Origin of the sequence: Limnospira fusiformis SAG 85.79 (genome assembly GCF_012516315.1) — a bacterium.
Lineage (GTDB): Bacteria > Cyanobacteriota > Cyanobacteriia > Cyanobacteriales > Microcoleaceae > Limnospira > Limnospira fusiformis.
In genome coordinates, this window is the sequence record NZ_CP051185.1 from 2303583 (window position 1) to 2361253 (window position 57671).

Here is a 57671-nt window from a genome sequence, read left to right on the forward strand (position 1 = left end):
ATTTAGGTTTTGATCAGGTCGGCTTTACCCCAGCCACATCAACCCCTGAAGAGGTGGAAGGGTTGCGTCTATGGTTAAAGGCAGGATATCAGGCGGATCTGGCTTGGATGGATAATCCTAAACGTCAGGATATTCGCCTAGTTATGCCAGAAGTGCGATCGCTTATTTGTGTTGCCATTAACTATTATACACCACATCAACATAAACATGAGCCACAATATGCCAAAATCTCTCGCTATGGCTGGGGACGAGATTATCACCGCATTTTGCATAAGAAATTAAAGCAGTTTTGTCAGTGGTTAAAACAGCAGGGTGAACATATCGAAGCCCGCTATTATGCTGATACCGGACCGATTCAGGATAAGTTATGGGCGCAACGGGCGGGGTTGGGTTGGATTGCTAAAAATGGGAATCTCATTACTAGAAATTACGGTTCTTGGGTGTTTCTGGGAGAGGTGTTAACTAATTTGGTCTTAGAGTACGATCGCCCCCATACAGAACATTGTGGCACTTGTACTCGCTGTTTGTCAGCCTGCCCGACTAATGCGATCGCTCAACCTTTTGTCGTAGACGCAAACCGCTGTATTGCTTATCATACCATAGAAAACCGAGCCGAAACCTTGCCCCCAGAAATAGCAACCAATCTTCATAATTGGGTGGCAGGTTGTGATATTTGTCAGGATGTTTGTCCGTGGAATCAAAGATTTGCTAAACCCACAAAAGAAGCCGCCTTTAATCCCTATCCGGAAAATCTAGCCCCGACTTTAGAAGAATTAGCCACTATTTCCGATGAGACTTGGAGTGAGAGGTTCACCGCCTCAGCTTTGCGCCGAATTAAGCCCTATATGTGGCGGCGTAATGCTCAGGCTAACATGAAATCATAATTCTGCCAACTCGGAGAAGATTTCAACGCGCGACGGATACGCGGACGGTGATCATCAGACGATCGCACTTCTGGGCTGTTGGGTTTCGGGGGTGCGATCGCCAATCTTTATCTCCCGTTCTCATCCTCTCCCGGCAAAAAATCATCATTTAAAATATCCGCGATCGCGTAGGGACACGCTACCGGCAATACCTCCAACGGCAACCCCGTCTCGTCCTTACCCTGTCGTCGTGTCCGGGGATACGCCCACAAAATCGCCTCCGGTAAGTAATTCTTCAAACTCGGCGAATCTTCCAAAATATCTAAAATTCGCGTGCGATGTTCGGTGATACTTCCCGCCCAACTTCCCGTCCGCAACTCCGGTTGAAATTCCCACTTGAGTAAGTGCAATAGCGCCATCGCCAAATTGCTGCGAAGACTGCTGCGTTCCCGCTTACTCATATCCTCAATTTCTTCGAGCAAGTTTTCCCAGTCCACTTGGTCATAATTGCGATCGCGCAATTGTTCCAATGTCCCCTCAATCCAGAGGACGTAATCTTCGCAGTCAAGTGTTGTCAATTGCTGTTTCGATAACGTCATATCCGATGATCGCCAATACGGGGTTTAAGGTTGATTCTGAGTTTCGGAAGTTCGATCGCCCTTTGTGTAAGTTTTGACTTCAGAATAATTCAATATTTTTTGATCTTGAGTGAGTAAGAATGTGTCATAAACTTTGGCTGTGGCAACGATAATTTGATCGGCAGGATCCGAATGAAATCCAGACAATTGAGTTGATTGAAGTATAATTGGAAGGCTCAGTTCTAAGATTTGAACTCCCGGATAGCTTAAAGCAAGTTCTAGCCATTCATGGACATAACAACTAAAACTCAATCGGTTTTTCTCGACTAATTTAGCAACCTCCCAACAAGAAATGATGCTGATACCCAGACCACTTGTTTGATGGGTTTGAATGATCTCCTGGTTTTGGGGAGATAACTTGGGGTTTTCATCCACCCACCTAATCCAGATATGAGTGTCTAGAACGATCATAGCAATGCTTCCCAGTCATCTGCTGCGACGGGTTCGTAGGGATCGTCATAGTGAATCACCTTCCCATGCAGGGGTTGATCTTGGGAGGAAGGCTGTCGCGATCGCATATCCTTTTTGACCGTTTTCAAAATGGCTTCAATAATCAGGATACGCTCTTCTATCGATGTACCTTGTATTTTTTTCAGAATTTCTGATTCGATCATTTTTTTTGATGATATAATGGTTGTTTTGAGTGCGATCGCCAATCTTTATCTCCCGTTCCCATCCTCTCCCGGCAAAAAATCATCATTTAAAATATCCGCGATCGCGTAGGGACACGCCGCCGGAAACACCTCCAATGGTAACTGAGTTTCCGCCCGCGCTTGTTTTCGCGCACTGGTATAACATTCGTCCACGACACTGGCGAGATAATTCTGCCAACTCGGAGAGGATTTCAACGCCCGACGGATACGCCGACGGTTTTCGATAATACTCCCCTCCCAACTTCCGGTTCGCCATTTCGGTTGAAATTCCCACTTGAGTAAATGCAGCAATACCACCACCAAATTATTCTCAAGGCTGTGGCGTTCCCGCCGTCCCATGTCTTCGATTTCCTCGATTAAATTGTCCCAATCTACGTCATTATAGTGGCGCGATCGCAACTGGGCGATCGTCACTTCCAGCCATTGGAGATAGTCTCGATCGTAAAGCTGTTTGATATGGGATGGCGATGGTATCATAATTCTGGTGACTGAATCAAGTTTATTATAGCCTGAAAGATTGGGCGATCGCACTTCTGGGCTGTTGGTTTCGGGGATGCGATCGCTTTCGGTTGATCTGGGAAAACTGCACTACAATAATTCTATTGATATCAACCCATGTCATGCTCGAAATTGTACTGAACTGGAAGCCCCGACCGGAAACCCTGACGCGACTGATGCAGGTTTCGCTGGAACAGCACAAAACCTTGGAATCGTTACTCGAAGAAGCGATCGACCAATACTTACAAACCCATCGTCCTCCTGTATCGCAGACGGATGCCGATCCGCTGATTGGCTTGTACGAGGGTGCATCGGAAACGAGCGATCGCGCCGAGGAAATTTTGCAAGCGGAAGTGACTGAAAATTCGGGTTTGTCGTGGAAAGATTAGATGCGATATTGTCGTGAACAATACCCAACCCATGAATTGATTGATGGGAGTTGAAGAGTAATTGTTGACAAGATAAAATCAACATAATTCATTGAAATTTGTCTAAAATAAAAAAATTCAGTTTATCTTGATAGTCCACAAATTTTTACAAACATAAGCGATATTACTTGTAAAATATTGGTTGTCTGCAACGCGATAACTTGTAGTTTAGGGAAAAATTCAATAATGCTAAAAAAATCTGAGATTTATCGACTGGTTCATGATTACATTGGAGTTAATCAGGGATACCTTAATGGATTTAGCTACAGTAAACATTACAAATTTTATGAAAACTATTGTGATCTAGACATTAATGTGGAGGATTATGAACCAGGCACTACACGAGAAAAATTTATTCTTATACTTGAAGAAGCCCATCCAATAGAGCAAGCTCAAATTATAAAGGGAGTGTTCAAAAAATTTCCTGTCTCATCTTTTCCAAAATATGAACAGGAGACAAAACAAAAACTTTATGATGAGTATCAAGAGATCCTTCATAGGATCGAGTCATCTGGGTGTTGTATTAGCGGTGAATTTAAAAATATAATTTTTGCAGCCAACGGTCCCAAACCAGAAATAGTTTTATCAGATGCTACAAGAAATAAAATTAAAATTATTAGGAATGAGGAATATTGTCTTGTGTATGATAGACCACTACCTGACAAAGGGTTGTTATGGGACGAATTAGTTGATTGGTGGGTTGACAGAGAACATTTGAGTGATTATAATCGTTCCCAACAATGTCATGAACTTTTTAATAGGTTGCTATTATCGCTCAAAGGAAACAAACCAGAGAAAATTTTATTTGATACATATTATAGATTTTTTATTAAAAAGTTGGAAAACAAGCTGCCAGCATTGATTCCGCAAGTCTATTTACATTACGATCCTTACAGTCTAAGATATCTAAAAATTATCAAACGACTACCTCGACAAAGAATGGATTTTCTATTGTTACTTCCACACAATAAGAGTATTGTTATTGAAATAGATGGCAAGCAACACTATTCTGATAGTAATGGACGAGCCGACCCTCAGCTTTACGCAGAAATGGTTGCAGAAGATAGAAATATAAAGCTTTCAGGTTATGAAATATACAGATTTGGTGGGCATGAATTTTCAAATTTTACACAAGCAAGACAGACAATTATAGATTTTTTCATCAATTTATTTGAAATGTATTCTGTTGGATAAATTATGAATATATCGGCGCATTCTCTCTCAAAAACTCAGTTTCGATTGAATGGCGATCGCATATTGGGAGATGATTATTTCTTATTGATTGAGTTTATACCATCCTCCATTGCTTAAATCTCGAAGTTCTGGTAAATCTAGTTTGGCTTTTTCAAAAATATCTGTTTTTGAAAAAATATCTTCCAGCTTTAGAAGATGGGTAGTTATATTGGGATAATTTCTGTGAAATTCTTGTAAACGGTTTAAGTATCCTGCTGTATAACCAACCCCTGACAACATAATGCCAATATCTGCATTGTTGATCATCAAATTACCGCAAAAATCAGCAGTAAACGAAGCATCTAAAGCAGTACGATAAAGTTTGCACTGAAAATAGATTTGTTTGTTACCAAGTACCCCATAACCATCAATTCCGCCATCTTTTCCGGGTGGCCCTGGATTCAAACCAAGGTGGGCGGCAAAACGCCGCCCTAAATCTTGCTTGACTGCTTGCTCAGATTCAATTATTCCCTGTACTAAAGGATTCATATTGTCTATCAACTCGCTTTTTGAAAAGATTTGAGAGCATTTTCAATAAAGTTTTCATGCATTAATTTGATGCCAAAAAAAATACATTCATTCACTTTTTCAGTCATCTCTAATTCTCGGAGCTTCTGATCTATATCAGGAGTGGGAAGAAAATCCTTATTGTACTTTTCTTGTTTGATTCTTGAATTGCCAATATCGGCTGAAGTTGCTTTTAACTCTTCTTGAAAATTTTGACACTCTTCTGATTTTCTCTTCTTCCATTTATCTATCAAATCCCGATTTTCTTGTTTCTTAATTGTTGTATCCATAAAATGGACGTAACTGATGGCAAAGTTGGGAAAATTTTCAGTCTTACCTCTCACAAACTGACCCAATTCAGTCATTTTCTCTGCCTCTGATTTTGTCAATTTATAGGAAATTTTATCTTGTAGCTTGTTTGGTCCCTCCTTTTCTGACTCTAGAATTCCTTTATTAATTGCACTTTTGATATTTGGAACAGTTTGCTTTTGGTGGTTTTTCGTCATTTTTATACCCTCTCAATTGAGTCAATGTTCAATAAATCGGAAAAATATTCATATAAATTTTCGTGATTTTCGTATTCCCAAATATACTGTCTTTCTTGATAAATAGCCGTTTGCATTTCATCTTGTAGCTCTTCCATCGGAAGAGCTATCTGCCAAAACTGGTTTTTTTTCTCTGCCTTGATTTGAGATAATTCTCTCTCTACTAACTCCCTTGGTATACCCAAAGGTACGATTGATACTTGTGCCATATAACCGGCTGTAGATCTGAGCTGAGATATCAGATCTAGCATATTAGGAAGTTGTTTAATTGCTCTTTCCCTTTGAGATGTGTTGACAGGGATTAAAATTAAATCCGGATCGTTTCCAACAATTGCCCTAACCGTATCGCTTTTAGGGGATTTGATATCTAAAACAATATGACTGTAAGATTGAGCTTGTTTTTTCACTGATTTACGTTCTTCATTATAAATAACCGTACTACTTCCGCTATCAACCAGAGAGTATGAATCATATTGATTTGGCGAACTCTCGTCGCGCGCAAAAAATTGCCAAAGGTCGGCTTGATCGTCACAATCAACTAGAAGTACACTGTCTCCCCGATTGAGCAATACACCTGCTACATGGACGGCTAACGTAGTTTTTCCTACCCCACCTTTATTGTGGGTACACAGAATAATCAATTTTTAGCTTCCCCCATGCTCATTGACTCGCTTAATTATAGCCAAATAAAGTAAACTGAGTCAACTTGCGAGTCTCCGGATCGTGAAATGCAAACACGATATCTTCCGGCGGCACACCTTCCCTCAACAACTTAGTGGCTTCAAAGTCGCCCTAGGTCAAGTGTATTTAGGGCGATAATAGGGAAGGCGCGATCGCCTACTCTACTATTCTACAACATAGTTGCTCAAGACATTCGCAGGAACCGCAAAAATATCCTTTATCCTTTAATTCCTAGCTCCTGGTGCAGGAGCGCCCCGCAGCATCCCTTCTGTACTCAAATCTTCATCAATTTCTTCCCAATGCAAACCATATCCACCGCCGCAAATCTCCCAAGCCTCTCGCTGTTCTGGCGTGGCATGGTATAGCTTAGGATACCAAACTAAAGGGACGGAAATTGCACGGCCATCCATCAAAAAGACTGTTATCGAATCCTCGTCAAACGAGACATCTTTCACTCGCTCGTCAACTTTCACCGCCGAAGTATTCATACCAAGCCTCCAACAAAATCTCCTGGTTATCTTGTACAATTTTCTGTATTTTACGCAACTCCCTCGCACTGAAACCGATATTACGAGCCAGACTGACGGGCGATAACCAAAATTTTACCGAATCCCGATCGCGATCAATATGAACGTGCGGCGACTCGTTCGGTTCGTGACTGTAAAAATACAGGCGATAGGAGCCAATCCGTAAAACCGTAGGCATGGGAAGGAGTATGTAAAGGGTGGGGACAACTGCTCACCTCGCTATTCTACAACCTAGTTGCTCAACACATTTGCGGGAATTCCCAAAATATCCTTTCAAGCTACAGCAAACTCGGTCAACTTGCGAGTATCGGGATCGTGAAACGCCAACACGATATCCTCCTTCGGTACACCCTCCCTCAACAACTCAGTTGCAATTCCCTCCTCCGTCCAATCCTCCTCAATATAAATTTTATCATTTTTGATCCGAACATACACAGAAGCCGCATTCACTCGCCGATTATTTTTCCAACCTACATTAAACCAAAGATATTAACTTCTTTCATCGTCAAATATCAGGATTTCATCGATGTCTGGATCTGGGATTTGGGATGATAGCTTATCATATTGACTCAGAACGTCTTTGATGATATTTTGATAATGGGCTAATTTATCCATTCTACCATCTCCTCATTTTTAATATCGACAACTCACAGGAAAACTTGAAATCTTTGCACAATTAGTTCGATCGCAAGCAACCTGTTTGAAAAATTTTTCATAATGCCTTTCCCAATTCGCGCATCGGAGAACGCCCGATCAAACTTTTCACTTCGATTTTGCCAGCTAAATCTGCCATCAATTTGACTTCTGCATACTTGATGAAATACGGGTCGAAAGTAATCGTCCACCCGTCCTTTATCAGTGCATTTTTGACAGCATCATGGTAAATATCCTTCGCTGGTATCGTCTTTCTTTATCACTGTGCAGGGAAGGCGCGATCGCCTCCCCACAATCCTACACCAAAGAGGGGAAGGCGCGATCGCTTTCCCAGCATTAGATAAGCTAGTTGCTTAACGCACCAGCCGGGATGCCTAAAACATCCTCAATTTTCGGCATTTGCTCAAGAGGAATCACTCGACCCTCATCTTCAAACCCTGCAATTTGATCAAAGTTCAAATAGCGGTAAAGATCCCCCGCAAACGGGTCGATTTTCTGGGTGATAATCGCCATATATTCCTCAACCGTGGGAATGCGACCCAACAGCGCACAAACCGCCGCCAATTCAGCCGAACCCAGATACACCTGAGCCCCCTTACCCATACGGTTATTAAAGTTGCGAGTCGAAGTAGAAAATACCGTTGTATTATCTTCCACCCGTGCTTGATTTCCCATACAAAGAGAACATCCAGGCATTTCCGTCCGCGCCCCAGCAGCCGCAAAAGTACCATAAACCCCCTCTTCCCGAAGTTGTTGTTCATCCATGCGGGTAGGCGGACAAATCCACAGACGCACCTTCACCGGACCTGCCCCTTCTAACACCTTAGCAGCAGCGCGATAATGTCCGATATTAGTCATACAAGAACCGATAAACACCTCATCGATTTTGTCACCCGCACACTCAGACATCAGTTTCACATTATCAGGGTCATTAGGTGCCGCTACAATAGGTTCAACGATCTCATCCAAATTGACCTCAAGAATATCCGCATACTCAGCATCGGCGTCAGCTTCCATCAACTCAGGATTAGCTAACCATTGTTCCATCTTGGCAATGCGACGGGTTAAAGTCCGAGCATCCTGATATCCACGAGCAATCATATTCCGCATTAGGGCTACATTCGATCGCAAATATTCAGAAATCGTCTCAGTCCCCAACTTAATCGTACAGCCAGCACAGGAACGTTCCGCAGTAGCATCAGTCAACTCAAAAGCCTGTTCCACCTTCAAATCAGGTAGACCTTCCATCTCCATAATCCGGCCATTGAAGACATTTTGCTTATTCTCCTTACCAACAGTCAGCTTACCTTGCTGCATCGCCACCCAGGGAATAGCATTAACAATATCGCGCAGCGTCACACCCGGCTGTAATTGCCCCTTAAAGCGCACCAAAACCGATTCTGGCATATCCAAAGGCATCGCCCCCAAAGCGGCTGCAAAAGCCACCAAACCCGAACCAGCGGGGAAAGAAATACCCAAGGGGAAACGGGTATGAGAATCGCCGCCAGTCCCCACCGTATCGGGTAACAGCATCCGGTTTAGCCAGGAGTGGATGATACCATCTCCCGGACGCAAAGCCACACCGCCACGGGTAGCAAAGAAGTCCGGTAGTTGCTTGTGGGTTTTGATATCCACTGGTTTCGGATAGGCTGCGGTGTGACAGAAACTCTGCATGGTCAGGTCAGCGGAAAACCCTAAACAAGCTAATTCCTTCAATTCATCCCGCGTCATGGGTCCGGTAGTGTCTTGGGAACCTACGGTGGTCATTATCGGTTCGCAGGAGGTACCTGGACGGACTCCCGGTAGTCCGCAGGCTTTCCCAACCATTTTTTGGGCTAGGGTAAAGCCCTTTCCGGTATCTTCTGGGATAGCAGGACGGGCGAAAAGTTCGCTGGGGGTTAGTCCCATTGCTTCCCGGGTTTTGTCGGTCAGGCTGCGACCAATTAACAAGGGAATCCGACCCCCGGCGCGTACTTCGTCTAGGATAGTTTCCGGTTTCAGGGTGAAGGTAGAAATCACTTCCCCGGCTTGGTTGGTAATTTCGCCTTTGTAGGGGTGAATGGTGATCACATCCCCGGTTTCCATTTTGCTGACATCACATTCTATGGGGAATGCGCCAGAGTCTTCGGCGGTGTTGAAGAAAATGGGGGCGATTTTTCCACCTAGGATATAGCCTCCCCGCCGTTTGTTGGGTACAAAGGGGATATCTTCGCCAATATGCCACAGGACTGAGTTAATGGCAGATTTGCGGGATGAACCAGTCCCGACTACATCCCCAACATAAGCTACAGGGTAGCCTTTTTGTTTCAGTTGGGCGATGGTTTGTATACCTTCGGGCATCCTTGACTCTAGCATGGCTAGGGCGTGCAGAGGGATGTCTGGTCGGGTGGTGGCGTGGGGGGCGGGAGAAAGATCGTCGGTGTTGGTTTCGCCAGGGACTTTGAAGACGGTGACGGTTATGGCTTTGGGGACTTTCGGGTTGCGAATGAACCAGGCGGCGTTAGCCCAAGCGTCTAGGACTTGTTTGGCGTAAGGGTTGATATCTGACAGCGCTAGAATGTCGTTGAATGCGTCAAATACTAGGGTGATTTTGCTTAGGGCGTTGGCTGCTTCGCTGGCAATATTGGAGTCGGAAGACTTCAGGAAACTTACCAGGGATTGCACGTTATAACCCCCTACCATTGTACCTAGTAGGTCGATCGCTCCTTGGGGACAGATGAGGGGACTGCTGATTTCCCGTTTGGCGATCGCTGTCAGAAATCCGGCTTTTACATAGGCGGCTTCGTCTACTCCGGGGGGAATGCGATCGCGCAATAGTTCCATCAGAAACTCTTTTTCCCCTTCCGGTGGGTTTTTCAGCAGTTCGCACAGTTCCGAGGTTTGCTCCGCAGTTAGGGGCAATGGCGGAATTCCCTGTTGGGCGCGTTCAGCAGCCTGTTGACGATAGGCTTCTATCATTACTTCTGTTCTCCTTTTCGTTTGATTATTTTATGCTACCTAGAATCCATCAAAAATGGCTAGGACGATTTATCCGTTGTCCTTCTGATTCCATCTCATGCTTTCTACTGCTGGGCTTTCAACATCTATCATTTGATTTCCCCCCTTACTCTATCGGAAACTAGATGAGTAGGATAATATCAAGTTACATAAAACTGTATTTTAGACAACATTATTAGTATCTCAGCTAATCATGATATCCTTGGTCTGCTGATTTGACGATGCGGATGCACCCTACAAATGTCATCTATAAAGGTGCTTTAGTCAGCTTCTGATTATCCATGGGTCTGCTTATTTGGGGATGCCGATAGACCCGCCCCATGTCATTTGATGAGTGACGACATTAATATTATACTACAATTTCCGCCCATATAACCTGTATATTAACCTTTATTATATGGATGGGCTGTTGATCCCCAGTCTGTTAAAGTTTTTTAAATTTGTCGGGCTATCTAAGTTGATTTGCCAGAAAAATAGTACAATCGTAATATAGGAAGTATGAGACGACCTGTGCATCTGCTCGGTAATCACAAGCGGCTGCGGTTGTTGATTGAATAATTTTCAGGACTCCCAAAGTGGCTGGCCAACATCAAAAAGCGCGTGAATATCAGTTTACAGACCCCAAGGGACAGAGCGATCGCCATTATAGAGAATTTTCCTCGGAGAGTGAGAAAGTGTCACCAACCCCTCCAGAAATAATGTCAATGTTGGTCCAGTCTCTACCTCAACCAGTGATGGTGAGCGACCATGATGGCACGATTATCCATTGTAACACAGCTTTGCTAGAAATATGGCAGGGGTCAAGGGAAAGTCTAATCGGACATAAAGAATCCTTTATTTATACATCCATTAACCATTATCAGCAAATTCGGGAACAGTTTGACCAAGGGAATGCCATAGACTCGGTGGAAATTCAAATCCGCCTATCAGATAGGCGGACGACTTGGGTATGCCTATCTATGCGATCGCTACCCTTAATCCCTGAACCGGTAGTTCTAACAATTTTCTCAGACACCAACAGCCATATTCGCCGCCCCAACCAAAACCAGCTAGACAATGAAGCTAGTTATCAAGCGGCGGTCGCCAAATTTGGACAAATTGCTCTCACCAGCCCTGACCTTGACTCTCTGATGGGGAAATTGATTACTCAGGTCAAGGAAACCTTAAAAATTAATCGCTGCATGGTTTTGGAACTACTACCCAATCATCAGGCTTTTTTACTACGTTCGGGTATTGGTTGGCGACCAGGGCTAGTGGGGTCGGCTCAAATTACTGCCTCTCCTAATTCCCAGGCAGGTTACACCCTCCAACAGGGTGAAGCAGTAATCGTTGAAGATCTGCGAGTAGAAACTCGTTTCCCAGGAACTCCTCTGCTACACAACCACAAAATTGTCAGCGGTTTAAGTGTGATTATTCCCGGACCAAAAGGGGCTAACTCCAAGCCTTGGGGGGTGTTGAGTGTACATACGCGACGAGTGCATCAATTTACCTTAAATGATGTACATTTTTTGGAGGCGATCGCTCACATTCTCGCTACGGCGATCGAGAGACAGCGGGCTGATGAACGACTCAAGTTGATGGAAAGAGCCATCAATAGCAGTCGCAATGGCATTATTATCACCGACGCTACTGAGTCGGACAACCGGGTGATTTTTGCGAACTCAGGCTTTGAGAAAATTACCGGATATTCTCGCCATCAAGTCATTGGTCGAAATTGTCGATTTCTTCAGGGTCGAGACAGTGACCCCAAAGCCTTGGCGGAGTTACGAAGCGCCATTGAAGAAGGGAGGGAATGTAATATTGAATTAAAAAAATATCGCCCAGACGGTAGCAGTTTTTGGAATGAATTATCAATTTCTCCGGTCTACAATAACCAAGGCTTTCTCACCAATTTTATCGGTATTCAAACCGATATTAGCGATCGCAAACAGGCGGAAGCTAACCTCTTATCCAAATCCGAAGCCCTGGCGCAGTTTAGCAGCAAACTTAAACAACTACATCGCATTACTACCCGTCTTTATCCTAGCCTAGAAGCCAGGTTTGAAGACTATCTACAGACCGGGTGTGAATTGCTGCAAATGTCAACAGGTTTAATTGGTAAAATCTCCGCCGGAGTCTATAGCTTAGAATTTGTTTATCCTCACTCCGACTTATTTACCATCGGTCAAACTGCGAACATCGCCGACACCTTTTGTGCTAAACCATATCACACTCAGGAAACCGTTACCCAAACCCAAGCCGGTCTTGACCCGGAATGGAGTCAAGTCCAAGCCTACCAGACACTTACATTAGAATCTTATATCGGTACTCCCATTTGGGTAGGCGATCGCATTTATGGCGTACTGAGTTTTGTTCACCAACCACAGAGAACCGTACCCTTTAAATCAGAAGATCGCGAAATTATTGAATTGATGGCACAGGGTTTAGGAGACTTCCTCGCCGCCCAAGAAATTGAACAGCGACAACGAGAGGCTGAACAAGCCTTGCGAGAAAGTGAAGAACGTTATCGGATGTTAGTAGAACTTTCCCCCGACACCATTGCTATTTACTGCGATGACCAAATTGTTTATATTAACCGTGCCGGGGTAGAATTGTTGGGGGCTAAACAACCCGAAGATATTATTGGTCGTTCCATTTATGATTTTGTGGATTATGATCAGACCACAGTCATTCTCAACCAAGAATTAACTGGAGAAGCCAAACAGCAATCGGCGACGCTTTTTGAACAACAATTAATCCGCTTAGATGCCGCAATTATTGACGTGGAAATTGCCGGCATTCCCACTAATTATCATGGTCGCGATGCCATTCAAATCATTATCCGCGATATTAGCGATCGCAAACAAGCCCAAGCCCAACTACTCCACGCCGCCTTTTATGACCCTTTAACCGAACTACCTAACCGCAGTTTATTCAACCAAAAACTCTCCGAAGCCTTACGGCGTTCTAAAGAGGACTCGAATTATCAATTTGCGGTTCTCTTTTTAGATCTAGATCGGTTCAAAGTTGTTAACGACAGTTTAGGTCATGTTATCGGTGATTTCTTGCTCATAGAAATTGCTCATCGCTTAGAAATATGTGTTACCAGCCCTGGGGATACCATCGCCAGATTAGGGGGGGATGAGTTTACCATTTTGATGGATCACATTTCCGACCCCAAACAAGCACTAGAATTAGCCGAAAAAATTCATCGGGAACTCAGCCAGCCCTTCTATATCGAAGGTCACGAAATTTTTACCACTGCTAGTATTGGTATTGTACCCAGTCGCGGATGCACCTTTAAAAAAGGAGCAGAGACCGACAACTACCACTGTTTATTATACAACAACCCCGAAGATTTTCTCCGAGATGCAGATATCGCCATGTATCATGCTAAAGAACGAGGAAAGGCGCGATCAGAAGTTTTTGATTTATCAATGCACACCCAAACCCTCGCCCTTCTGCAATTAGAAACTGATTTGCGTAAAGCCATATTTGGATCTGCTCAACTCAATGTTGCACTCAATCACATCTCTAGCTCTGAGTCCAACCCGTTAGCCTCAGCCATCTCTGATGTATCTGTCATACCTAGTCAACTCCCAAGTTTAAATGACTTTATCATTCACTATCAGCCAATTGTCTGTTTAATTACTGGTAGGATAGTCGGTTTTGAAGCCTTGGTGCGATGGAGACATCCCCGCCGAGGATTAGTGTCACCTGCTGAATTTATCCCCGTAGCGGAAGAGACGGGATTAATTGTTCCTTTAGGCGCTTGGGTCCTGGAAGAATCATGCCGTCAGCTTAGTAGTTGGAAACAACAACTTAAAAACTGGGAGAGGTCTCCGCAATCAGTCTCTTCTCACTTAACCATTAGTGTCAATTTGTCTGGGAAACAACTCAATCAGCTTAATTTGATACAACAAATTGATGCTATCTTAGCCAGAACTAATTGCGACCCGAAAAGCCTCAAGCTGGAAATTACCGAAAGTATGTTAGTTGAGAACTTCCAGACCGCTTTGATTGTTTTAGCACAACTAAAAGCACGCAAAATTCACCTAGCCATTGATGATTTTGGGACGGGATACTCCTCTTTGAGTTATCTGCATCAATTACCCCTCAAAAGTTTGAAAATCGACCAATCCTTTGTACAGCGATTGGAGGAAGAACCCAGCAATTATATCGATCAATACAGCCAACCTCAACAAATTATCAAGGCGATTATTTCCCTGGCTCATAACTTGGGGCTGGAAGTTACCGCAGAAGGTATTGAGACTCGACAACAGATGCAGTTTTTGCACAATCTTGGCTGTGATTATGGTCAGGGTTATTTGTTTTCTAAACCTTTACCTGCTGAAGAAGCTACTCAATTAATGCTTAACTCTGCGATCGCATATTCTAGCGAAAAATCGCGCTTCTTTTACGGTTAATTTACACTCCGTTGATGATAGTCTACAACCGTGAAGATACTTATCAAAATCCTGTCCATAGCATAAGTTTTCCTAATTTGTCTGGGAAGATAAATTTGAATCGCAAAATATTGTTAAGAATTGTTACAATTTTGTTGAAAATCCCTCGCAAATAGTTGACGAGATTATAGGGGTTGTGGTATCCTCAAATAAATCGCACCCAAGGGGTTACTATGCCTTGATTCAAAAATAGAGGCTACAACCCGCATTCTATCGCACTTAAACTTATTCTCTGCCGAAAAAATTAAATTTGCGATTCACGAGTTTTTGGGTAAAATCAGGAGGCCATTTTTAGGGGTATTGACAAAAACGACATTTTGTGCATAGACGACATTTTCCGGGTAGTTCAACTTCAGCGTTGACGGTAATAAATAATAATTTGTTTTCTAAGGCTTTACCTGCTGAAGAAGCTACTCAATTAATGCTTAACTCTGCGATCGCATATTCTAGCGAAAAATCGCGCTTCTTTTACGGTTAATTTACACTCCGTTGATGATAGTCTACAACCGTGAAGATACTTATCAAAATCCTGTCCATAGCATAAGTTTTCCTAATTTGTCTGGGAAGATAAATTTGAATCGCAAAATATTGTTAAGAATTGTTACAATTTTGTTGAAAATCCCTCGCAAATAGTTGACGAGATTATAGGGGTTGTGGTATCCTCAAATAAATCGCACCCAAGGGGTTACTATGCCTTGATTCAAAAATAGAGGCTACAACCCCCATTCTATCGCCCTTAAACTTATTCTCTGCCGAAAAAATTAAATTTGCGATTCACGAGTTTTTGGGTAAAATCAGGGGGCCATTTGGGGGGGTATTGACAAAAACGACATTTTGTGCATAGACGACATTTTCCGGGTAGTTCAACTTCAGCGTTGACTGTAATAATAATTAGTTTCCTGACGATCGCCATTAGCAACCATACCCAAAACGGGAACTCCAGCCATTTCCAACTCTCGCAGAGCCAGATTAAAAGCTGATCGGTCAGTTTTTCCCAACCCGACCACCATCATCAACCCATTAGTGTGGGAGGCGAGTAAATTAGCATCAGCCAAACCCAACAGGGGAGCAGTATCATAGACAATTAAATCAAACTGTTGGCGCAGTTGAGCCATAACCTCCTGCATTCGCGCAGAAGCCAGCATTCGAGTCGGGTCAACAGGTAGAGGACCGGAAGTTAAAATAAACAGATTTTCATCCGATGGCGATCGCCTAATCAAAGTCTCGATCTCCAGATTACCAGCGATCGCATCACTGAGACCCTGTAAATTAGACACCCCCAACATCGAATGAATACGGGGGTTACGCAAATCAGCATCTACCAATAACACCCGCTGACCCATCGCCGCCGCCCCAATCGCTAAATTTAGGGCTACAGTAGACTTACCATCTGCAGGTCGTGCGGAACTAATCACACAGGAGTTGATGGGTGATTCCGTAGCCAAGTGGCGTAAATTAGCCGTAAGCGATCGAAAAGCCTCGTGAAATATCCCACAGGGGACCATCGACAAATTTGGTAGAACATCGGTCTCCCCAGTCAACCGAGAATTAGCCGGAAGCATCAAAGCATCATCGCTGGCTGGAATTACCCCTAACAGCGGAATGGGGGTATTCTCCGCTATTTCTTCGCTGTTGTGGAACACATTATTAAGGCGATCGACCAATTGAGCTATAATCATTCCCAAGCCTAAACCCGCCAATCCTCCCAAAGCTAGATTTAGGGGAATATTCGGCGAAACCGTCTCCAGTTGTCCGGATCTTTGGCGAGGAATCATGGGGGGGGCGATTAATTGCCAGGATCTAACAGGCGGTTCTATAGTTAATTCTAAGTCCGCCTGGCGATCCGATAAGTCATTTAGTCGGGTGGTAGCGGTTTCTAACTGCTGATTTAAGTCTCTGTAGCGGCGGATGACTTCCGGTAAACTTTGAGAGTATTCTTGTAAACTGGTCGCTGCTGTTTGTAAAACGCGATCGCGTACCTGTAGCATTTCTATCTGATGTGCTGCTACCATCATCTGCTGAATTAATCCCATTCGCAGGGAGTCTTGGTGACTTAAAATACTGGGGTCTACAGTAGTTAAGTCTTGACCCAAAACCCGCACCGCCTCTTCTTGGAGTAATGGTAATAAATGATTGCGTTGGTCTAATAAAGATTGAATTTGCGGGGATGCTTCCTTAAACCTAGTCGACTCTACAGCTACCTCGGTTTCCACCGCTAAGAGTTTTTGTAGGAGGGTTTGATAGCGAGGAGAATTTGTTAAAGCCGAAGCCATCATCGCCTGTTGGGGGTCGAGTCCTAGTTGTTGTTGTAGAGTTAAATACCGAGACTTTTCCTCTTGGAGTTGGGTTTGGGTTTGTAGTCTTTCGGTTTCTATCATCCCTAAGCGATCGCTTATTTGGCGGCTGGTAACTTCCGGCGTAATCATCAGATGCTCCTGCTGGAGATTCACAATTTCTCGTTTGAGGTTATTCACCTGGGTAACTAGGGGATTAATTTTTTGATTAATCATCTCCAGCTTTTGGCTGGTTTCCGACGGACGTTGTAACCCTTGATGATATTCCAGATATCCCGAAGCGATCGCCTCCAGAATAAACTGGATCTTTTGCGGTTCACTATCTTGATAACTCACCTCCAAAATCTTAGTCCCTTCCAGCATTCGCAATTCCAACCGACCCGGAGATTTATCATTAAACAGAAACCGATAATCAACCTGGGGATAGCGACTTTGAATATTCTCCAAAATATCAGCCATAACCTGGGGACTCTGTAGCATTGTCAACTGAGATGCTTCGTCTAACCCCCCCAGTTCATCTGAGGAACTTATTAACAGTTGAAACGTCCCTCTATACTCAGGTAATTGTTCAACCGTCCACCAATAAACCCCCGTCACTGTTGTCGCAGCCACCCCCACAACCACCAACCAGCGACGACAAAACAGATCCGCAATTTTCGCCAACATTCCCCTCGGTTTAGCCCCAACAATCTCAACATTTCTCGCTTCCAAATCTCCGCGATACCAGGGAGAAAATCCCATACCCTCCGCCGATGAACTCCGGGTATAAATCATCGATAACTGGGAACGTCTAGCCTTTTTCATCTTACCTTACTCCCCGATTTTTGCGTGTGCTAAATAACCAGAAAATGAATTTTGCTTAAAAGATACTTATAAACCTCATCAACCCCAAAACATTACTAATCGGATTTAAGGTATTAAAAACCGTACCCATTCCCTCCCGAAAAGCCGCACCCCCTGAACGGTTCACCATAACTACATCGTTATTTCTCAGGACCGGATTATTAGCCTCATTCACATCATCCGATAGATTAACCGAGATCACCCTTCGGGAAACAGTCCCATCCGGGGATATACGGATGAGTTCTACCCTATTGGAGTCAGCCTGACCCCGTTTCAGACCTCCCGCCGCCAGAATCACCTGGTTTAGGGAACTGTTGGGGGGTAGACTAATCGCCCCAGGTTGTAGAACCTCCCCCACCACACTAACACGCATTATACCCGGAGAAAAACTAGCTGTTGCCACATTACCAGAAACTGTAGCATCTACAGTCCCCCCTTTAGGCACAATAATTGTATCCCCCCCTTGTAAAGCAATATCCTCCTGGAGATCTCCCTCTTGTAGAAGTTTCCATAGGTCAACCATAACAGTTTGTTCCGTCCCTGTACGACTAATGCGCCGCACCTGAATTTCTCGAATATTTGCTTCCGGTGTAATTCCCCCCGCCGCTTTAATAGCCCTGGTGACTGTATACACCCCAACCGGATCAACTCCAACTATACCTCGCCACTCCGATACATTTTCCCCCTCAGTCCCAGCCATGGTGTCAATGCTAAGGATATGGGTTCCTGGTCGGTTCACCTCCCCCACCACCGCCACATTAATCGGTCCGTCAGCATTACTAGCAAAATTAGCACTAGACAACTGACGCGCTTCGTGGCGATTAATATTTGTAACAGTCGGAATATATATCCTATCTCCATCTCTCAGGGCTAGATCTTGACTCAGGTCACCATTTTGGAGAAGTTCCCACAAATCAAGATTAACAATAGTTTCCTCACCTCCCCCCCCAGGACGACGGATTTTTACCTGGCGAATATCGGCGCTAGTAGTTATTCCCCCCGCCATTCGCAAAACACCTGTCACAGTAGCAGCATTAGAAACACCTCCCATATTTTGACTCTGGGAATTACCCGATACCATATAAGAACCGGGTCTCTTAACTTCCCCAGCGATCGCTACTTGAACAGGTCTCCTCTCTAATAATTTTACCGTAATCAGTGGTCGTTGTAAATATTCCCCATATCGTTCTTTCAGCAGTTCCGAAACTTGATCAATTGTCATTCCCTGAACCGTCACTCTCCCAATTAACGGGAGGTTTAAACTTCCATCTACTGACACCTGATGACGACCTCTTTCGCCACTATATTCGGGAACATTGAAAATATCAATTTCTATGGTATCACCCGCCCCTAAAATATATTCCCCCACCACCAGAGGAGACAAATTGTTAGCCCCATTATTACCATGATTAATTGTCGGCATTGGTGGCGGTGGTAAAAACTCCCCCCCAGCCGGGAGAGACATCAACAGCCATGTTAACCCCACACAGTTGACTGTTAATCCGAAAAAACATATTTTTTGGGTTGTATAAATCAGCCCGTTTTTGAGAATTTGATTATGTTTGATGATATTATCCATTTCAATAAAATTATCCGCCTATTTTCAGAATCGCCGAATTGTGTTATAACTATATTCTGTGATTGACAATTGCCGAGATTGATGGAACAATTGCAAACAGATGTTTTAGTGGTTGGTGGAGGTGCTGGGGGAACTGCCGCCGCCCTCCAGAGCGCCCGTGGTGGGGCTAATACTATTTTAGTGAGTGAATTTTCCTGGTTAGGAGGAATGTTAACCTCCGCCGGAGTAGCTGCACCAGACGGGAACGAATTAGTAGCCTTTCAGACGGGTCTATGGGGTGCTTTTTTAAGAGAACTTAGACAAAAACAACCCACGGGTTTAGACTGGGGATGGGTTAGTTTTTTTAATTATGACCCCCGCATAGGCGCGCAAATTTGGTCAGACTGGGTAAAATCTCAAAAAAATCTACATTGGATTTCTGGATATGCACCCCTAGAAGTATTGCGGAAAGGCGATCGCATTACTGGGGTGAGATTCCCAGATTTTACCATTAATGCCCAGGTTACCATTGATGCCACAGAATTAGGAGATATTTTAGCTCAAGGTGAAATTCCCTATCGCTGGGGTTGGGAATGGCAACAGCAATGGCAAGAACCTAGCGCCCCAATTCAATCTAGCCAATTTACCGATAATTGTCCAGTACAAGACCCCACCTGGGTAGTATTATTACAGGATTTTGGCGAAACACAAGCCCCAGCCATTAAACCTACCCCAGAAGCCGATTTTAGCAAATTTCAGGGCGCTTGGGATGGCTACGACCCCCAACAATTCCTCAACTATGGTCGCCTACCTGGGGGGTTAATGATGATAAACTGGCCCCATAAAGGCAATGATTACGGGGTAGGATTGGATCGTTTGATTGCTTCAGCGCCACAAAAACAGGCATTCTGGCGGGAAAGTCTACAGCATAGTCTGAACTTCGCCGCCTTCATTCAACAGCACCTAGGAAGGCGCTACGGCTTGGCTGAGAGCATATTTCCCCATACCATGTCAGCTTGGAAAACTGACCTAGGCTTAACTCCTCAGCAACTTGGCGCTTTTGCTATTCATCCCTACTACCGAGAAAGTCGCCGTCTGTGTGGAGTCCAAACGATTACAGAAAATCATATTTTACCTGTCTCAGGAAGTCGCGTCGCCGCCTTACCTATAGACCACAATGGACAATGTGAGGCGATCGCCATTGGTAACTATCCCAATGATCACCACTACAGCGCCGGGTTACTACCAGTTAAACTTAAACTCTTACGCTGGGGAGGTCGCTGGACGGGAACCCCCTTTACTATCCCCTATCGTACCCTAATTCCAGAAACTACAGAGGGCTTAATTGTGGCTGAGAAAAATATTTCCGTTTCCCATATCGCTAATGGCGCTACCCGTCTACAACCTGTGGTTTTGGGTATCGGACAGGCGGCGGGAATGGCTGCGGCTTTATCTGTCCAACAGCGCATATCTCCCCGAATGCTATCAGTGCGATCGCTTCAACAAGCACTATTAACCGACCCCATAGCCCCCGCCGCCATTATTCCCCTGTTTAACCTTACAGGCGATCGCGCCGATTGGCTAAAATGGCAACAATACTATTTAGACCACCCACAAGCCTATCCCATAACTGGTGAAGTTCCCCCACCCGACCCCCACCCGACACAATTAATATCACCCTCATTATCAGAATTTAGCGGACAATTTCACCGCCACCCAGACCACGAATATTCCCTCACCCTCTCTCAACCTCACTCACTCCTCGGTCAGGTATTGAGTCTCGTTACCCTCCACCCACACATTAATCAACAATTACAAACCATACCTACCGCTACCCCCATCACCGTTTGGGGACGACACAACTCCGCCGGTCGCTGGCTACTTGTCGAAGTCATCAAAGAGTTATGTTAAGTTTTGTAACCAAAAAAATCGCCTTTTATGACTGGGGGGGTTGACAAAAGCGATCGCCCTGTGGTAGTCTATGTAATAATGGGAATATTAACAATTTTATTTTTTGCCTACATATTACCAAACTAATCTGTACTATCTTAATAATACCACTACCGTCCGAAAACTGTCAACCCCCAGCGGTAGATGCCAGCGCCACAAGTCAAGTATTGTAGGGCTGAAGGAAAAAATTATCAGATTATCCTTGAGATTATCCTGATGTAGGCCTATTGGGTTGGTATCAGGAAATGGACGCTTTAATACGGACATTTCTATGAAACTCAACCCTACATTTGGCTTTTCTATGTTGCTGTTGTTAGGCATGAGCAGTGCCGCCCAAGCTATGGAAATAAGACCAAGCAGACAGCAATTAGAATCCATGACTAACCAATATATGCTCTCAGCGCAAACGGAGCATCATGGCTCCCGCAGTCCCTGGCAAGGAACACCCCGACGGGGATTTGCTGAGACATTCGAGCAAACATCTCCATCAGAATCCCTGTTTCCCCATCGTGGCAGTGGCAGAGCTAATCAATGACTGATGATTCCGGTACAAAAATCCCCTTCTAGTGTCATGTTTTAGCCCCAATAAATTTTAGAACATAAATCCGAGCATTTGTCAACAAATACAACCAATCTATAAAGACCACAACTGCCGAACATTTCCATTAGTTTATGGATGTTGGGCGGTTTTGTGTGTATAATAACGATATCTCAATCAAACTCATCTCAATTGGAAAGCCCTGAGTGCCGAGGGTGCATCCAAACTACTATATTACCGATTGAGGAAAGGCCAGGTCAGTTGTCTAATCAAATAGGTTGCGCCCGGTCATAAGTCCCCGTGGCAGACCCATACTAGCATCAGGGATAGAAACTGCGCGGTCTCCAGTCGTTTATTTATTTACTCAGCAATAGATCTGGGTAATATCACCCATTCTCACTAATGGGGATGATACCATTCATCCCATATATTATTTATGAAATTCCAGGGATTATCATGAAAAAAGATACAGATCTGATCAAAAGCCTTAGCCCCAGCGCCATGGATCAGATCATGCTTTATTTGGCTTTTAGCGCCATGAGAACCAGTGGGCATAGACATGGGGCTTTTTTAGATGCGGCGGCAACTGCGGCCAAATGTGCTATCTATACAACTTATATGGAGCAGGGTGAAAACCTCCGCATGACTGGACACCTACATCATATTGAACCCAAACGGGTGAAAGTGATTGTTGAGGAAGTGCGGGAAGCCCTGACGGAAGGGAAGCTCTTAAAAATGTTGGGTTCTACGGAACCCCGTTATCTGATTCAGTTTCCCTATGTGTGGTTAGAACAGTACCCCTGGCAACCGGGAAAAGCCAGAGTCCCCGGCACGAGCTTAACTCAAGATGAAAAACGGGTAATTGAAAGTCGTTTACCCAAGTATTTACCCGACGCTCAATTGATCAATTCTTTTCAGTTTATGGAATTGATCGAGTTTCTTCACAGACGTTCCCAAGAAGACATCGAACCTAGTAGACGGATGCCATTAAGTGAAGCCTTAACAGAACATATTAAACGGCGCTTGATCTACTCTGGCACGGTGACGAAAATAGATTCTCCTTGGGGGATGCCTTTCTATGCTCTGACCCGGGCTTCCTATTCTCCCGAAGATCAGGAAGAACGGACCTATATTATGGTGGAAGATACGGCGAGGTATTTCCGTTTAATGAAGGACTGGGCGGAACGTCAGCCCAAGGTAATGCGGGTTTTGGAAGAATTGGATATTCCGAGCGATCGCATTGAGTCGGCTTTAGAAGAGTTAGATGAGATTATTCGCCAGTGGGCCGATCGCTATCATGAGATCGGAGGTGAACCCATGGTCCTGCAAATGGTCTTTGGACCCCAGGAGACCGATTAACCCCCCTTTGGTAATCTCTCTGGAAAATAGCCGTTTTTTATGGCTCGCCACAGGGTAGGATGTAACGATGTGAAAGCTATGGCAGAATCGACCATCCATGACCCAGGACCAGATAGCCGAACAGCTTCTGGAGTTGGCGGCAAAAGCCGGAGCCGAAGTGGCGGAGGTATTCCGAGCTAGGTCCCAAGCTCGCCCCCTCTTTTTTGAAGCTAACCGACTCAAACAAATCGAACGCATTGAATCAGAGGGAATTGTTCTGCGATTGTGGCGCGATGGCCGCCCCGGATTGGCTGTCGCCCACGGTGCAGTACCCCCTCAAAAATTAGTGGAGCGAGCGATCGCCCTATCAGCCCTTAATGACCCCGAGACTATTACCATAGCTGATGGTAGTTCCCTAAATCACTATCCGGCGATCGGAAATTCTATGGAAGTAGAACAGCTTATGGCTTGGGGAAAAGAGACTATTAGCTGCATTCGAGACATTTACCCAGATATTATCTGTTCGGGAGAATGGGATTGTGAAGTAGAATCAACCCGCCTGATTAATTCCAGAGGTCTTGATTGTAGCCACACCGATACAACCCTCAGCGCATATTTGGAAACCGAATGGGTCCGGGAAAATGATTTTCTCTACATTTCCGACGGTCAGACTCAACGGGGTAGCCTTGAACCACAGTTATTGAGCCAACGCATTCTTCAACGGCTGGAATGGGCTAGGGAAAACGCATCCCCCTTGGTTGGGCGTGTCCCCATTTTATTTACCGCTAAAGCGGCAGATATGTTATGGGGTACAGTTTCCGCCGCCCTCAATGGTAAACAAGTCCTAGAAGGGTCTTCTCCGTGGAGCGATCGCCTCGGAACTCAAGTTGTGTCTACCTCCCTTACCCTCTCTCAGAAACCCGCCCTAGGGCCGTTTAGCTGCCCCTTTGATGATGAGGGAATCCCCACTCGCCCCATTGTCTTTATTCAAGATGGCATACTCAAGCTATTTTATACTGATTTAACCACTGGGCGCACCCTCGGTAGTGGCACCACAGGGAACGGGTTTCGAGCTGATTTAAATAGTTATCCCATCCCCGGATTATTCAATTTGTTAATTGAACCGGGACGCGACTCTATGCAAGACTTAATTAAACAGCTAGACCACGGTCTAATTATTGATCAGATGTTAGGATCTGGTGCCGGAATTACTGGGGAATTTTCCGTTAATGTCGATCTGGGATATCGCATTGAAAATGGTCAGGTTGTCGGTCGGGTTAAAAATACCATGGTTTCCGGAAATGTCTACACCGCCTTAAAACAAGTGGTTAGTGTGGGAGGAGATGGTAACTGGAATGGTTCCATTTATACTCCATCTCTGATTGTCGAAGGGTTATCTGTTACCGCCAGAAGTTAATCATCAACATTTGATTAACGCCAATTTTTCTCGGCTTGGTCTAAGACATAGGCGGCGACCTGTTGAATTTCCGAGACACTCAGACGGTCAGAATAAGCCGACATATTGCTTTTACCATTAGCCACAATTTCTGCGATCGCCTCTATTGAGTCGTAGCCATTCCGTTGGAGAGCCCGCTGTTTCAGATTTTTACCCCGCCTAATAATGTTACCACCACCAGCATGACAGCCCACACAGTGGACGCTAAAAATTTCCCCCCCCTTCTCAATATTCAGATTATCTGCGATCGCCTTTGGTGTCCAACAACCCCACAATAAACTAACACTCAGCAGTAAAATAGTTAACAGATTTCTCATGATCATCAATTTTTGTTAATCGCTTTCTCGTATTCCTGAGACTTACTTAGACTCGGTTGTAGGTATATTATAAGCCGGAATGGTAATCCTAAACTCTGTACCTTGACCAGGTTCTGAACAACAGTTGATTTTACCTTGGTGTTTTTCTACCACAATTTGATAGCTGATAGACAAACCTAAACCTGTACCTAATCCTACCGGTTTAGTCGTAAAGAAAGGGTCAAAGATATGAGATTGAATATTTGACGGGATTCCCGGACCGTTATCAGCTATGGAAATTTGCAAGCAATTTTTACCATTATCGATATCAGGAATTAAAGCAGTGCTAATCATGATTTGGGGTGAAAAATTATCCTCTGGATGTTCTTTAATATGAGATTCCATAGCATCTATCGCATTACTTAGCATATTCATAAACACCTGATTAAGTAATCCCGCATAGCATTCTACAGGCGGAATATCACCATAATTTTTCACGATTTCAATGGTGGGATGATGAGGTCTAGGCTTCAGACGATGTTGCAGAATTAACAGAGTGCTATCAATACCCTCGTGAATATCAACTGATTTGCGATCGGCTTGCTCAAGACGGGAAAAATTACGCAGAGATAACACCAGTTGGCGAATTCTTTGGGATCCTATCTGCATTGATGCCAGAATTTTCGGTAAGTCTTCCTGAAGAAAATCTAATTCGATTTCCGTTTCATAGCTTTCAATCTCCGGGTGTCTTTCGGGATAGTATTGATGGTAAAGGAGGATGAGTTTAAGTAAACTATCGCTATACTCGTTCACATAGCTTAAATTCCCAAAAATAAAGTTAATCGGATTATTAATTTCGTGAGCGACTCCAGCCACCAACTGACCCAGACCTGACATTTTTTCCGTTTGAATAAGTTGGCTTTGGGTACGTTTCAGTTCATCCAGAGTCTTTTCTAACTGTTCCGTTTTCGCTTGTTCATTATCTAAAGACCTTTTGAGTTCAATAGTCCGCTGCTGTACCTGTTTTTCTAGGGTACTGTTTAATTCTTGAACCTCTCGATACAGCATATATTGTTGAATAGCCATGGAAAAATGTTTCCCTAATGCTTGACCTAAGCTGATTTCATCCGCTGTCCAAGGTTGGGCTTGACCTTGTTTGAACTCCCGCCACACTTCAAATGATTGTCTGGGCATCATTTGTTTTAAACTAGGATCAAAACGTCCCGCCCAGATGGTTTCTGTGTCAATTTCATTACGAAAAATAGTTAGACATCCCAGGTTATTATGGCGGTATTGAATCGGAAATACTAACAAACCCCGAATGGCCGTAGCTTGAAAAGCTGGGGTAAAAATTCGCAGTTCTGATTCTCTATATAAATCTGTAATCGCCCAAATATTCCCCCTACAACTATCAAGCGATCGCCTACCACTGTTACACTTAAACCCCTCTCTGAGCCACTTTTGCCAGAGGGGATGTTCTTCCATGATTGATTTGGTTTCCCATGAAGGCATCGTCGGCTGTTCACCACAATAAAACACCTCCGGGGTCTTTTCAGGATGAGATTGGATATATAGTCGCCCTCCTGAACCTTGGAAGTCCTCCACAGTCGCCTCTAAAGCCGCTTGTAACTGAATCGTCGGCTGTTCATGCAGGAGAGAAGCTACCTTATTAATAGTAGCTTCTAACATCGCCTGTTTACGGGTTTTAGCCAGCATATCAGCTTGACCAATGGCTATGGTCATCTGATCGACAACTAATTGCAAAATCTGCAATTCTAATGGGGAAGTTTCCCGGGGCTCAGAGTGGTGAGAAACCAATAACCCCCACAATTGATTTGATGAGGTTGAAAACTGACCAGATCGGGATTTATCATGGTTTTGCCCCGAGTACAGAATCGGTACAACTACCGAAGACTGCACTCCCATCGCCGTCAGATAACTGATATGACAAGGGTCTACAGATCTCGATTTTATTTCTGTCGTCGGTAGCGGTTCCCCCGTTTCTGGAGAGTCTAGGGGACTTATACTTATGGTTCCAGAGTGGACATTAACTATGGTTCGCTGCCGAAGTTTTACATAGCGATCGCGTGCTTCTTGGGGAATATCATCCGCCGGAAAATGCAACCCTAGCAAAGAAGGAAGGCGATCGTCATAAATCGACTCCGCCACCACTTCACCACTCGCATCTTGATCAAATCTATAGATCATAATCCGGTCTGTTCCTAAAAATGAACGGACTTCCGCCACTGTGGCTTTCAGAATTTCTGGAAGTTCTAGTGATTGCCGAATCCTACTAATGATTCGACGTAGCAAAACTTGATGATCAAGTTGAGATTTAAGGTCTTGTGCAGTGTCCACAGTGTACATAAGTTTCCTGATTGGGGAGGCAGTTTCCAGAATCCCGTTGAGATTCTCTCTATTTAACTACAATGCTAAATTAGGTTTTACTATTTTTCACAGATATTTAGTCTGCTTTGGTGATTTAAAATTGCTGCTCTTTTCAGAACATTGGTGGCTACTACGATATGTCGATTGTAGTTATTCTAACAAAACAATGAGAGATTCCCATCCAATACCTGGCCAGGGAACTTCATTATTTCACCTTAATCTCAATCATCCACAATCGATAACTCTATGATTAGGGTTATGTTAAGTATTGTAACAAATTGTTAAGTTTTGTTGCGGAAAATTTTTTTGCTGGGGGGTGCTTGTCTTTTTGGTCGGCTTCTGGTATACTTTTAGATAATGGGAATAGTGACAATTTTGTTATTTGTGGCTAAATTTCCATTATTTAACTGTACATCAATATACTACCATTAGTTCCCGGTGCTTGTCAACCCTTAGGGCGGGGGGCGGCGAAAAATTTTTTTTTTGAAAATAAGCCCCCTGGGAGAGACTTGTGGGGGTTTAGCACAACCCCTAAATCAACAAAACTGATTCCGGGTGAAAATCAGAAAGGACTCAATTTCTTGATAGCGCGACCAGCCACATCACCATAGCGAAGGTCGCCAGAGAGGATTTTAGTCATCAACTCAGTAGCAGCAGGAACTTTAACCGCCGCCTTGTAACCAATACCAGGGAAACTGTAGAAGACACCAGCCAACCGTGAAGCCCAAACCATATCTACGCCCCATTCGGTTCGGATAATTTGGGTATATTTTTCGAGTGCGCTTTGGTCACCACCGATCGCCATATCGATCGCCTCTGCGGCTTTGATACCGGTCAAAATAGCGGGGCGGATACCTTCCCCAGAGAGGGGGTCAACAATACTAGCAGCCTCTCCGGCGATGAGAGCATTTTGACTATGAAGGGTGCGATCGCCATCCCAAAGTCGCAAAGGATGTTCAACAATAGGGGAATTAGGATTTAGCCCCAAGGCTTTCAGGTATTGGCTCAAATCTTGGCTCAAATTTTTAGGTTCTTTTCCCCGGAAAGTAGTAGTGCTAACCGTGTAACCATCAGCCTTGGGAAACCCCCACAGACTGCCATTTTTCACCATACCAAATTCAAAAGTTGGCACATCTGATAATTGAGTAGCTTCCGTGACCATAGCCAGTCGGGGATTAGACTGTTTGAGGCGTAACCATGAAGCCACAGAGCCTTTTGCGCCATCTGCTGCAATCAGATATCGACCTGTGAGGGTTTCACCATTAGCAGTAGTTAATTGCCAACTGTCGCCTTTAAACTCAATAGCAGTAACTTCCGTATTAGGTTGGAAACTAGCGCCTTGATCTTGAGCCTGCTGGATAAGGAAAGCATCAAACACATCTCGGCGGACCATCCACATAGGTTTTGATATAGCAGTTTCGGCGGGGTCAGCCAGTTTGAAAGTGTAACGGATTTTATCAACAGTAGTGGATATGGCGGGAGTAAAATCAAAATCAAACCAGGCGGCGATCGCCGGAGAAACCCCACCACCACAGGGTTTATTTCGCGGCCAGGAGTTTTTTTCGACCACCAGAGGATTGCGCCCGCGTTTAGCGAGATGATAAGCCGCCGCCCCACCAGCGGGACCAGCTCCAACAATGATACAGTCAAACATAAATTTCCGTGATTAACCTTTGTTTACATCAAGGGGGGGTTGCGGGTGGTTTTGGGGGATGAACCCCCAAGAGAATACATCAGACGGTCATAATATCCTTTTCTTTGGCTTCGAGTAGTTCATCGACCTTGGCTGTGTATTTATCGGTGAGTTTTTGAATTTTGTCTTGAATATCGCGGGATTCATCCTCGGAGATATCCCCGTTTTTTTCTTGTTTGCGAACGGAGTCGATCGCATCTCGGCGGATATTACGAACTGAGACCCGGCCTTCTTCGGCATATTTTCCGGCAAGTTTGACAAATTCTTGGCGGCGTGCTTCCGTCAGCGGCGGAATATTCAGACGTACAACTGAGCCATCGTTATTAGGTGTCAGTCCCACGTCTGACATAGAAATAGCTTTCTCAATGTTGTTAAGAGAATTGCGATCGAAAGGTTGAATAGTAATAGTCGAAGCATCAGGAGTGCTGATACTTGCCAAAGATTTAAGAGGAGTCGGACTCCCGTAGTATTCTACGGTAATCCGGTCTAATAGGGAAGCATTAGCGCGTCCGGTGCGAATCGTATTAAAAGATCGCCCCGTAGATTCTAAGGCTTTTTTCATCAGGTTTTCAACATCAGCTAACTTCACAAGAACCTCCGACATAAGTTCCAACAGTTTCACCGACCACAGCCCGGCCAATATTGCCACGCTCAGTCAGGTTAAATACAATAATAGGAAGATTATTTTCTTTGCACAGGGCGATCGCCGTACTATCCATCACCCGTAGGTCATGGGTCAGCACATAGCCATAGGTAAGAGTATTATAGCGACGAGCATCAGGATTAACTGCCGGGTCACAATCATAAATTCCATCTACCTTAGTGGCTTTAAAAATCACCTCTGCGTCAATTTCCGCCGCCCGCAGTGCGGCTGTGGTGTCCGTGGTAAAAAACGGATTACCCGAACCCGCCCCAAAAATCACCACCCGGTTTAGTTCCAAATGGCGAATAGCTTTGCGGCGGATGTAGGGTTCAGCCACTTCCTGCATAGCGATCGCCGTTTGTACACGAGTCGGCACACCTATTTGTTCTAGGGCATCTTGTAAGGTGATCGCATTCATCACTGTAGCAATCATACCCACATAGTCTGCGGTTGCCCTATCCATTCCCGCAGAAGCCGCTTTCATTCCTCGGAAGATATTACCGCCGCCCACCACAATGGCTACCTGCACCCCTTTATTGACCACATCAGCAACTTCCTGGGCGATTTCCTGAACCACAATCGGGTCTATGCCATATCCCAGGCTACCCATAAGGGCTTCACCGCTGAGTTTCAGTAAGATCCGTTTATATTTTGTCCCCATTTAGATCCCCTATTGACAATGGCTATATCCCATCTACGGATTACGCAGATATAAGGTTCGGTCCCAATTCAAGATACCAGAAAGCTGTTATTAATCTCAGGTTTTTTGTGAGAGCCAGAATTTAATCCAAGATTTGCTTGACATCTTAGGACAATAAGGTACAATACCTAAAAAGATTCGCAACTCAATAATGAGTATACGGTCAAACCCTAGACCATGCCAAATTTCCCTGACGACATACTCATCAAGTCGGATTCATGGTAAAATCCAATCATGCCTTACAAAGCTTTCCGGACAAAACTAAAACTCAATGACCGTCATCGCACCTTGATGGCCAAACACGCGGGTTATGCTCGGTTCGTGTTTAATTGGGGATTACACTTATGGAGGTCAGCTTATGAAGAGGGACTCAAGCCTAACGTCAACTCCATCAAAAAGGTTTTTACTCATTATGTGAAACCTCAATATCCTTGGATGTCCGAATTTTCTTCTAGAGTTGATCAATATGCCTTCATTAATCTAGGCGACGCCTTTAAGCGCTTCTTCAAAGGAATAAGCAGTTATCCTAAATTTAAGAAGAAAGGCTACCATGATAGCTTTACCCTTGACAATTGTGGCAAACCATTCAAGTTGTCAGGAACTCGCCATAAGCTGCCTTTTGTGGGCTGGGTTTCTACATTTGAGGCACAACCCGAAAGTTGGGTTAAGAAAGTCACTATAACGCGCCAAGCAGGTGACTGGTATATGAGCTTTTTCGTAGAAATCACGCCAGAAATTACACCGAAATATCGAGAGAGAATCGGGGTTGACCTAGGAATTAACAATTTGGCGACTTGCTCCGATGGGACCCAATTCTCTAATCCCAAGGCTTATAAAGCAACGACCAAAAAACTAGCTCGATTACAACGTCATTTAAGTCGCAAAGTCAAAGGCTCGAAAAATTGGGCTAAATGTCTTTTAAAAGTTCAAAAGCTACATCAAAGAGTAGCAAACATTCGGCGGGACACGATTCATAAAATAACTACTTTCTTGGCTAAGAACCACAGCCAAGTAGTCATTGAAGATTTGAATGTGTCAGGTATGCGGAAAAATCATGGTTTGGCGGGTTCGATCGCTGATGCTTCATTTTATGAGTTCCGTCGTCAACTAGGTTACAAGGCAGAACGTTATGGTTCAAAGTTGATTATTGCCGATAGATTTTATCCATCCAGTCAACTGTGTTCTAATTGCGGTTATCGTCAAAAAATGCCCCTAGTCCGTCGGACTTTTGAATGTCCAAACTGTGGCCTGAAGATTGATAGAGATTTGAACGCCAGTATAAATTTAGAAAAATCGCCTGGTTCCGACGATTACACTTGTGGACGGGGTGCTGCCGACAGTCCCGGACGAAGCCAGAAATAAACATCAAGATCCGGCTATGTCCGGTTTTGTTTAAGTTTTATAGAGCAGCAGGGAACCATCATCTTCGCCATTGAATCGGACTACCAATAGGGGGGGTAGTTTCCGGGGCGATCGCTTCTCTAGCCAATAATTGAGATACTGCATTTTTGAGATAGTTGATAGTTAACGCTTCTGGGGATTCTGGATTATCATCGATGCCCCCTCGGTAGCGCAAAATTCCCTGGTTATCCAGCACAAAGGCTTCCGGGGTAGTTTCCGTGCCAAAACAGTGAGCCACGTCCTGGGTCACATCCCGAATATATGGAAAATTCAGATCATGTTCTTGGGCAAAGATTTTCATCTGCTCAAAGCTGTCAGACGGCGATTGTAATGGGTCATTAGCATTAATCCCCACTATAGTCGCTCCCACCGTTTGCAAATAGGTTTGCAGTGCCTTCATTCTCCCCAAATAAGATTGAACGTAGGGGCAGGAATTGGACATAAAGATAACTATGACAACCTGAAACCTTTGCAGATAGCGGGCTAGGTGGTGAACTTCGTCATCCACCCCAGGTAATTCAAAGTCAGGAGCATAGCTGTTAATCAGAGTACCTTTCATAATCTTCCTCCGAGAAACCCCATCCCCTCGTGGGTGGGTCGGGACAGGAGTGGCAATTTAGCGAGGTTAAATACCCCCGAAATTGCCCATTCAATAGCCATAAGCGTAGCCATCCTTTTTGTATAGCTGTACAGTATTTGTGGCTGATGCCTTGCACCAGCCCCTCGCAGTGGTCACATTGAAGCTACCACTGGAGCGAATCCCCACAGAACCCAAATAGGTTCGGATCTTTTTACCTGCACCCGCCACTGTCTTGACCATATCACCAGTCTGAAAGCCTTGCACGAACTTGAATCCCGTGCCATTGAACTTGCTTTGGCTCCCACTGCTTGTCTTCCGCGTGCGTCACGTAAAACTCCTGGGAGGGTTGGAAGCTCCGTGATTTATCGCGGAGAGGAAAACCGACTCAAGCGGATGACCGCCGCCAGCACCCCCTTGCTCCATGGAGGGGTATGGTTGCCCCTCCATGGAGCTATGGTTGGCTCCGACTCCCTTGCGGGGTAATGTTTGCGCTTGCGCTAACGCGCACGCTGCGCGAACGCTAATGTTCAGAGTCGGTACTTTCCAAATCGCACTGTCTTAACCCCTTAGGACTGTTTAACGATTTGGTTCATGAGCCTGGAACTAGCACGCATTCCAGGGTAGGAACTTTAACTCTTGCTCGCTCACGTAGCCAGTTAAGGCTTAAGCTGGTCAGCTACCTGAAAGCGGGGGGCACGAAGCCCCCGTGCTTCAGCCGGGGGTGCTGACTGAATCCAACCTTTGGCTAATGCCTGATACCCTACCAGTTTATAGACCAGTTTGGCGGCGGTAAATTCAGAAACTACCGAATCCACAACAGGTGCTAATTCCATTACATCACAGCCAATCACTTCCTGGGATATAAATAACTGTCGCAGAAAGGCAATTAAATCATACCAGGAAAGTCCTCCGGGTTCTGGTGTGCCTACTCCGGGTATGATGCTGGGGTCGATACCGTCTAGGTCTATGGTCAGAAATACTCGCTTTGTAGGTATACTGGCGATCGCTTTTTGTATCCAATCAGACCCCCTGGCAATTTCGCGACCCCAAATTACCTTCATTTCCTGATCCCGAATTAGATCGGCTTCCGCTTTACAGATACTACGAATCCCTATTTGTACGGTCGGTAAACCCATCTCCACCACTCTACGCATCACACAAGCATGATTGTAGATAGACCCTTCGTATTCGTGGCGTAGGTCACCGTGAGCATCGATTTGGACTACTGTAAATGGTTCCGTTGAGCTTTGGCGGTAGGCTTCCACTACTCCCGCCGTGATGCCATGTTCCCCCCCCAGCGCAATCACAAACTTACCTTGATCAGCTAGAGATTTTACCGTCTCTGTGGTCACGCGCAGCATTTCCTCCAGTGACACCGACTGGCTCTCGCGGGTATCGGCAATGGCTTCATGGGTGTAAATTCCGACGATTAAGCCGATTTCCGCTTCCAGTTCATCATCATAGCATTCCAGTTGTTGGGAGGCTTCTAAGATGGCTCCCGGCCCGTTTTCGCACCCTTTGCGATAAGTGGTGGTGGCTTCAAAGGGAATTGGTAAAATGGCTACTTTGTCGGTTTTCTGGTTCGGGACAATTTCCGAGCCTAAAAAGTCCACAACTGATTTGGCTGTAATGGTTGATTGCATATTTTGGGTTTACTTGAGATTTTTGGGGCTCTCGGTACTATATAAATAATTTTGCCACGAATTTTGAATGTTCCACTAAAAATTAACACCTCAACTATCATGACCACCAACGAAGAATGGGGACCCGACCCTAACCTAACCTATCCTTTACCTGGTTATCGGCGGTTGTGCTTTCTCAAGAATATTATCAAAAATCCCAATATTATTGTGGGAGATTACACCTACTATGATGATTTTGACCATCCCGAAAACTTTGAGAAAAATGTGCGCTATCACTTTGACTTTATCGGGGATAAATTAATTATTGGCAAATTTTGTGCGATCGCCAGTGATGTAGAATTTATTATGAATGGCGCTAACCATTGTTTAGATAATTTTACCACCTATCCTTTTGAAATCTTCGGTCATGGTTGGCAAAAAGTCCAGCCTGATTCCGAATACAGTCGAGGAGATACCATTATTGCAAATGATGTTTGGATAGGCTACAAAGCTACTATTATGCCCGGCATTAAAGTCGAAAATGGGGCAATAATAGCGGCTCATTCTGTAGTAACTAAGAATGTAGAACCCTATACGATTGTCGGTGGTAATCCCGCCAAAATCATTCGTAAATGCTTCCCGGATGAAGTAATAGAACAATTACAAAAATTGTCCTGGTGGGATTGGGAAGCCGCAAAAATTACCGCCCATCTTGAGGTTTTAGCGAGTGGAAATATAGACAAATTGCGAGAATTGTCCTCAGATGGTCTTGTCTGATGTACCCTTTCTGGTTAACAATGATTGTGAAAATGATTGTGAATATAATCGCACCAGGAGAGTGATTGTGAGCCAAGGTTTTGATTATGATTTGGTAATTATTGGCGCGGGTGTGGGAGGACATGGGGCGGCTATCCACGCCGTCAACTGCGGCTTAAAGACCGCAATTGTGGAAGCCGACCTAATGGGGGGAACCTGTGTTAACCGTGGCTGTATCCCCTCTAAAGCCTTATTAGCGGCTTCTGGAAGGGTGCGGGAACTTCGTAACGCCCACCATTTGCAGTCCCTGGGAATTCAGGTGGGGGCGGTTAATTTCGATCGCCAAACTATTGCTAACCACGCCGAAAATATTGTTACTAAACTGCGATCGGATTTAACTAATAGCCTTAAACGCCTGAAAGTCGATACATTTCATGGCTGGGGTAAGGTGGCTGGACCGCAAAAAGTGGCGATCGCTACTGGGGACGGTGAAAAAATTATCACCGCTAAGGATATCATTCTCGCCCCCGGTTCTGTCCCCTTTGTACCCCCAGGTATTGAAATTGACCATCAAACCGTTTTTACCAGTGATGATGCTTTGAAATTGTCATCACTACCACAATGGATTGCTATTGTGGGGAGTGGCTATATTGGTTTGGAATTTGCCGATATTTATACGGCTTTGGGCTGTGAAGTTACCATGATTGAAGCCCTCGATAATTTGATGCCTACTTTTGACCCCGATATTGCTAAATTGGCTGAACGAGTCCTTCTGTCATCCCGCGATGTCGAAACTTTCTCTGGTAAATTAGCCCTGAAAGTGACTCCCGGTTCTCCCGTGTTAATTGAACTGGCTGACGCGAAAACTAAACAGGTCGAACAGGTTTTGGAAGTTGATGCTTGTTTGGTGGCTACTGGTCGCATTCCTGTTAGTAAAAATATGGGATTGGAAACTGTCGGGGTGGAAACTCAAAGGGGATTTATTCCCGTTGACAATTATTTGGGGGCCCTCTCCGGGACGAAACGAGTACCACATCTATGGGCGATTGGTGATGTTACTGGTAAAATGATGTTAGCCCATGCTGCATCAGCCCAAGGAGTCGCAGTAGTGGAAACTATCTGTGGACGCGATCGCCAAGTCGATTATCTCAGTATTCCGGCTGCTGCTTTTACTCACCCAGAAATTAGTTATGTGGGTATGACTGAACCCGCCGCTAAAGAGTTGGGTAAATCTCAAGGCTTTGAGGTGGCTACTGTCAAAAGCTATTTTAAGGGTAATTCTAAGGCGATCGCTGAGGTCGATACTGAGGGAGTTGCTAAGGTTATTTACCGCCAAGATACCGGGGAACTCCTGGGAGTTCATATCTTTGGCCTCCATGCTTCCGATTTGATTCAAGAGGCTGCTAATGCGATCGCTCTCCGTCAATCTGTCAATACCTTAACCTTTTTAGTCCACACCCACCCGACTTTATCAGAAGTTCTTGATGAAGCCTACAAGCGGGCTGCTACTATTGGATAATCGATAATCCTGTAGGTTGCGTCAATTATGGCGCACCCTACACACCCGATTAGATGTTATTAAAGCGCGGATTTGAGATTACCAAAATGTCCTTTTTTATACCTACTTTCAAACAATGGGGTTATTTAGATTCTATTCATCTCACCCTCTGTATTGTCGGGTCGCGGAAAATAGATGAGTTTGCTGATTTGGATTATTCCCGCCAAGGTTGGGAAATCTTTGCCCCGAATTTGACTATTTATGGCTTTGATGCTGACCAAGAAGCCTGCGATCGCCGTAATGCTGAACTCGCTTCTCAAAATATTAATTGGACTGAAAAACATATCCCCCTCGCACTCTGGAATCACTGTCAAGGTGCTTGTTTATATGTTACTCAACATCCAGGTTGTTGTTCCCTATATCCCCCTAATGATGTCGTGATTGACCGATTATCAGAATATAGCGATCGCCATAAGTTAATCTCCACTACTCAGGTCGCTACCACTACATTGGATAATTTTTTTGCCAATTTAGCACATCCCATTGATTTTATACAATTGGATGTACAAGGGGGAGAATTGAATGTTTTACTCGGAGGTAAAAATCACATTATCCCTGATGTCCTCGCCGCCGTAGTGGAGGTGAATTTTATTGAATTATACAAGCATCAACCTCTGTTTGCAGATGTTGATCAATATCTGAGAAACTCCGAATTTACTTTGTTTGATATCGGTCAAAAATGGCATGGCTTGCGACAAGGAATTAGTCTCATGTCCCGACAACATCGCGGACAGTTTGTCTGGACTGATGGCTATTATTTCCGTGATTTAATTCGACCTGACCAAAATCATCATCTCAAAACCCCAGACCGGATTCTTAAATTAGCCTGCTTGGCTGATATGTTGAGTTTTTATGATTATGCTTTGGAACTTTTGGGCTATTTAACTAAGCGATATGGTGTTAGCGATCGCCGTTACAATTTTGCTGATTGTATTATTCAAGTTTTGGAAAACAATCCCGAAGCTGTCAAGCATGGAATTAATACTATTCCTTTTGTGAATGAACTCCGAAAATACACCTATCTTACCTGATAGTTGTGTCCGCCACAATTCCTAAATTTTACCCCCAAGGTGGGGGTTTTTAGGAGGCAGATCAGTTCATCAAATTAACCTGTAAAAACTGAGTTTCATGGTTTCTCAAATTCGGAAATTTATCGAGACAGACTTGATTAAAAAAGCCCGATGATCTTTCAATTTCAATTAAATCTCGTCCTTCCACATATCCCCCCAGACGCAAAATAAATTCCAGGCTGCAATTAACCCCTGATTCTGGTATATCTTGAGTAGCGATCGCTAACAGGATAATCTTTTGAGAGTTGAGATCCATTTGAAATCGGCGGATATGGGATTGATTCCAATTAGCGGTTGTAGGTTCAGTATTAAAGCCATTATAAGTAGCCACAAAACTGGTTAACTCTTGCTGTTCTAACATTCCATTATTGTTGGCATCATATCCGGTAAATTTTCCTTGCAGAATCCCCCCTTGAAACTCAGTCGAGAAGCTATAGGTTTGGGGTGAGTTAGCCTGGGCGCGAATTAATCCACCCATAGCCAATACTAAAGCAGTAGCCCACAATAAGTAATGTTTGAAGCCAAATAATTTGGGGTAACTCATTATATACTGTAACCAAACGGGACTAAATCGAGATAAGCACCCTAATCAGCAGCCAATAATTGCCAGATTTGTTCACCAGGCAATCGGCGTTTTTGTAACTGGGAATTAACCCAATCAGCCGCCGCCATTCCTGATTCTAACACACCATTAATAGATTTGGGGCTGCACCAATCTCCGGCCCCCACCAAAGGCAGGGGGGTTATAGTAGTTATACAGGGAGTCGATAAAGATTCTTGACAAAAAGCATAACGCCATCGGTGAACCTGCATCCATTCGGGGGAGTTTAACCAAGAAAATAAGCGATCGCTGGCAGTTTGTAGGAGAATCCTTCCGGGGGTTTCTAAGTCCGTGACATCAAGATATTGGCGGGCAAATTCCGGGGTACTATGGAAAACCAAAATAGGTGTTTTGGGGTTCTGGCGGCGGCTACTGTCCAAACTGACCCACTCCAGGCGATCGCCTTCGGGAAATTCTACCCCTTTCCAGAGGGGATTTCTGTTCTCTAATGCTGCCCATTTATCCTCACCATAACCCGCCATAACTGCCAGAGAGGGATTATAGTTAAGCGATCGTATTTGTGCCACCAGCGCCGCCGGAATTTGGGCTGCCGGAGATTCTAATAAAATTAACGCTTGGGGGGCTGGAATAGCTACAACTGCCGCTTTAGCCGCGATATTTTGGGGAGTTTCCGGGTAGTTATCAGCCGTTATTGCTAAATCCAAAAACCAGCAGCCATTATCCTGGGGAGTAATTGACTCTACCCGGCGACCAAACCAAATATCCAAATCAGCCGCTAAGAATTTACCCACCCCATTCATTCCCTGGGGACAAATATAAAGGCGCTGCATTGGTGAGGGGTGAAATTCTCCCGACCGAAACTGATAAATCGTATCAGTCCACAGTTGCAGATCCGACCCCATAGCCGTGATTAACTTTCCCACAGTCTCCCCAGTAGGTTGGAGATACCGTAAACCATGATCAACCCGATCTCCGCCTACCCGACGAGTAGCTGCGCGTCCCCCAACTCCCCGAGACTTCTCCACAACTACCACCGAATATCCACCCCGCCGCAATTGTTGGGCGCAAATTAACCCGGCAATCCCAGCACCAATCACAATTATATCAACTTGGGTCATAATCAAAATGGCAATAGTAGATACTTTTCCGAAATCTGGTGAATGAGGTTAGCCAGGGGACTCCATGCCTAGGGAACACCATTACTTTGATGTCAATCATATTGATTGACTCTATGGCTACCGTCAAGAGTTCCCTACACTCCTGTTTAACTTTTGATAGCCGGGCAGAGAGTAAAATATATAATTATGGTATCATCTGGGGCTGAGGAGGGCATCGATTTTGGATGAACTGAGAACAGCATTAGAATTGGCAACAGAAGATGAGTTAGAGCAGTTGACTGAACTTCTATTTAGCCGTCGGTTTAACCCGTTGGATTATGTTAACACACCCCAACCTATTGACGTACAGAGTCGCGATCGCGATGCGTGGTTGGATTCTTTGGAACAACGTTTCCGTTATTTGGCTGCCGACGGAATGACTGTCTTGAGGGGAAAAACCCAACAAGTCACCTATCGTCAAACCTTGATCCAGGTTTGTCGGTATCTCAAGATTCCCTATTCCAGACAACTGTCTACTACTGATTTGGAGGCGGAAATTTTTCTTTCCCTCTTGGGTCGCGCTTGGGACCGTCTCCCCGTATCTGAACAGCAAGACCTGACCCGTCGTGTACAAGAGGCCTTAGCTAAATCTAAACCTATGCAGCCTTTGCCGATGTCTGTACAGAAAGACCCTTTAGGGTTGCTGTTTAAAGCCGGAAGCGCTGTAGCTATTAGTTCTGTAGTCAGACCTGTTATTCTAGGGCATATTGCCCATCAGTTTGCTTTGCATTTTGCTAAATATCAAGTCGCGCGCCAAACCTTAATTCAAGGGGGGACAGTGGCTGCTACCCAAATTCAGGGACATCTCGCGGCCCAGGCTGCTAATCGGGGTATGGCTTTGACCGCCGCCCGTTATGGCGCTACCCGCAGTATTTTGGGGTTTTTGGGTCCCGTGTTGTGGACTTGGTTTTTAGCCGACCTCGGTTGGCGCGCCATTGCTACTAATTATGCGAGGATTATTCCGACTATTTTTGCATTGGCGCAAATTCGGTTAACTCGTGGCGACTATAGTTGGCAAATGGTGTAATGGTTTGATATGACCTGGAAGTGGTTCCCAACTCACAGCGATCGCTCTTTACAAACTGCCTGGAATTGCATACAGTTGGGAGTGTTAGCCTTGCCCCTATTGCCTAATTTAGGGGCTATTGCCATCTTTGTAGCCGTCATTACTACCCTTAAACACAGATATCAACAGATACTTAATCTACCTAAAATCCGAGGCTTATTAGGATTAGCTGGACTGTTACTGTTAACCGTTATTTTTGCCGAAAATCCAGTTGAGGCAATTTTGGGCACTGCTAATTTTATCCCCTATTTTATCGTCTTTGCTGCTGTAGCAATCCTCCTTGAGAATTTTGCACAACTTCGATGGCTGTCTTGGTTATTGATTTTACCCGGAATTCCTATTGTGATTTTGGGTTGGGGACAGCAATTTCTGGGTTGGTCCGGTATCGAACTATTACAAAGTGTTTTAGGCTGGGTATTAGCACCAGGAGGAAACCCACAAGGGCGGATGGCTTCTGTGTTCATGTATGCGAATATTTTGGCTGCTTATTTAGTCATTGTTTTCGCCTTTTCTTTGGGTTTGCTAGTCGCAGAATTAGGGTTAATAACTGATGTAAATTATGAAAAACACGGGATTTTAACTAATGTTAATCCTCGATTTTTGCTGGTAACTGCTGCTACTACAACTCTACTTTCCGGGTTGGGTTTAATTGTCACTAACTCCCGTAATGCTTGGATTGTGGGGGTTTGTGTTAGTTTAGCATACGCCATATATTTGGGTTGGAATTGGTTGTTAGGGTTGGTCGGTGTAGTTGTGGCTGCGGTGTTGGGGGCTGCTTTTGCACCTTCTCCTCTTCGGGATAGTTTACGGGTAATTATTCCAGGCTATTTTTGGCAAAGATTAACCGATGAAAATTTCGATCGCCCCCTAGAAACTCTCAGGATAACTCAGTGGCGATTTACTTGGGAAATGACCCGACAACGACCAATTACTGGCTGGGGTTTGCGAAATTTTACCCCCGTTTATGAAGCCCAAATGAATGTTTGGATGGGACACCCCCACAGTCTACCATTAATGATGATGGCGGAAGTCGGTATTCCGATAACTATAGCTTTTTGGGCTGGGGTGGGATGGGTATTAGTAGATGGGGTAAAATTGATGGGGCGACCCTATTTAACTAAAGGCGATCGCCTAGTTTTATTTAGTTATATCGTAGCATTTGGGGCCTGTGTTTTATTTAACTTAGCCGATGTCACCATATTTGATTTTCGGGTGAATCTGTTAGGATGGTTACTGTTGGCGGGTATTTATGGGGTAACTAAGAATTAGTCTCCCGGGTTTTCTCTTCTGGGGAAGTCACAATTTCTTGAATTTGGTCTAAAGTTTTAACTACCAGTCGTTTCGCTTGTAGTTTCCATCCTAATTGCTGAATCGAAAAAGCCGCATAAAACCCCACCGCTGTAGCGATAAAATCCAGAGGCTGTGACCAGGAAATTCCGAACAATAGACCTAAGCCACCAATTCCCCAAAATGGCAAAGCTACCATTTGCCGATTTTCTTCCACTAATTTCGCCAAAAAATTATTAGGTATTTCCGCCATAATTTCTTCGCGGATTTTATGCTGTTGGGGATAGGGAACTGCAAAGCTAAATTTACGGCGCAGTTTCTCCATTTTGCGGGCTTCTGTACTATACTCCGTTAATTCATCTTCTGCCATTAAAATCAGTTGTTCTTTTTGACTCATGGTGCTTTGGTTGTTAAAATTTATGACCTGTCACCACCATAAACCCTACCGGATATTTTGGCAAGCGGGAAATCTGATCACCCGGAAAAAAAGCCCTAGCATTCAAACCTCCTATTTTTGGAAGCGTTTTTTAACTCGGGAAATCAGTAAATCCACTTCCGGTAATTTCATCTGTAACGCCCAGAAAGCAAACAACCCCAAACCAATAAATCCTGGAATAGACAGTTCCAATAATATGGCAAAAAATCCTCGGCTACCTAACCACTCCTCCAAACCGAGACGAATTACCCAGGCCACTAAGCCAACGACTATACTACCAGCAGCCAAGCCGAGAAATGGCCGACTCCACTCTTTCCAGGGTAAACCACCTAGGCGGATATGTAATAACCATAACATCATCACCATAGAGATTAAGTTAACTCCCACGGTAGCCAAAACTAAACCGGGCGCACCGAAAGCATTAACCAAAATGTAGTCTAATAGTGCATTCAGGAAAATGTTAAAGAGACTAACCCGAAAGGGAGTCTGTCCGTCTCCGAGACCGTAGAAGACTCTGACTAAAACATCTCGCCCCAGGTAGACAAACATTCCGCTACCATAGGCCATTAACATTAAAGCCACAAATTTGGAGGCGGCTAGGTCAAAGGCGTAGCGTTCATATACCACCCGCACAGAAGGCAATGCTAAGGCTACCATTAATGCACTCAGGGGTAACATGGTAATCGCCGTTAGGGTTAAAGCCTGACGGATACGGTCTTTTAATTCTGGCCAGTCGCTGGGGTCTCGCAAGCGGGAAAACAGGGGCAGGAATGGCACTAAAATCATGTTGGAAATGATGCCGAGGGGCGTTTGTACCATTAACCCGGAATAAGCCATGGCGGCGGCGGCTTGGGGTATGTAGGAGGCGAAAAATAGGTCGGTATAGACGTTAATTTGTAGCGTCCCTGATGACAGGGTGGCGGGAATCATTACTTTCATTACGTCTCGGACTCCGGGCTGTTGGAAGTTGAAGCGCAGCCGCAGTTTACCGAGTCCCGATCGCCACATGGCGGGAAGTTGTACAATCCACTGTAGGATAGCCCCAGATAGGGTTCCTCCGGCTAATACTAGCCCTCCTAACAGGGCGTATTGCGGTTGGGTGATACTTTCGCCCAAATATAGGGCGAGGGCGATTAAACTGCCAATCAGGGCGAGGCTGGAAAATAGGGGACTAATGGAGGGTAGCCAATACATATCGGCGGCGTTGAGGCTACCGAAGCCAATACCTATTAACCCAGATAAAAGGGCCATCGGAGCCATGATTTTGAGTTGCTGAATGGCGATCGCCCTAATTTCTATGCCTTCCGGGGTCTGGCTTAGTCCTGGGGCGACTAGATCAATCATAGGGGTGGCAAAAATGATTAATCCCACCGTCACAAATAGCAAGACAGTCCCCACTAGGGTGGTGATCGTTTCTACTAGGGGTTCGATTTCTTCCCGTTTACGTTTGGCCAACGCGCTGACGATCGCACTATGGAAGGGGCCGTTAATGCCACCTAATAAAATCAGCAGGAAGCCAGGAATTACATAGGCGTAGTTGTAAGCATCGATGGCTGGCCCTACTCCAAAGGCTGCGGCCATCGCCTGTTGTCTGACTAAGCCAAAGATTTTACTAATCAGAGTGGCGATCGCGACAATGGTGGCAATTCCCACCAGGGACCGGGTGACTTGTGGTGATTCTGACACAGAGTTTTAGGAAAGTAGGAATATATGGGACAGGGTTAATTAATAACTGTTAATTGTCAACTGTCAAGTTTTGGATTCGTATACAATAATCCGGTTTCCGCAAGGATCATAAGCGTAAATTTCCCGACCGTGGGAGGCGATGATAATTTCGCCCGGTGGTGGGTAGCCTAATTCGCGAAAATTCTTGATCGCTTTTTCTAGGTCACTTACCTGCAAGCATAAACTCATTGCGCCCTTAGGGGAACTAAATTCTTGGCGATCGCCGCTTCTGGGTTCAAATATCCCTAATCGTAAACCCGGTAATTGAAATTCCGCATACACTCCCTCAATATAGATCTGGGGTGGCATCCCCAATAAATCACTATAAAATTGGCTGAGTTGGGCCAGATTAGGGGTCGAGATGGTGACAACAGCCGCGTGACAGTGTAAAACCATATTTGGGAACTTAAAAAGGGGGGGCTTGACTACACTTGATCATCATAGTTACTTTTGGGATCAGGCGATCGGCATAATCTAGTCTTAAATATCATTGATTACTTTCATCGAGATCACTTAATTAATTGAACAATGGCGCGAATTTTTATATCTGCTGGTCATGGAGGTTTTGAGAATGGGGTTAGAGACCCTGGTATTGTAGCCGGGGGAACTACTGAAGCTCAAGAAATGATCCGAATTCGAGATATATTATTATCAGAATTGCGTTCTCGTGGGGTTCAGGCTTTGGCGGTCCCTGATGATCTATCTCAGGTCCAAACTATTGACTGGATTAATACTTATTCCCATCGTGGTGATGTGGCTATTGAATTGCACATGGGAGGCTCTCCTAATCCTTCTAATCGAGGGGTTACTGTATTTCATATAGCATATAATTCTCAACGCAAAAAAGATGCCGAGTTGATTCTCTGGTCCTTATTGCGGCGGGTTCCTCAGTTTCCCAGCCGTGGCGCTAAACCGGACACGGAAACTGGACTCGGACATCTAATTTTTTGCCGTTGGATTGCTATTCCTTCCTTATATATAGAAATCGGTTATTTGACTAATCCTAATGACCGGAATATTTTACAAAGCCGCCGCGCAGATATCGCTACCGGTCTGGCTGATGGTCTGGTGGCTTGGGTGAAAAGTGAACATATTAATCCCACCCCTCCTTTACCCCCAGGAAATCGGGTTTATGGTTCAATTGGGATTAGAATTAACGGTCAGGTTTATGGGGAAAGGGGACTTTTGGTTAATGGTAACTCTTATATACCTATCGATTTGGTAGACCGCCTAGGAATTGACTTAACCCAATTGGCTAGGGTGATTCGGATTCGATATAATAATATTGTTTATATTAAGGCGATCGACTTGCGGAATTTTGGTATTGCTGTCAGTTGGGATAATCCTAATCGGACGGTGGTTTTAAGGTCGATTTCTCGACTCTATAACGACCAAATCGATCGCATTATGGGGGGAGGATATACCACGGAAGTACAAATGATTGTATTTCTGAAGTCAGAAAATCCTGATGCGCCTAATCAGTTTCCCGAAATTGCTAAATTATATCGCCGTGAAGCTATGGTCGAAGGGGTTAATTATGATGTGGCTTTTTGTCAGATGTGTTTGGAGACGGATTTCCTCAAATTTGGCGGAATTGTCAAACCTTCAGACTATAATTTTGCGGGTTTGGGAACTGTTGGGGGTTCCTCGGAAATTGCTGCATTTGCTACTACTGAAGAAGGGGTGAGGGCGCATATTCAACATCTGAAAGCCTACGCTACCCATGAACCTATTGTTCAGGAAATTGTAGACCCTCGTTTTGATTATATCACTAGGGGGGTCGCTCCCTCTGTGTTTTCTTTGGGAGGAAGATGGTCTGATGACCCTCAATATGGCGATCGCATTGTGGCTTTAGTCCGAAGACTTTATGAAATGTCTGGCTTGCTGTAATCTATGGATTATCAAATATCTCCTAAATCACAGAATTTTAATATCCCTAACCCTCACAATTTTTTAATTGCTGAAAACGGCGATTTATTTCTAGATATTGTGCAGCAAACTCTGGGCGAATTGATTAATTATCATCAAGAATATGGGAAAAAAGCGACTATTTTAATTGCGGAACCTGATCCGGTCATATTTTTAGCGACCTTTTGGGCGGGTATTATGGCTAACTGTTCCCTGATTTTAGCTAATCCCAATTGGACTATTGGGGAATGGGAACAGGTGTTTAATCGCATAGGTCAAACGGATTTACAATTTGGTAAGATTCCCAAGATTGCCAATATTGATCATGTCAATAATCCCGTAAATATGAGGCGATCGCCTTTTCCTGATGGGTCGATATTAATTCCCACAGGTGGTACATCAGGAACCATAAAATTTGCCGTTCATACCTGGGAAACCCTCACCGCTTCCGCCATAGGATTTCAACAGTATTTTGACCAATCCCAGATAAATAGTTTCTGTATTTTACCCCTATTTCATGTGAGTGGGTTAATGCAATTTGTGCGATCGCTAATTACTGGGGGACAGTTGGTAATTTGGTCTGGCAAAAATTTAGAAAACCGTGACTATCCCCAACTAGATATTTCAGATTTTTTTATTTCCCTAGTTCCCACCCAACTACACCGCCTTTTACACCATCCCCAAACCGCTAATTGGTTATCCAAATTTACCACCGTTTTATTGGGGGGAAGTCCCCCTTGGTTAGAGTTACTCAACCAATCCAGACGACACCAAATTAGACTTTCTCCCACCTATGGAATGACCGAAACAGCTTCCGGGGTTGTCACCCTCAAACCTGATGATTTTTTAGCCGGAAACAATAGCAGCGGTCGCGTCCTTCCCCATGCTAAGGTCATGATTGTAGATCCACAGGGTCAACCGGTAAAATCTCCCGAAATTGGATTGATTAAAATTCAGGCTAATTCTCTCAGTTGGGGTCATGACACACAGATAAATCAACCTAGACTCAGCCAGTTGATTACTGATGATTTGGGATATTTTGATGAATGTGGATATTTAACCCTGGTGGGAAGACAGGGAGATCAAATTATTACTGGGGGTGAAAATGTTTTTCCGGTGGAAGTAGAAGCCGCTATTTTAGCCACGGGAATGGTGGCTGATGTTTGTGTGGTGGGAATTGGCGATCGCCACTGGGGAGAAGTGGTCACGGCGGTTTATGTTCCCCATGACCCTCCGGTATCTATTCAAATATTAGCCAATTCTTTAGGCGATCGCCTCAGTCGTTATAAACATCCCAAAAACTGGATAGCAGTTGATACATTACCCCGCAATGACCGAGGTAAAATTAACCGCCAATTGGTCATTCAACAAATCCAAAACTGATTTGATTTGGGATGATCAATTATTCCGATTGATTACTTGACAAAATAGACCAAGCCTGGTATAATCCCGCCGAGGAAAACGCCGGAGTATGGGGGTCGAGGGAAAATCGCCGCCTTAACGAGGCGGGTTTCTGTCTGGTTGGCGGGACTGTTTCCCTAAGTTATCAATCCATTCCAGTAAACGGCGCGATAGTTGCCAGTTGCGGTTTAAAATTTCATCGGAAGCCACAATAGCCCCCAGTAGTAGCGCCACTGATAATATATCCATAATCCCTGATACTTGCTAGATTTTACAGTTTGAGTGCTACTGGAGCATCAGGATAGACTGTACAGTGTGATTTTGTCAAACCCAAAACTGAAAAACCCTGTCTTATGTGGGATATAAGGGTTATCTATGGAGACGATCGCGACAAAGTATTTAACATATCTTAAGATTCCGTTATAATAGCGGGCGATAGCAAGCGAGCAAAGGGAATGGTACAGGCTTTGTTTGGAAGCAGTCCGATTCAGACCCCAAGTGGCGATCGCCTGGTCAGTAAAGTTGTCGGGGCAGCGATCGCCTCATTATTCAAACGTTCTGATCACATAGAAGCTAACGTCCGTGCCGAACCCGTGGCCAAGCTGTTACAGGGAAGCGTAGATGGATTTGACTTCATTGGCAAAGGAATGCTGATGTACAATGGTCTGCGGATCGCAGTGATGGAACTCTACCTAGAAGCAGTGGCGATCGACTTTAGCGCCATTTTTTCGGGTCAAGTCCAACTGCGACAACCGACAATGGCAGTGATGCGAGTAGTTTTGACCCAAGAGGATCTGACAGAATCCTTTAATACCCCCTTCATTGTAGAGAAGTTACAACGTCTCCAGTATCAGGGCGAACCCCTAAAGTTTCAGAAAACCCAAATGCAGGTCAACCCAGATAATACCCTGGGGTTTCAGTCTCAGATCAGGATTGGCGACTCTCGGAGTTTAACCTGTGTAGATTTTTGCGCCCAGGTCGAAGTACAAAAACGTCGGCATATCCAATTTGTCAACGTCCAATATAACGGGGACCAAGAGGCTGTCAACCTAGGTAAAGCCATGATTGATCACGTCAACAATTTACTTGATCTCGATAAGTTTGCCCTAGAAGGTACACAACTACGGGTTGATCGGATGCGGATTCAGAATGAGTCCCTAATTTTCTACGGTTCAGCGCAAATCAACCAATTTCCCAAGGGAAAAAGGGGTTAATCGTGGGTTGATGGTCACTAACCCCAGCCTAGGGCCTATTGTCTAAGCCCTAGGCAGTCAACTACCACCGGATAGGTGGGTTAGGATTTAGGATCATCCTTACCAACTTTAGGGATAAAATCGGGGCGATCCTTACCTTCCCAACCGGGGGGTCGTTTAGAATTGTACCAAGCGATCGAGCCAATACTCACAGCAGCAATAAAACCCACAACCAACACAGCTACCGGAATCCAAAGGGTATTTTCCATGATAGATATTTCCTTTCACTTCACCAATGTATTAACGATTATCCTACCTGATAGAGCAGGCTAGGAGTTTTTCACTTCCATTTGGGGTTACACTGCAATACATACATTGCGCGCTGTAGAGGAAAAATTCCCAATGCCACCTTGGGTTTTTGGATTATTGATGATGGTCGGTAGCTTTGTGTTAGGGGGACTTCCCCTAACCAGTTGGATTGTCAAAGGGTTAACTCGCATTGACTTAGCCAAGCAGGGTAGCGGTAACGTCGGGGTTGCGGCAGCTTTTACCCAAGCCGGGAGGGTCGCGGGCATTTTCGCGGCTGTAGCTGAAGCGCTCCGAGGTATTATCCCAGTAATTGTCGCCCGATCGCTATTTCCTAGTGAATGGGAACCCTTAGCCCTAATTTCCCTAGTTTTCCTGGTAGTCGGTCGATATCTGATCGCCAAAGGCGGCGGTGTCACTAATGCCACTTGGGGGGTTTTAGTTTATTCTCCCCCAGTGGCTATCTCCGCAGGGATTAGCGGTCTATTACTGTGGCGGTTAGCCCTGACTATTTGGCCGAGTCAACCTACCCGCGCCCGACTGCGGGCTATGCGTTTCGCCTGTTTAAGTAGTCCCCTCTGGTTGTCTGCTTGGCATAGTCTCCCGGATCATCGTGATTTATCATTAGCAGAACTCCTAGCAGCGATCGCTTTAGCTTTGGTGTTGATTATAATTAACCTGCGCCAAGGTGATGATTTTGGCTTGTTTATGAAACAGCAATTATTATCCTTAAATGACCCCCTAGATCTTGATAGCTGTGGTGAAAAAGCCACCCGGCTTAGTCAACTAAAACAAGCCGGGTTTAAAGTTCCTTCCGGCTGGGTTTTACCAACTATGGGCAATCAGGAAATTGCCCGAGATAGCCAATCTCAACATCAAGACGAAATCGACTATTTTCAACTGCCAACACCAACTTATCATTATCCGTTAATTGTGCGTTCTTCCGCCTTGGGAGAAGATGGAGATAGCAGTTCCGCCGCCGGACAATATACCACCGTTGGTCTGATTACATCTGAGGCACAATTGCGGTCAGCGATCGCCCGTTGTAGAGACTCTTACTGGAGTGCGGAAGCCAAAGCCTATCGCCACCAAAGGAATTTATCTGACACCGGAATTGCCGTTTTAATTCAACCCTATATTAGCGCCCAGATATCTGGGGTCATGTTTACCCGGAATCCCTTAGATGGAGGTTCCCAGGTGGTCATAGAAGCCTTAGCCGGGGAAGGAGATGTCGTAGTTTCTGGGCAAAATACCCCCGTACATTTAGAAATAGACACCGCCACAGAAACGGCTACTTATGAGAGTTTAAATAAACTGGGAGATGATGGTTTATTATCGCGATCGCTACTAGGGGATTTAGTAGCAGAAGCACAGGCGATCGAAGCCTTTTATCATGGTTTACCCCAAGATATAGAATGGGTTTGGGATGGCGAACAGATTTGGATATTGCAAACTCGACCCATTACCAACCTGCGACCTATTTGGACTCGGAAAATTGCCGCCGAGGTAATTCCGGGGGTAATTCCTCCCCTCACTTGGTCAATTAATCGGCCTTTGACCTGTGGAGTATGGGGGGAAATTTTTAGCCTGGTTTTAGGGAAAAAAGCCAGTCAACTAGACTTTCAAGAAACCGCGACCCTCTTGGGTTCCCACGCCTATTTTAATGCCACCCTGTTGGGGGAAATTTTTAGGATGATGGGATTACCAGAACAGGGTTTAGAGTTTCTGTTGCGGGGGGAAAATATGGGTAAACCACCCCTAAAAACTATGTTGGCTTCTGTACCAGGTTTATGGTTATTGGTACAGAGAGAGTTGGCGCTAGTCCATGAATTTGAACGCGATCGCGACAAGATTTTCGATCCGGGTTTACAACGATTAGAAGCTGATAGTTATTATGAAACTCGCCTACCAAGTTCCCTATCTTTACCACAGTTGATCCAACGGGTTGACCGGATTCAAGAAATCCTGAAATTAGCAACTTATTACAATATTTTGGGACCCATTGGCTTGGCAATTCGGCGATCGCTTTTTCAAGTCCCAGAGGAATGGCTACCCGTGGCTAATTCCCCCGAAGTCGCTTCCATGCGAGAGTTGCAGAAAATTGCCGATCACCTCCCGGAAGGGGAAAATTTACAGGTATTAGCAGACCAGTTTTCTCAAAATCCTGAGTTGCAACAACAGTTTAAACAATGGTTGCGCGAGTATGGATATTTAAGTGAAGTGGGAACCGATATTTCCGTCGCGACTTGGTGGGAACAACCCCAGACATTTCGGCAGATGTTATTCACTATGGCGGAAAATCCCGCCAGCGGCACTAATCGCAATGTAGGCGGATTTAGTGTCTGGCAAAAATGGCGGCTCAATCGGTGTTATAAACGAGCTGTAATTAAGGGTGAAATTGCCGAGGTTTATGGTAAATTATTGGCTCATTTGCGCTGGACTTTTTTGGCAATTGAAGCCGTCGCCTTAGAGTCGGAAATTCTCACGCAACCGGGGGATATTTTCTTTTTGAAATTATCCGAAATTCGCAGTTGGATAGAGTCGGGAATTGATCCGCAATGGCGGGAAGTGGTCAAACGGCGGCGACAACAGTATGAATGCGATCGCGATCGCACCGTCCCTCCCGTAGTTTATGGGAATTTGCTACCCGAACCTAAACCAGAACCCCTCGAAGGCGCTTTACAGGGAATTCCCGCCAGTGTCGGCTCCGTGGAAGGCTATGTACAGGTTTGTCGGAATTTGGCGGAAGGCTTGGAAAATGGCATCGAAAAGCCCATTGTAGTAGTCCCCTATACTGATGCGGGTTGGGCTCCTTTACTCATGGGGGCGGCGGCGATTATTTCTGAGGTGGGGGGTCAGTTATCCCATGGGGCGATCGTCGCCCGCGAATATGGCATTCCGGCGGTGATGAATGTCTCCCAAGCCATGTCCCGCCTCAAGACCGGTCAACGGGTCCGGGTAGACGGCTACCGGGGAACGATCGAGATTTTGGACAATTCCAATTAATAATTAATAATTAATAATTAATAATTAATAATTAATAATTATCACCCTCGTAGCGTCACAGGGATAACCTATCGGGTCAACAGCCAATTTTATGGTTCTGACGCACCACCCCTATCGTGGTCAAGAAACCCGGTTTCTCAAAGAAACCGGGTTTCTAAGGAAGTAGGGTGCGTCACAGGGATAACCTATCGGGTCAACGGCCAATTTTATGGCTCTGACGCACCACATTAATTATCGGGGGTGGGGCGGGTTTCTAAGGAAGTAGGGTGCGTCACAGGGATAACCTATCGGGTCAACGGCCAATTTTATGGTTCTGACGCACCACATTAATTATCGGGAGGGGGCGGGTTTATTAAGATAGTCCTAGGGATGGAAAATTGACAGCCGCAGACGGGGGGCGGGTTTATTAAGATAGTCCTAGGGATGGAAAATTGACACCAGAACCCGCCCCTACAATTATCGCCGAGGTCAAGAAACCCGGTTTCTTTGAGAAACCGGGTTTCTAAGGAAGTAGGGTGCGTCACAGGGATAACCTATCGGGTCAACGGCCAATTTTATGGCTCTGACGCACCACATTAATTATCGGGGGTGGGGCGGGTTTCTAAGGAAGTAGGGTGCGTCACAGGGATAACCTATCGGGTCAACAGCCAATTTTATGGTTCTGACGCACCACATTAATTATCGGGGGTGGGGCGGGTTTCTAAGGAAGTAGGGTGCGTCACAGGGATAACCTATCGGGTCAACGGCCAATTTTATGGTTCTGACGCACCACATTAATTATCGGGAGGGGGCGGGTTTATTAATATGGTTGTAGGGATGGAAAATTGACAGCCGCAGACGGGGGGCGGGTTTATTAAGATAGTCCTAGGGATGGAAAATTGACACCAGAACCCGCCCCTACAATTATCGCCGAGGTCAAGAAACCCGGTTTCTCAAAGAAACCGGGTTTCTAAGGAAGTAGGGTGCGTCACAGGGATAACCTATCGGGTCAACGGCCAATTTTATGGCTCTGACGCACCACATTAATTATCGGGGGTGGGGCGGGTTTCTAAGGAAGTAGGGTGCGTCACAGGGATAACCTATCGGGTCAACGGCCAATTTTATGGCTCTGACGCACCACATTAATTATCGGGAGGGGGCGGGTTTATTAAGATAGTCCTAGGGATGGAAAATTGACAGCCGCAGACGGGGGGCGGGTTTATTAAGATAGTCCTAGGGATGGAAAATTGACACCAGAACCCGCCCCTACAATTATCGCCGAGGTCAAGAAACCCGGTTTCTCAAAGAAACCGGGTTTCTAAGGAAGTAGGGTGCGTCACAGGGATAACCTATCGGGTCAACGGCCAATTTTATGGCTCTGACGCACCACATTAATTATCGGGGGTGGGGCGGGTTTCTAAGGAAGTAGGGTGCGTCACAGGGATAACCTATCGGGTCAACGGCCAATTTTATGGCTCTGACGCACCACATTAATTATCGGGGGTGGGGCGGGTTTCTAAGGAAGTAGGGTGCGTCACAGGGATAACCTATCGGGTCAACGGCCAATTTTATGGCTCTGACGCACCACATTAATTATCGGGAGGGGGCGGGTTTATTAAGATAGTCCTAGGGATGGAAAATTGACAGCCGCAGACGGGGGCGGGTTTATTAAGATAGTCGTAGGGATGGAAAATTGACACCAGAACCCGCCCCTACAATTATCGCCGAGGTCAAGAAACCCGGTTTCTCAAAGAAACCGGGTTTCTAAGGAAGTAGGGTGCGTCACAGGGATAACCTATCGGGTCAACGGCCAATTTTATGGCTCTGACGCACCACATTAATTATCGGGGGTGGGGCGGGTTTCTAAGGAAGTAGGGTGCGTCACAGGGATAACCTATCGGGTCAACGGCCAATTTTATGGTTCTGACGCACCACATTAATTATCGGGAGGGGGCGGGTTTATTAATATGGTTGTAGGGATGGAAAATTGACAGCCGCAGACGGGGGGCGGGTTTATTAAGATAGTCCTAGGGATGGAAAATTGACACCAGAACCCGCCCCTACAATTATCGCCGAGGTCAAGAAACCCGGTTTCTCAAAGAAACCGGGTTTCTAAGGAAGTAGGGTGCGTCACAGGGATAACCTATCGGGTCAACGGCCAATTTTATGGCTCTGACGCACCACATTAATTATCGGGGGTGGGGCGGGTTTCTAAGGAAGTAGGGTGCGTCACAGGGATAACCTATCGGGTCAACGGCCAATTTTATGGCTCTGACGCACCACATTAATTATCGGGAGGGGGCGGGTTTATTAAGATAGTCCTAGGGATGGAAAATTGACAGCCGCAGACGGGGGGCGGGTTTATTAAGATAGTCGTAGGGATGGAAAATTGACACCAGAACCCGCCCCTACAATTATCGCCGAGGTCAAGAAACCCGGTTTCTCAAAGAAACCGGGTTTCTAAGGAAGTAGGGTGCGTCACAGGGATAACCTATCGGGTCAACGGCCAATTTTATGGCTCTGACGCACCACATTAATTATCGGGGGTGGGGCGGGTTTCTAAGGAAGTAGGGTGCGTCACAGGGATAACCTATCGGGTCAACGGCCAATTTTATGGTTCTGACGCACCACATTAATTATCGGGAGGGGGCGGGTTTATTAATATGGTTGTAGGGATGGAAAATTGACAGCCGCAGACGGGGGGCGGGTTTATTAAGATAGTCCTAGGGATGGAAAATTGACACCAGAACCCGCCCCTACAATTATCGCCGAGGTCAAGAAACCCGGTTTCTCAAAGAAACCGGGTTTCTAAGGAAGTAGGGTGCGTCACAGGGATAACCTATCGGGTCAACAGCCAATTTTATGGTTCTGACGCACCACATTAATTATCGGGGGTGGGGCGGGTTTATTAAGATAGTCCTAGGGATTGACAGTGCGACTATCGGGTTGAGTGTTTCCCGATAATCGCTGTTATAATCAGAGTTTATACAAAACGGGCTAGGAGGGATTCGAACCCCCGACACCGTGGTCCGTAGCCACGTGCTCTAGTCCACTGAGCTACAAGCCCCCGTTGGCGTTAAACTTAGACTTGTTTTACCGCCATTTAAGATAATAACACACTTTCCGAAAATGACAAGCAATTATTTAGAAAATTCTCCCCAATCTTTAACCCACCTTGATTCTAAGGGAGAAGCGCAGATGGTGGATGTGTCAGAGAAGCCCAAAACTCGGCGGGTGGCGATCGCCATGGGATCGGTGAAAATGCTTCCAGAAACCCTAAAAGCGATCGCATTGGGAAACGCACCCAAAGGAGATGTTCTGGGAACCGCCAAAATTGCCGGAATTATGGCCGCCAAACAAACGGCCCAATTAATCCCCCTGTGTCATCCACTCCCCCTGGCTAAAATAGATGTTACATTCACCGCCGACCCCCAACTCCCAGGTTATCAGATCCGCGCGGAAGCCATAACCATCGCGGAAACGGGGGTAGAAATGGAAGCCCTAACCGCTGTTTCCATCGCCGCCTTAACCCTCTATGACATGGCCAAAGCCCTAGATAAATCCATGGAAATTGGGTCAATTCGTCTGTTGAGTAAAACGGGGGGAAAATCAGGAGATTATCAGCAGCCATTGTCCCAGCCACTGCCGAAATAGCGATCGCCTTGCTATCTTAATAATTGATAGTGCGAGACGTTCAGGCATGAAATAAGGCTGAAATGCCCGAAATAACCGCCTGGTGGGGAATTCAACCCCTTGGTTGAATATATCGATAATGCGCCCATTTCAGCATGACGCGGGCAGTCTTAGACCTGATTAGACGCTTCACCTGACTAGCCATATTGGAAGTCTCGAAGGTGGGCAAAAAAATCAGGCTGTGTTATGATGGGATGGCCAGGGATGCGACCCAATCAACCAAGGGGTTGAACTCCTCACCGGGTAGTCCCCACGCCCATTTCAGCTCGATTTCATACCCGAAGGTCTCGCACCATACTTGGTATTATACCGTATTGCCGTAAAATGTTAACCTAATTTGAGATTAAATCATGCTCCCAAACCTATGACAGAACAACCAACTCGCATTTGTATTCTCGGTGGTGGTTTCGGGGGGCTATATACCGCCCTACGTTTAACCCAGTTACCGTGGCTACCCACACAAACCCCGGAAATTACTATAGTTGACTCCAGAGACCGCTTTGTATTTGCGCCCCTACTTTATGAACTGGTGACCGGAGAACTACAAGCCTGGGAAATTGCGCCACCGTTTGAACAACTCCTGGAAGAAACACCCATCCGGTTTATTCAGGGAACTGTTGCCGATATTGATATTACCGCCCGACAGGTGCAATTACAAGATGGTCAATTTCTCGATTACGATCGCCTAGTTTTAGCCATGGGAGGAGAAACCCCCCTTGATATAGTACCAGGTTCCCAACAATACGCCATACCTTTTCGTCGGGTGGAGGATGCTTATCGTTTACAAGAACGTTTGCGTATCCTGGAAGCCTCGGACGCGGAAAAAATTAGAGTAGCCATCATTGGCGGCGGTTATAGTGGGGTAGAATTAGCCTGTAAATTAGCGGAAAGACTCGGAAAACGCGGTCGTTTGCGCCTAGTGGAAAGAGGGGAAAAAATCCTCAAATCTGCCCCCGACTTTAACCGGGAAGCTGCCCAAAAAGCCCTATCAGAACGACAGGTTTGGCTGGATTTAGAAACTACTGTTCAATCCCTAGATGCCGAAAGTATTACCCTCGAATATCGCGACCAGGTAGATACTTTACCGGTTGATATTGTTATGTGGACGGTGGGAACCCAGACCCCGGATTTAGTGCGATCGCTTCCCCTGAAACAAAACACCGAACATCAAATCATCATTAATCCCCAATTACAAGTGATTGAACACCCGGAAATATTCGCCCTGGGAGACCTCGCCGACTGTCATGATGCGGAAGGCAAAAAAGTTCCCAAAACCGCCCAAGCTGCCTTTCAACAAGCCGATTATGCTGGCTGGAATCTGTGGGCATCTTTAACCGGGAGACCCCTGCTATCTTTCCATTATCAAGCCCTAGGAGAAATGATGACTTTAGGGAAAGATAACGCGACTCTCACAGGTTTAGGAATTAAACTCGATGGACAGTTAGCCCATGTCGCCCGCCGCCTCATTTATCTGTATCGTTTACCGACCTTAGAACATCAAATGCGGGTAGCATTTAACTGGATAAGTCGCCCCATTCAAGAGTTGATGATCAATAAATAAATGCCCATGATGATAAATGATAACATTCTGCCGCCTAAATTAATCTTACTAGATGCGGTGGGAACCCTCTTTGGTGTCCGAGAAAGTGTGGGCGATATTTACAGCAAAATCGCCCAAAAATGGGGAGTTAATGTCTGTCCTAAAACCCTAAATCAGGCATTTTATCAGAGTTTTAGCGCCGCTACACCCATGGCTTTTCCCGGCGCAGATATGGCGGAAATTCCCCAATTAGAACTAGCCTGGTGGCGCGATATTGCCGCCGAAAGTTTTAAGGCTGTCGGGGTTTTTCAGGAGTTTTCCGACTTCCCCAAGTTTTTTGATCACCTTTACCAAGAATTTGCGACGGCTGAACCTTGGGTGGTTTATCCTGATGTAATTCCCACGTTGACAAAGTGGCGGAATTGTGGTATAGAATTAGGAGTTTTATCTAACTTTGATTCCCGGTTATATCCAGTGTTAGAAGTTTTGGATTTAGGGGGATTTTTCTCGACGGTGACGATTTCCACAGAAGTGGGTGCGGCGAAACCTGACCCGAAAATTTTTGCGGTCGCACTAGAAAAATACGATTTTCAGCCAGGAGAAGTTTTGCATATTGGGGACAGTTTGACAGCGGACTATGAGGGGGCAAAATCAGCGGGAATAGCGGGGGTATTAGTAGAACGAGATACTCCCTCAACGCCAGATAAAGCGTCCTATTCTACCTTAGCAGAGATTGAGTTAAATTGCGATCGCTAAATTACACCGACCTGATCGCAATAGCGGTCAAGTTGGGTAAAATAGTTATATGGGTTGATGTGACCTGGTTTAGGGAGGTATTGATCAAATGGGAACTGTCGAAAATTCCGATTCTCTGAGAAAACACTACGGAGACGCGATCGCTCGCCGCATGGAACGTCGCAAAAAACTACAGAAGGTTATAATGTTCATTTCGACGGCAGCTTTTCTGGGGATGATGTCTTCGGGTTTGGGTGCAATGTTTCGCAGTAATTCCCAATCCTCGGAGGTAAACCAAGCGGAGGAGGTTGCCACAATTGTATC

Annotated in this window: 52 protein-coding genes, 1 tRNA gene and 1 pseudogene (2 of these 54 cut by a window edge); 23 read left to right on the forward strand and 31 right to left on the reverse strand. The window is 45.3% G+C overall.

The genetic code is table 11. The annotated features are described in order from the left end of the window. Window positions 1-884, forward strand: partial view of a tRNA epoxyqueuosine(34) reductase QueG gene (gene queG / locus HFV01_RS10950; RefSeq protein ID WP_006625181.1) — the 3' portion only. It extends 46 nt beyond the left edge of the window; only the last 884 of its 930 coding nucleotides appear in the window; its start codon lies beyond the left edge, outside the window; the stop codon is at window positions 882-884. Here queG and HFV01_RS30465 read toward each other — a convergent pair. The 5 genes from HFV01_RS30465 to HFV01_RS10970 are packed head-to-tail and all read right to left on the reverse strand — an operon-like array spanning window position 863 to window position 2631. Continuing rightward, the gene (locus tag HFV01_RS30465; RefSeq protein ID WP_006625182.1) at window positions 863-988 is read right to left on the reverse strand and encodes a hypothetical protein; all 126 of its coding nucleotides are present in this window, start codon (window positions 986-988) and stop codon (window positions 863-865) included. The genes queG and HFV01_RS30465 overlap by 22 nt on opposite strands. Window positions 989-991: 3 nt before the next feature. Further along, complete coding sequence (locus HFV01_RS10955) at window positions 992-1462, reverse strand: DUF29 domain-containing protein (RefSeq protein WP_008051431.1); 471 nt, start codon at window positions 1460-1462, stop codon at window positions 992-994. Between the two features lie 24 nt (window positions 1463-1486). Then, a complete protein-coding gene (locus tag HFV01_RS10960; protein WP_193521083.1) occupies window positions 1487-1912 on the reverse strand; it encodes a type II toxin-antitoxin system VapC family toxin in 426 nt (141 codons plus the stop codon). Beyond that, window positions 1909-2115: a hypothetical protein gene (locus tag HFV01_RS10965; RefSeq protein ID WP_006625186.1), complete on the reverse strand. Its 207-nt coding sequence runs from the start codon at window positions 2113-2115 to the stop codon at window positions 1909-1911. Before HFV01_RS10965 ends, HFV01_RS10960 begins: the two co-directional genes overlap by 4 nt. 45 nt (window positions 2116-2160) lie before the next feature. Next, complete coding sequence (locus tag HFV01_RS10970) at window positions 2161-2631, reverse strand: DUF29 domain-containing protein (RefSeq protein ID WP_006668823.1); 471 nt, start codon at window positions 2629-2631, stop codon at window positions 2161-2163. 143 nt (window positions 2632-2774) lie between these two features. Between HFV01_RS10970 and HFV01_RS10975 the strand changes: the two genes are divergently transcribed. Together HFV01_RS10975 and HFV01_RS10980 are read left to right on the forward strand one after the other, a co-directional pair. Continuing rightward, window positions 2775-3041 (forward strand): hypothetical protein, encoded by a 267-nt coding sequence (locus HFV01_RS10975; RefSeq protein WP_046319443.1) that lies wholly within the window; start codon window positions 2775-2777, stop codon window positions 3039-3041. Between the two features lie 225 nt (window positions 3042-3266). After that, a complete protein-coding gene (locus HFV01_RS10980) occupies window positions 3267-4274 on the forward strand; it encodes a putative endonuclease domain-containing protein (protein ID WP_052741574.1) in 1008 nt (335 codons plus the stop codon). Between the two features lie 81 nt (window positions 4275-4355). On the opposite strand, the gene HFV01_RS10985 is transcribed toward HFV01_RS10980, so the two are convergent. The 9 genes and pseudogenes from HFV01_RS10985 to acnB form a co-directional block, all read right to left on the reverse strand. Beyond that, window positions 4356-4802: a PDDEXK family nuclease gene (locus HFV01_RS10985; RefSeq protein WP_008051421.1), complete on the reverse strand. Its 447-nt coding sequence runs from the start codon at window positions 4800-4802 to the stop codon at window positions 4356-4358. Between the two features lie 8 nt (window positions 4803-4810). Next, window positions 4811-5326, reverse strand: a complete 516-nt coding sequence (locus tag HFV01_RS10990) for a hypothetical protein (protein WP_187758238.1) — start codon at window positions 5324-5326, stop codon at window positions 4811-4813. A 2-nt stretch (window positions 5327-5328) separates the two neighbouring features. Then, window positions 5329-6006, reverse strand: a complete 678-nt coding sequence (locus HFV01_RS10995; RefSeq protein ID WP_008051417.1) for a ParA family protein — start codon at window positions 6004-6006, stop codon at window positions 5329-5331. 31 nt (window positions 6007-6037) lie between these two features. Next, window positions 6038-6136, reverse strand: a complete 99-nt coding sequence (locus HFV01_RS11000) for an element excision factor XisI family protein (protein WP_081593267.1) — start codon at window positions 6134-6136, stop codon at window positions 6038-6040. 134 nt (window positions 6137-6270) lie between these two features. After that, the gene (locus HFV01_RS11005; protein WP_008051416.1) at window positions 6271-6534 is read right to left on the reverse strand and encodes a DUF2442 domain-containing protein; all 264 of its coding nucleotides are present in this window, start codon (window positions 6532-6534) and stop codon (window positions 6271-6273) included. Then, window positions 6509-6751: a DUF4160 domain-containing protein gene (locus HFV01_RS11010; RefSeq protein ID WP_008051414.1), complete on the reverse strand. Its 243-nt coding sequence runs from the start codon at window positions 6749-6751 to the stop codon at window positions 6509-6511. The genes HFV01_RS11005 and HFV01_RS11010 overlap by 26 nt, the downstream gene beginning before the upstream one ends. Before the next feature lie 95 nt (window positions 6752-6846). Continuing rightward, window positions 6847-7188: pseudogene (locus HFV01_RS11015) on the reverse strand (XisI protein). Between the two features lie 97 nt (window positions 7189-7285). After that, a complete protein-coding gene (locus HFV01_RS11020; protein ID WP_081593266.1) occupies window positions 7286-7474 on the reverse strand; it encodes an element excision factor XisH family protein in 189 nt (62 codons plus the stop codon). A 98-nt stretch (window positions 7475-7572) separates the two neighbouring features. Next, window positions 7573-10185 (reverse strand): bifunctional aconitate hydratase 2/2-methylisocitrate dehydratase, encoded by a 2613-nt coding sequence (gene acnB / locus HFV01_RS11025; RefSeq protein ID WP_006625196.1) that lies wholly within the window; start codon window positions 10183-10185, stop codon window positions 7573-7575. Between the two features lie 614 nt (window positions 10186-10799). Between acnB and HFV01_RS11030 the strand changes: the two genes are divergently transcribed. Further along, window positions 10800-14630, forward strand: coding sequence for an EAL domain-containing protein (locus tag HFV01_RS11030; protein ID WP_006625197.1), 3831 nt, complete (start codon window positions 10800-10802; stop codon window positions 14628-14630). A gap of 908 nt (window positions 14631-15538) precedes the next feature. On the opposite strand, the gene HFV01_RS11035 is transcribed toward HFV01_RS11030, so the two are convergent. Then, on the reverse strand, window positions 15539-17767 hold the full coding sequence (locus tag HFV01_RS11035) for a polysaccharide biosynthesis tyrosine autokinase (protein ID WP_193521084.1): 2229 nt from the start codon (window positions 17765-17767) through the stop codon (window positions 15539-15541). Between the two features lie 55 nt (window positions 17768-17822). Continuing rightward, window positions 17823-19385 (reverse strand): SLBB domain-containing protein, encoded by a 1563-nt coding sequence (locus HFV01_RS11040; RefSeq protein ID WP_006670111.1) that lies wholly within the window; start codon window positions 19383-19385, stop codon window positions 17823-17825. An 81-nt stretch (window positions 19386-19466) separates the two neighbouring features. Between HFV01_RS11040 and HFV01_RS11045 the strand changes: the two genes are divergently transcribed. The 4 genes from HFV01_RS11045 to HFV01_RS11060 all read left to right on the forward strand — a co-directional run bounded on the left by HFV01_RS11045 (window position 19467) and on the right by HFV01_RS11060 (window position 24607). Beyond that, window positions 19467-21275: an FAD-dependent oxidoreductase gene (locus HFV01_RS11045; protein WP_006670112.1), complete on the forward strand. Its 1809-nt coding sequence runs from the start codon at window positions 19467-19469 to the stop codon at window positions 21273-21275. Between the two features lie 310 nt (window positions 21276-21585). After that, window positions 21586-21849, forward strand: a complete 264-nt coding sequence (patX, locus tag HFV01_RS11050; RefSeq protein WP_006670113.1) for a heterocyst-inhibiting protein PatX — start codon at window positions 21586-21588, stop codon at window positions 21847-21849. A gap of 459 nt (window positions 21850-22308) precedes the next feature. Then, window positions 22309-23211, forward strand: coding sequence for a heterocyst differentiation master regulator HetR (hetR, locus tag HFV01_RS11055; RefSeq protein WP_008051392.1), 903 nt, complete (start codon window positions 22309-22311; stop codon window positions 23209-23211). Window positions 23212-23308: 97 nt separating this feature from the next. Continuing rightward, window positions 23309-24607 (forward strand): TldD/PmbA family protein, encoded by a 1299-nt coding sequence (locus HFV01_RS11060; RefSeq protein ID WP_006625204.1) that lies wholly within the window; start codon window positions 23309-23311, stop codon window positions 24605-24607. A gap of 14 nt (window positions 24608-24621) precedes the next feature. Here the strand turns inward: HFV01_RS11060 and HFV01_RS11065 are convergent, their stop codons facing one another. From HFV01_RS11065 to pyrH, 5 genes are all read right to left on the reverse strand, one after another. Beyond that, window positions 24622-24969 (reverse strand): c-type cytochrome, encoded by a 348-nt coding sequence (locus HFV01_RS11065; protein ID WP_006625205.1) that lies wholly within the window; start codon window positions 24967-24969, stop codon window positions 24622-24624. Between the two features lie 36 nt (window positions 24970-25005). Then, the gene (locus tag HFV01_RS11070) at window positions 25006-27309 is read right to left on the reverse strand and encodes a GAF domain-containing sensor histidine kinase (RefSeq protein ID WP_006625206.1); all 2304 of its coding nucleotides are present in this window, start codon (window positions 27307-27309) and stop codon (window positions 25006-25008) included. Between the two features lie 583 nt (window positions 27310-27892). Further along, the gene (locus HFV01_RS11075) at window positions 27893-28984 is read right to left on the reverse strand and encodes a geranylgeranyl reductase family protein (protein ID WP_046319457.1); all 1092 of its coding nucleotides are present in this window, start codon (window positions 28982-28984) and stop codon (window positions 27893-27895) included. Window positions 28985-29063: 79 nt separating this feature from the next. Then, window positions 29064-29612, reverse strand: coding sequence for a ribosome recycling factor (frr, locus tag HFV01_RS11080; protein WP_035759499.1), 549 nt, complete (start codon window positions 29610-29612; stop codon window positions 29064-29066). Continuing rightward, complete coding sequence (gene pyrH, locus HFV01_RS11085; protein ID WP_006670118.1) at window positions 29599-30327, reverse strand: UMP kinase; 729 nt, start codon at window positions 30325-30327, stop codon at window positions 29599-29601. The genes frr and pyrH overlap by 14 nt, the downstream gene beginning before the upstream one ends. 273 nt (window positions 30328-30600) lie before the next feature. Here pyrH and HFV01_RS11090 point away from each other — a divergent pair, with 273 nt between their 5' ends. Beyond that, the gene (locus HFV01_RS11090; protein WP_193521085.1) at window positions 30601-31728 is read left to right on the forward strand and encodes an RNA-guided endonuclease InsQ/TnpB family protein; all 1128 of its coding nucleotides are present in this window, start codon (window positions 30601-30603) and stop codon (window positions 31726-31728) included. Between the two features lie 58 nt (window positions 31729-31786). On the opposite strand, the gene HFV01_RS11095 is transcribed toward HFV01_RS11090, so the two are convergent. Further along, window positions 31787-32326 carry a thioredoxin family protein gene (locus HFV01_RS11095; RefSeq protein WP_006625212.1) on the reverse strand — a complete coding sequence of 180 codons (540 nt, stop codon included), beginning with the start codon at window positions 32324-32326 and terminating at the stop codon, window positions 31787-31789. A 315-nt stretch (window positions 32327-32641) separates the two neighbouring features. Between HFV01_RS11095 and HFV01_RS30475 the strand changes: the two genes are divergently transcribed. After that, on the forward strand, window positions 32642-32830 hold the full coding sequence (locus tag HFV01_RS30475) for a hypothetical protein (protein WP_071533661.1): 189 nt from the start codon (window positions 32642-32644) through the stop codon (window positions 32828-32830). A gap of 173 nt (window positions 32831-33003) precedes the next feature. Here HFV01_RS30475 and speB read toward each other — a convergent pair whose 3' ends face one another. Next, complete coding sequence (gene speB, locus HFV01_RS11100) at window positions 33004-33990, reverse strand: agmatinase (protein ID WP_006625213.1); 987 nt, start codon at window positions 33988-33990, stop codon at window positions 33004-33006. A gap of 99 nt (window positions 33991-34089) precedes the next feature. Here speB and HFV01_RS11105 point away from each other — a divergent pair, with 99 nt between their 5' ends. The 3 genes from HFV01_RS11105 (at window position 34090) to HFV01_RS11115 (ending at window position 37314) form a co-directional block, all read left to right on the forward strand. Continuing rightward, the gene (locus HFV01_RS11105; RefSeq protein WP_193521086.1) at window positions 34090-34746 is read left to right on the forward strand and encodes a CatB-related O-acetyltransferase; all 657 of its coding nucleotides are present in this window, start codon (window positions 34090-34092) and stop codon (window positions 34744-34746) included. A gap of 67 nt (window positions 34747-34813) precedes the next feature. After that, window positions 34814-36244, forward strand: a complete 1431-nt coding sequence (gene lpdA, locus HFV01_RS11110; protein WP_035760166.1) for a dihydrolipoyl dehydrogenase — start codon at window positions 34814-34816, stop codon at window positions 36242-36244. A gap of 86 nt (window positions 36245-36330) precedes the next feature. Further along, a complete protein-coding gene (locus tag HFV01_RS11115) occupies window positions 36331-37314 on the forward strand; it encodes an FkbM family methyltransferase (protein WP_187758450.1) in 984 nt (327 codons plus the stop codon). Window positions 37315-37375: 61 nt separating this feature from the next. On the opposite strand, the gene HFV01_RS11120 is transcribed toward HFV01_RS11115, so the two are convergent. Beyond that, a complete protein-coding gene (locus tag HFV01_RS11120) occupies window positions 37376-37897 on the reverse strand; it encodes a hypothetical protein (protein WP_193521087.1) in 522 nt (173 codons plus the stop codon). Window positions 37898-37938: 41 nt separating this feature from the next. Then, window positions 37939-39033, reverse strand: a complete 1095-nt coding sequence (locus HFV01_RS11125; protein WP_006625218.1) for an NAD(P)/FAD-dependent oxidoreductase — start codon at window positions 39031-39033, stop codon at window positions 37939-37941. 220 nt (window positions 39034-39253) lie between these two features. Here HFV01_RS11125 and HFV01_RS11130 point away from each other — a divergent pair, with 220 nt between their 5' ends. Together HFV01_RS11130 and HFV01_RS11135 are read left to right on the forward strand one after the other, a co-directional pair. Further along, window positions 39254-40099, forward strand: a complete 846-nt coding sequence (locus HFV01_RS11130) for a YaaW family protein (RefSeq protein WP_006625219.1) — start codon at window positions 39254-39256, stop codon at window positions 40097-40099. Between the two features lie 9 nt (window positions 40100-40108). Beyond that, window positions 40109-41407, forward strand: coding sequence for an O-antigen ligase family protein (locus HFV01_RS11135; RefSeq protein ID WP_006625220.1), 1299 nt, complete (start codon window positions 40109-40111; stop codon window positions 41405-41407). Here HFV01_RS11135 and HFV01_RS11140 read toward each other — a convergent pair. The 3 genes from HFV01_RS11140 to HFV01_RS11150 all read right to left on the reverse strand — a co-directional run bounded on the left by HFV01_RS11140 (window position 41397) and on the right by HFV01_RS11150 (window position 43982). Then, a complete protein-coding gene (locus HFV01_RS11140; RefSeq protein ID WP_006625221.1) occupies window positions 41397-41822 on the reverse strand; it encodes a hypothetical protein in 426 nt (141 codons plus the stop codon). The genes HFV01_RS11135 and HFV01_RS11140 overlap by 11 nt on opposite strands. 111 nt (window positions 41823-41933) lie before the next feature. After that, window positions 41934-43547 carry a murein biosynthesis integral membrane protein MurJ gene (murJ, locus tag HFV01_RS11145; protein ID WP_006625222.1) on the reverse strand — a complete coding sequence of 538 codons (1614 nt, stop codon included), beginning with the start codon at window positions 43545-43547 and terminating at the stop codon, window positions 41934-41936. Window positions 43548-43610: 63 nt separating this feature from the next. Next, entirely contained in the window at window positions 43611-43982 is a 372-nt protein-coding gene (locus HFV01_RS11150; protein ID WP_193521088.1) for a VOC family protein, read from the reverse strand. A gap of 132 nt (window positions 43983-44114) precedes the next feature. Between HFV01_RS11150 and tftA the strand changes: the two genes are divergently transcribed. Then, complete coding sequence (gene tftA, locus HFV01_RS11155) at window positions 44115-45476, forward strand: hormogonium tapered terminus morphoprotein TftA (RefSeq protein WP_006625224.1); 1362 nt, start codon at window positions 44115-44117, stop codon at window positions 45474-45476. A 3-nt stretch (window positions 45477-45479) separates the two neighbouring features. Beyond that, window positions 45480-46877, forward strand: a complete 1398-nt coding sequence (locus HFV01_RS11160) for a 2-succinylbenzoate--CoA ligase (protein WP_193521089.1) — start codon at window positions 45480-45482, stop codon at window positions 46875-46877. Window positions 46878-46991: 114 nt separating this feature from the next. On the opposite strand, the gene HFV01_RS11165 is transcribed toward HFV01_RS11160, so the two are convergent. Next, window positions 46992-47144 (reverse strand): hypothetical protein, encoded by a 153-nt coding sequence (locus tag HFV01_RS11165; protein ID WP_006625226.1) that lies wholly within the window; start codon window positions 47142-47144, stop codon window positions 46992-46994. Window positions 47145-47350: 206 nt separating this feature from the next. Between HFV01_RS11165 and HFV01_RS11170 the strand changes: the two genes are divergently transcribed. Further along, window positions 47351-48109 (forward strand): LmeA family phospholipid-binding protein, encoded by a 759-nt coding sequence (locus tag HFV01_RS11170; protein WP_006625227.1) that lies wholly within the window; start codon window positions 47351-47353, stop codon window positions 48107-48109. An 80-nt stretch (window positions 48110-48189) separates the two neighbouring features. Here HFV01_RS11170 and psb35 read toward each other — a convergent pair whose 3' ends face one another. After that, entirely contained in the window at window positions 48190-48357 is a 168-nt protein-coding gene (gene psb35 / locus HFV01_RS11175; RefSeq protein WP_006625228.1) for a photosystem II assembly protein Psb35, read from the reverse strand. 133 nt (window positions 48358-48490) lie between these two features. On the opposite strand from psb35, the gene HFV01_RS11180 reads away from it, so the two are divergent. After that, complete coding sequence (locus tag HFV01_RS11180) at window positions 48491-51400, forward strand: glycerol-3-phosphate acyltransferase (protein WP_193521090.1); 2910 nt, start codon at window positions 48491-48493, stop codon at window positions 51398-51400. A 2972-nt stretch (window positions 51401-54372) separates the two neighbouring features. Here the strand turns inward: HFV01_RS11180 and HFV01_RS11185 are convergent. Then, window positions 54373-54446, reverse strand: a tRNA-Arg gene (locus HFV01_RS11185). Between the two features lie 62 nt (window positions 54447-54508). Here HFV01_RS11185 and moaC point away from each other — a divergent pair. From moaC to HFV01_RS11210, 4 genes are all read left to right on the forward strand, one after another. Beyond that, window positions 54509-55033, forward strand: a complete 525-nt coding sequence (moaC, locus tag HFV01_RS11190; RefSeq protein ID WP_006625231.1) for a cyclic pyranopterin monophosphate synthase MoaC — start codon at window positions 54509-54511, stop codon at window positions 55031-55033. A 403-nt stretch (window positions 55034-55436) separates the two neighbouring features. Then, on the forward strand, window positions 55437-56633 hold the full coding sequence (locus HFV01_RS11200; RefSeq protein ID WP_006670753.1) for an NAD(P)/FAD-dependent oxidoreductase: 1197 nt from the start codon (window positions 55437-55439) through the stop codon (window positions 56631-56633). Continuing rightward, on the forward strand, window positions 56634-57368 hold the full coding sequence (locus HFV01_RS11205) for an HAD-IA family hydrolase (protein WP_006625233.1): 735 nt from the start codon (window positions 56634-56636) through the stop codon (window positions 57366-57368). An 88-nt stretch (window positions 57369-57456) separates the two neighbouring features. Beyond that, window positions 57457-57671: the beginning of a tetratricopeptide repeat protein gene (locus HFV01_RS11210; protein ID WP_193521091.1), read on the forward strand. 223 nt of this gene lie beyond the right edge of the window; only the first 215 of its 438 coding nucleotides appear in the window; the start codon lies at window positions 57457-57459; its stop codon lies off the right edge, out of view.

Coding starts and splice junctions, on each gene's coding strand:
- HFV01_RS10955 (WP_008051431.1), bottom strand. CDS start 1,462: ATGACGTTATCGAAACAGCAATTGACAACACTTGACTGCGAAGATTAC.
- HFV01_RS10960 (WP_193521083.1), bottom strand. CDS start 1,912: ATGATCGTTCTAGACACTCATATCTGGATTAGGTGGGTGGATGAAAAC.
- HFV01_RS10965 (WP_006625186.1), bottom strand. CDS start 2,115: ATGATCGAATCAGAAATTCTGAAAAAAATACAAGGTACATCGATAGAA.
- HFV01_RS10970 (WP_006668823.1), bottom strand. CDS start 2,631: ATGATACCATCGCCATCCCATATCAAACAGCTTTACGATCGAGACTAT.
- HFV01_RS10975 (WP_046319443.1), top strand. CDS start 2,775: ATGCTCGAAATTGTACTGAACTGGAAGCCCCGACCGGAAACCCTGACG.
- HFV01_RS10980 (WP_052741574.1), top strand. CDS start 3,267: ATGCTAAAAAAATCTGAGATTTATCGACTGGTTCATGATTACATTGGA.
- HFV01_RS10985 (WP_008051421.1), bottom strand. CDS start 4,802: ATGAATCCTTTAGTACAGGGAATAATTGAATCTGAGCAAGCAGTCAAG.
- HFV01_RS10990 (WP_187758238.1), bottom strand. CDS start 5,326: ATGACGAAAAACCACCAAAAGCAAACTGTTCCAAATATCAAAAGTGCA.
- HFV01_RS11005 (WP_008051416.1), bottom strand. CDS start 6,534: ATGAATACTTCGGCGGTGAAAGTTGACGAGCGAGTGAAAGATGTCTCG.
- HFV01_RS11010 (WP_008051414.1), bottom strand. CDS start 6,751: ATGCCTACGGTTTTACGGATTGGCTCCTATCGCCTGTATTTTTACAGT.
- acnB (WP_006625196.1), bottom strand. CDS start 10,185: ATGATAGAAGCCTATCGTCAACAGGCTGCTGAACGCGCCCAACAGGGA.
- HFV01_RS11035 (WP_193521084.1), bottom strand. CDS start 17,767: ATGAAAAAGGCTAGACGTTCCCAGTTATCGATGATTTATACCCGGAGT.
- HFV01_RS11040 (WP_006670111.1), bottom strand. CDS start 19,385: ATGGATAATATCATCAAACATAATCAAATTCTCAAAAACGGGCTGATT.
- HFV01_RS11045 (WP_006670112.1), top strand. CDS start 19,467: ATGGAACAATTGCAAACAGATGTTTTAGTGGTTGGTGGAGGTGCTGGG.
- patX (WP_006670113.1), top strand. CDS start 21,586: ATGAAACTCAACCCTACATTTGGCTTTTCTATGTTGCTGTTGTTAGGC.
- hetR (WP_008051392.1), top strand. CDS start 22,309: ATGAAAAAAGATACAGATCTGATCAAAAGCCTTAGCCCCAGCGCCATG.
- HFV01_RS11060 (WP_006625204.1), top strand. CDS start 23,309: ATGACCCAGGACCAGATAGCCGAACAGCTTCTGGAGTTGGCGGCAAAA.
- HFV01_RS11065 (WP_006625205.1), bottom strand. CDS start 24,969: ATGATCATGAGAAATCTGTTAACTATTTTACTGCTGAGTGTTAGTTTA.
- HFV01_RS11070 (WP_006625206.1), bottom strand. CDS start 27,309: ATGTACACTGTGGACACTGCACAAGACCTTAAATCTCAACTTGATCAT.
- HFV01_RS11075 (WP_046319457.1), bottom strand. CDS start 28,984: ATGTTTGACTGTATCATTGTTGGAGCTGGTCCCGCTGGTGGGGCGGCG.
- pyrH (WP_006670118.1), bottom strand. CDS start 30,327: ATGGGGACAAAATATAAACGGATCTTACTGAAACTCAGCGGTGAAGCC.
- HFV01_RS11090 (WP_193521085.1), top strand. CDS start 30,601: ATGCCTTACAAAGCTTTCCGGACAAAACTAAAACTCAATGACCGTCAT.
- HFV01_RS11095 (WP_006625212.1), bottom strand. CDS start 32,326: ATGAAAGGTACTCTGATTAACAGCTATGCTCCTGACTTTGAATTACCT.
- speB (WP_006625213.1), bottom strand. CDS start 33,990: ATGCAATCAACCATTACAGCCAAATCAGTTGTGGACTTTTTAGGCTCG.
- HFV01_RS11105 (WP_193521086.1), top strand. CDS start 34,090: ATGACCACCAACGAAGAATGGGGACCCGACCCTAACCTAACCTATCCT.
- HFV01_RS11115 (WP_187758450.1), top strand. CDS start 36,331: ATGTCCTTTTTTATACCTACTTTCAAACAATGGGGTTATTTAGATTCT.
- HFV01_RS11120 (WP_193521087.1), bottom strand. CDS start 37,897: ATGAGTTACCCCAAATTATTTGGCTTCAAACATTACTTATTGTGGGCT.
- HFV01_RS11125 (WP_006625218.1), bottom strand. CDS start 39,033: ATGACCCAAGTTGATATAATTGTGATTGGTGCTGGGATTGCCGGGTTA.
- HFV01_RS11135 (WP_006625220.1), top strand. CDS start 40,109: ATGACCTGGAAGTGGTTCCCAACTCACAGCGATCGCTCTTTACAAACT.
- HFV01_RS11140 (WP_006625221.1), bottom strand. CDS start 41,822: ATGAGTCAAAAAGAACAACTGATTTTAATGGCAGAAGATGAATTAACG.
- HFV01_RS11150 (WP_193521088.1), bottom strand. CDS start 43,982: ATGGTTTTACACTGTCACGCGGCTGTTGTCACCATCTCGACCCCTAAT.
- tftA (WP_006625224.1), top strand. CDS start 44,115: ATGGCGCGAATTTTTATATCTGCTGGTCATGGAGGTTTTGAGAATGGG.
- HFV01_RS11160 (WP_193521089.1), top strand. CDS start 45,480: ATGGATTATCAAATATCTCCTAAATCACAGAATTTTAATATCCCTAAC.
- HFV01_RS11165 (WP_006625226.1), bottom strand. CDS start 47,144: ATGGATATATTATCAGTGGCGCTACTACTGGGGGCTATTGTGGCTTCC.
- HFV01_RS11170 (WP_006625227.1), top strand. CDS start 47,351: ATGGTACAGGCTTTGTTTGGAAGCAGTCCGATTCAGACCCCAAGTGGC.
- psb35 (WP_006625228.1), bottom strand. CDS start 48,357: ATGGAAAATACCCTTTGGATTCCGGTAGCTGTGTTGGTTGTGGGTTTT.
- HFV01_RS11180 (WP_193521090.1), top strand. CDS start 48,491: ATGCCACCTTGGGTTTTTGGATTATTGATGATGGTCGGTAGCTTTGTG.
- moaC (WP_006625231.1), top strand. CDS start 54,509: ATGACAAGCAATTATTTAGAAAATTCTCCCCAATCTTTAACCCACCTT.
- HFV01_RS11200 (WP_006670753.1), top strand. CDS start 55,437: ATGACAGAACAACCAACTCGCATTTGTATTCTCGGTGGTGGTTTCGGG.
- HFV01_RS11205 (WP_006625233.1), top strand. CDS start 56,634: ATGCCCATGATGATAAATGATAACATTCTGCCGCCTAAATTAATCTTA.